Source organism: Emticicia aquatica (assembly GCF_923079645.1).
In the GTDB taxonomy this organism is placed as follows: Bacteria; Bacteroidota; Bacteroidia; order Cytophagales; family Spirosomataceae; genus Emticicia; species Emticicia aquatica.
In genome coordinates, this window is sequence record NZ_CAKLPY010000001.1 from 865,073 (window position 1) to 922,743 (window position 57,671).

Here is a 57,671-nt window from a genome sequence, read left to right on the forward strand (position 1 = left end):
TAACGAGTACCAGCTTTGATTGTGAGTTTCTTTTTAGTTGTAAAAGTGTAAGAAACATAACCTGCCGCAATATTTTGGCTATAATTAAGCAATCCTGCTGGATTTCTAGCATCAGTAGCAAACGAACCAGTTGCTCCAGCGATTCGGTATTCGTAATCACTATTTACTTGACGAATAACAGTTTTCAAACCAACCTCAAACATTTGATTCTTTTTGATAGGAGTTTGATAATCAGTTTGTAAAGTAATTTCGTTGTTAAAGTTTTTATTCAAGTTTTTCTGACGACTCAACAATTCTTGCGAGTTACTCAAAAGGTCAGCATCAAAATTATTAGTTAATTTGTTTTGGCTAAATTGCCCTGAAACTGACCATTCTTGCGAAGGTTTGAAAGTACGAATATAATCAAGGTTAATATCAACCGAATTTGATAAATCTTTGCTAGTCACATCTCTAAAAGAAGTGGAATTGAGAAGATTGTTAGTAAATTGATTGATTGTATAATCTTGCGTACGAGTAAAATTACGCGTTCCGAATGCAACTGATGCAGTTAAAGATTGGTTTTTAGCTAAATCGTAGTCGAAACCTAAGTTATAACGTCCAAATAAACCATTATCATAAGCGTCAGCAGTTTGATTTGTTAAAATCGTATTGCCATTTTTAATAGTGCTTTGATCTAATGTTGTATAAGATTTGTTATAAAATGCACGGCCAAAACCACCCAATGTTACCCCTAATTTTCCTTGACGATAATTTCCGTTCAAACTTAAATTTGAGCCACGAATACCAACACCTGAGTCAAGATTCAAAGTAAGTCCTTGTAAAGTAGATTTTTTCAAGATGATATTGATAATACCGCCCGAACCTTCAGCATCATATTTGGCTGATGGTGACGTAATTACCTCAACGGTTTTTATTAAATCGGCAGGAATCATCTTCAATGCATCGGCGATGCTACTTGCAACAATAGTTGACGGTTTGTTATTAATCAAAACTTTTAAGTTTGATGTTCCACGAAGTGAAACATTGCCATCTAAATCCACAGATAACATTGGCACTTTGCGAAGAATATCGGCTGCGTCACCACCTTTTGAAGTGAGGTCTTTTTCTGCATTATAAACCAATCTATCAACTTTTTCTTCAATCATTGATTTTTCGGCAGTTACCGTAACTTCATCTAATTGCTTTACGTTTTGGGCTAATTTAATGACACCCATATCGTTGTCTTTTCCTTTTTCAACTTTTACTTCAATGGTTTTGTCTTTGAAACCAATAAAAGTAATAACCAAGTTATATTCACCAGCAGCAATTCTATTCATTGAGAATTTACCTTTTTCGTCGGCAACCGTTCCGTCAACAACTTTTTTTGTTTCTTTATTATAAAGAGCCACGTTGGCAAACTCAACCACTGTTGAAACAGATTCATCAATTACGAAACCAAATATTTTTGAGTTTCCTTTTGGTGCATTTCCATCAAGGTTAAGGGTTGGTGCTTGTTCAGTTTTTACTCTTCCATTACCATCACTTCTTTGTCCCATTCCACCCGGACCACCAGGTCCAAATTGTGCATTAACCAAACTTGTGGCAAGCATTATAAATGTGAATATTTTAAATAACGTTTTCATTGTATTATTTTTTTATTGTTAAAATCTTGATAGAAATCTGTGTATTGTTGAATTCTGACACAAATCAAAGCCTAAATTTTGACATCGTTTTTGTAAATAGATAACTAGGCTTACCAACTCGACAACTCGGCCAATAATTCGACAATGCCGAAGTGTAGAATATTAGTGTTGATTAGTCGATTAAAAAAGCCTGATTGTAGAAAATATGGCAAAAATGCCTTAAATATGACCAAAATACTTGCATTTGAATGGTATTTTAATTGAACTTTGATACATTATTTATGAGCTTGATACGTGATTCGTACTCAATTGGTCGTTTTAAACAAGTTAAAGAATGCAAACTTTCATTCAGCGGAATAGGATATTTTTATTACACCTCTCTTTTTGGTGTTTATATTTTTCGTTTTTTTTCTATCAAATTACCTTTTCTCGACGTGGCGAAGAAACAGATTATGTTAGAGCCTTTTTTGATGCTTTTACACAGATACTTTTTACTGCTTCAGTGAGTTATCTAAATTATTTTTATTGGCTTCCTCGTTTTCTCCAACATAAAAATATTGGCCGTTATTTATTAGAGTTTTTTGTACCTTTTGCTATCATTATTACCCTACACATTTTTTTAAAAAGGTATATTTATTTAGATATAAAAGATGCAAAATATTTTCTGTATGCAACCAAATTTATCGTTCAGCATACAATGATTATGTTTTTTATAGCCATTTTTGTTGGAATGTTAAGGTTCGCTCAAGATTGGTTTGACCTTGAATCAAAGAAAAAAGAGGTTGAAAATGAAAGACTTACAGCCGAGTTGAGGTTTTTGAAAGCACAAATAAATCCACATTTTTTGTTCAATACACTCAATAATTTATATTATCTTGCTATGATTAATTCTCCGAATACGACGGAGGTAATCGAAAAACTTTCGCAAATGATGCGTTATATGCTTTATGATTCTAATCATCCGAAAGTTTCGTTGAATAAAGAAATTGAGTACATGAAAAATTATATTAGTTTGGAAAAACTACGTTTAGATAATCAAGTACCCATTAGTTTTGAAATCAACGGTAATCCAAGTGAAGTTCAGATTGTGCCTTTAATTTTTATTACTTTCCTAGAAAATGCTTTTAAGCACGGTGTTAGTAATAATTCGACGGGAGCTTATGTTAATATTGTGATTGATATCGAGGGTAAAAATTGTACTTATATTGTAGAAAATAGCAAATTGCCCAAAAACATGGAAAATACTAATGAAAAATCGGGTATTGGCCTGCAAAATGTTAATCGAAGATTAGATTTGAGTTATCCAAATAATTATGAATTAATCGTTGATGAGGATGATAATGAATATCGAATTGTTTTAAAACTCAATTTATCCTAGTGAATTATTGATTTTTCTTGCCTATTTATAATAGAATTTCCACCATTGATATTCAGAAAATGCTTACTTGTATCATTATCGAAGATGAGCCCTTAGCTCGAAATTTGATGGAAGCGTACGTTCAGAAAGTGCCACATTTGCAATTGCTCAAGTCATTTTCGAGTTCGTTGGCAGCTTTAGATTTCTTGAGAGAAAATACAGTAGATATTCTATTTTCAGATATTCAAATGCCTGAAATTACAGGCATAACTTTGCTAAAAATTTTACAAAAAAAACCTTTAGTTATTCTTACCACAGCTTATTCAGAATATGCTTTGGAAGGATATGAACTAGAGGTTTTTGATTATTTATTGAAGCCAATTAGCTTAGAAAGATTCTTGAAAGCCGTTGAAAGAGCTACTATTCGACTCACACAAACTCAACCAGTGATTCATGAAAAAATTGTTCAAGAAATTAGCGTTAATTCTGAAGGAAGTCAAGCTTTTATTTTTGTGAAAGATGGTACAAAACTGGTTAAAATACGCTTAAATGAAATCTTGTATATTGAAGGTTTAAAAGATTACGTGAGTATTCATACCAAAGAAAAAAAGGTGGTTACACTCCAAACAATGAAAAGTTTAGAAAGTCAACTTCCTGATAGTCAATTTATTAGAATACATAATTCATTTATTATTGCCTTTGATGCTATTGATGCGATTGATAAAGAAAAAGTACAAATAGGCAAAAATTTTCTACCCATCAGTGATACCTATCGAAAAGTTTTCAAAGAATTTATTGAGAAGAAGCAGGTTTCGTAATTATCCGATGAATTTTATTTGTAGAATCGGTTCGAGGTTTTAATGTATCAATTTTAAATTTTTGAGGGAAGTTGAGTTGTATCGCATCATCGGTTGCACTCAATGCCGAAACCAAATATTTTACTTTATCAGTTTGAATAAAATCAGGATTTTTTCTGATTGCTTCCAAATTATCTTGTTCGGTTTCAACATTCCAAACAGCTACTCTGAAACCTTTATTGTGAGCAATTATAAGTTGTTCGGCACTAATATCATCATTTGAAATTGTAATTCCGTATAGATTTAGTTCAGTGGCGGTTGTTAAGCCTTCTTCAAAAGTCTGCGGATAAATGAAAAGTTTGAATCTTTCGTTTTTTCTAGCCAAAATAGATAAAAAATTTTTGTCATTCGACTCAATAAAGACTTTTCTTTGAATATCGTATTTATTGACAATTTTCACGATTGCATTGGCAAAAGTAGATAAATATTCATCGTTTCGAGTATCAGCATTGTATAATTTACAATCGAATGTAAATTTGAAAGTACCCAAATCATTGATATTAGAAAACAACTGCTCTAATGAAATGATTGAATATGATTTGTAGGGCATTTGGTCATAATATCCATTCTGTATCTCGTCAAAATTATAGGCACTAACCAAGCCATTAAGGTTAGTTTTGGTTGTCAAATCAGAATCGTGGAAAGCAACCAATATGCTATCTTTTGTCATCTGAACATCAATTTCACTGCCATCTGTTCCAAGATTCAAACAATTAACGATTGATTCAAACGAATTAATCGGATAAATTGACGAAATACCCATTCCTGCATGACCCAAAACTGTGATATTATTGCGATTAAGATTAACAATCGAAAAAATCTCAGATTCTTTTTCACACGAAGAAAGCAACAAAATGATTGTAATCAAAGTAGCATTTTTCATAGAAATGACATTAAAAACCATACCCTACTGATAGGCCAAACCAATTGTTATAAACTTTATTTGTAGAAATAATAGGAGAGTAGTTTAGCCGAAAAATTGGGCCACGTTTATTTTTTTGATACCGATAGCCAACCGTAAAATTTGAACTAAGTGTAGTTTTTCGTTCGATTGTAAATGTACTTGTGTTGGTCTGTACTACGTTGGAAATGGTTTGTCCGAGACCTACTTCTAAATGGTGAATTTTGCCATAAAAAGCATTAATTGAGACAGGAAATATTAAATCGGGGTTAAATTTGCCCTCAAAATCTCTTAAATGTAATGTACTTACGCCAACTCGCAAACCAACATTTAACTTCGGATATTGTTTGTTCTTTTGGTGAAATAGCACTCGTTCATAATTAACAGAGCCATAACCTCCCGTTCCAAAAGCTTCAAGATAAATCAAATTCTTAACCATTTTCTCGGTATTTATTTGTGAAAATGATTTATCTTGAAAGCCACAATATAAGATTATCAATAATACTGCTTTTTGTTTTAACATTACCAAAAGCAGTTTTTATTTAAACTTAGCGGTCAAAGTAATGATATTTGCCACCATTCCATTACTTCGATTATAATGTCCGTAACGCAGCTCGGCTGTATTCCAATGTTTAATTCCTAGTACACCATCTGGCGGAGCAATTCTGACACCAGCACCCCAAAATGCACTTCTGAAATCAGAAATATCGAAGTCAGAAGTATAATAGGTTTCATCTAATTTGTGGCTGTTTATAGGAGCAAAATATTTCACTGCTGTTTGTGTATTGTAGCGATAATGCGGTGTTATCGAAACAAATGAGGTGATTTTTATTGGTACTTCAAAGCTGAATGTATGAGCTTTCATGCCCCAATTATCTTGATAATAGCGATAGAACGAACGAATAATAAATCGGTCTCCTAAAAAATAACTGGCACGTAAGCCAACAGGAAGTTTGGCTCGTGTTCCTGGTAATTTCTCTACTTTTAAAGTGCCATCCGTAAAATATACACGGTGGTATGGTGTACTCAATAACCCTTCTTGGTATGAAGGTTCAATAACCGCCATGATTTGCAAACGCTTATTGATTACCTGTGAAACGCCAATCGACATATTGTATGAATTTCGACGTTTAAAATCTATATTATTATCTCCTTCAGCACCAGAACCATAACCATCGGGGCGAAGTTCGTAAGGTAAAATCACAGACCAAGTATCAAAGAAAGCACCTAATTTTAGACTTAGTTCGGTATTATTATCTTTGGATGATTTGGCAAAGTTGATGTTTCCACCATACGATTGGTAATCCCATTCTGTTGAATAAGAGAAACTTGAACCAAAAGTCGTATGTTTTTTATCGTCTTTTACACTCCAAGAAAGTGTAGGATAAAAGTGAACATCTGACATTGAAGCAGAAGAAACAGAGCGAGGGTCAATTTTGTCAGACGAGGCCGAAGAATAATAATCAATCGAAGCATCGGCTGTAATGGTGTGTTTACGCTCTTGTCTATCAATAAATGATAGTTTTAAATCCAAGGAGTTTGCAAAGTCAATAAGTTTTTCTGAACCAATGCCACCTGTTACCGCCGAGTGATTTCCTTCTTGATTATAATAACTCGAAACAATATTTACTTCTTCTAATTTAAGTTTTCGAAATCCACCTTCAGTTGTTGGCTTTGAACTTAACTTATATTCTTGGCTTGATAATGGTTTTGTGTTGGAATTCGCTTTTTTGAAAAGATATTGAGTACTGTTAATCTGAGCAAATGCACCAGTCAAAATATTGGCATATAAGCCGATTGTTATGATTGTTTTCTTCATGAAAAGGATTTGATTTAGTTAGCTAAAGTGCTAATTATCAATATTTTGTAATTTTGAAATAGATGATGACTTATTAATTACAGCCACATCCACCTCCGCTTTTACCACCGTTTGCTCCTGAAGCACCTTCACGGTATAGATAAAAACTTGTTTCAAATTTTTCTGCTTTACGGGCAGCTAATTCCATTTCTGAGTCATTGATTCGGTTTTTTTGGTATTCTTTTACGGTTACGCAAGAAGCCATAGAACCAATTAAACATGCAAAAAGAACGAATATTTTAATTGATTTCATGATATTTTGATGTTATTCGATGTGAAAATTTGATTGTCGTCATCAATAATAATACAGGCAATTTGCTGCATTTGATTGATAAGACTGAGTCCCGCCGATACGCCCATTACTGTCACAGGAGTTGCCATTGCATCTGCTAATTCAGCATTTGGGCAAATGATAGTTACACTTTTGATTCCAGAAACTGGGAAACCTGTTTTTGGGTCAATGGTGTGTGAATATTTCTTGCCATCAATTATTACATATTTTTCGTAATTTCCCGAAGTTGCAACTGCCAAACCACTAATATTAAGGTAAGAAAAAGCCACATTTTGCTTATCTGGGTCGGCAATAGCGATTGTCCAGGGTTTTCCATTTGGTTGATTTCCCCAAGTTGTTAAATCACCAGCAGCATTTACGATACCGCTCTCAACGCCATTTTGAATCAAAATCTGTTTAGCTCGTTCGGCGGCATAGCCTTTGCCAATTCCACCAAAACCGATTCTCATACCTTGTTTTTTCAAAAAAACTGTTTGATTATTTTCATCTAAAACCACATTTTGATAATCAATTAAATCAACACTTTGCTTAGCTGTTGCTGCATCTGGAAGTGATGTCATTGCTTTATCAAAATTCCAAAACCGCTTATCAAGCGACCCATAAGTAATATCAAACGCTCCATCAGTTAATGTTGAAATTCGTAACGAACGACTAATTAAATCAAAAACTTCTTTATCAACTTTTACTGGTTTTTTTCCTGCATTTTGGTTGATTTGGTTTGTTTGACTATCATCATTGAATGTCGTCAGTAACTTTTCAATTCGACTTATTTCTATAATTGCATTATCAATCTGACTTTCTGCCCAACTTTTATTATCACTTACTACACTGATAGTAAAGCGATTACCCATTAGACGGAGCGTTTTGTGATGAATTTTATTTTCGTGCATTGAGAATTGTTTGAATTTCCTGCAAGAAGGATTCTGTGGTGATTCCAGCTGGATAGCCATCCCATTCTTTCAGTATTTTTCCTTCAGGGCTAACCAAAACTGTCAATGGAAACTTCCCTTCTTGATTATATTTATCTGCCAGAGCTTCATTGAGTGCAATTTGTTTTTTATCTAACTGATTTTTCTTTAATCTTGGGAAATCTGCTCTAACCAGAACCAGGTTTTGTGTAGCATAGTCTAAAAACTCAGGGCTATCCAAAATATCTCTTTTTAATTTGATACAAGGCCCGCACCAGTCTGACCCTGAAAAATTAATAACAATACATTTTTTATTTTGGACAGCTTCCGATTTAGCTTTGCCGAAGTCAGAACCCCATTGTGGCGAACCTTCAAGAAAAAATAATGTAAGAACGATGCTTAAAAATTTCATTTTAGAATTAAATATTAGCGTGATTCAAATTAATAAACTACCAATGTTTTTCCGTCAGTTGCAACCTTGTACACAGATAACCCTCCTCTACCATTGCCATTTAAACCAGAGCCAGTCAACGAAAATCTTGCTCCGTGAGCAGTGCAATACCATTCATTATTATAATAAATAACCTGTTTTTTAGGTTCATGCGAGCAAACCACTGTAGCCGCAATGTATGTATTCGCTTTTGAAAGTGCCACCACTACACCACTTACAACAACGTAACCGCCAACTGTTTTCAACTTTGAGTAGGTCGAAGATGTTAAGTCAATTTTAAGCTTTGTATTGGTGATTTTATTTAGCTCTTCAGTTGTGATAACGCCTGTTGCATTGGTTGTCGTCGTTGTAGTTGTCCCAGTTGTGGTCGTTCCCGTTGTCTCAGTTGTAGTAGTTCCAGTTGTGCTTCCATCTGGTGAAACCGTTAAGGCATTAACATATTTATCATCTTCTCTAACACATGAAGTTAAAAGAGCCATTAAAGCAGCACCACTAAAACCCATTGATTTCAAAAATTCGTAACGTGTCATAAAATTTAATGTTTTTTTAAATAATAGTTTGTACTTGTTAATACGTAATAATATATATAATAGTGGGTCGAAATTTTATTTCTTTTAAGTTAATTTTGTTTTAATTCAAAGACGAAGCCTGATTCAAAAAGGTTGATTGAAAATCTATTTCTTTTTACCTTCATCCAAAAATTTTACAAAATCTTCCACATTTGAAAAGCCAATTGGATTGACGATAGTTTTGCCATTTGCGTCAACTACGGCGTAATAAGGTTGGGCGTTATTATTAAACCTTGTAATTTCTAAGTCCATGTTTTTATCACCAATGGTGGTTTTTAACTCATCATCATAATTCGATTTGTAGTGCTTGTTGATAGGTAATTCCTTTTTGTCATCAACATAAAGCGAAGCAATTACGAAATCTTGTTTCAAGCGAGCCAAAACTTCGGGTTTTACCCAAACATTTTCTTCCATTTTTCGGCAATTTGCACAAGCATAACCCGTAAAATCTAGTAAAAGCGGTTTATTTACTTGTTTTGCATAAGCTAGTGCATCATCATAATCGCTAAAACCTGATAAGCCATGAGGCATCGGGCGAAGTTTCTCAGTTGGAACGCCAACAATTGCTGTGTTATTATCTTGTGGAGGTAATATTCCTGAAAGCAACTCTAGTGATTTGCCTTGAATCACTCCAGGAAGTAAGTAAGCTGTAAATGCAAAGAATAAAACACTAAAAGTGATTCTAGTCCAATGGTAGGTTTTTACTTTGGTATCTTTTGGTAAACGGATAAATCCTGAGATATAAAGTGCAATTAATCCAAAAATAATTATCCAAAATATTAGAAAAATATTGCGATGAAGCAGGTTGAAATGATATGCTTGGTCGATATTACTTAAAAACTTCAATGCCAACGCAAATTCAGCAAAGCCCATTACGGCTTTCATTTCGTTCATCCAACCGCCCGATTTTGGCAGACTTTTGAGCCATTGTGGAAACATTGCCAAGAGAGTAAAAACTAAGCCAAAAGGTAGTCCAAAGGCTAACATTCCCCAAAGTGGTCGCCAAACTTCACCTTGAGCAGCCAAAATTAGCAACGAACCTACAAATGGGGCTGTGCAAGAAAATGAAACGACAACGAGTGTGAGTGCCATGAAAAAAATACCTAACCAACCGCCACTTTCTGACATTCCATCAATGCGATTGACAAATTGATGCGGTAAAACAATCTCAAAAGCACCCAAAAGAGATACACCAAAAATGATAAAAATAACGAAGAAAAGAAGATTTGGCAGCCAATGAGTACTAATAAAATTGAGAAAAGGAGCTCCAAAAGCCATCGTAACGAAGCCTATCAACGCAAAAACAAACATGATTGAAAAACCGTAAAACATCGCTTTTCGAGAACCGTCTGTTTGTTTGGTAAAAAAACTTACGGTCATTGGCATGATTGGGTAAATACAGGGCATAAACAAATTGGCAATTCCCGCCAAAAAAGCCACAGAAAGAAAACCGAGCAAAGACTGTTGTTCTTGCATGAAAAAATGTGTTTAATAAAACTATAACTAATAATACGTATGACCTAAAAAAACAGTGGGGTATTGAGAGGAGAATTTTATCAATAAATGTAGGTGTTTGATAGTCAATCTATTAAAGAAGAAAACAATTACTTGTAAATCTTTGAATCGAATATGATTTTGAAAATTAGAGTAATTCTCAAAATTTGATTGACAATGCCTTCCTGAATATTTTACAGAAAGGCATTGTTTTATTTTCAACCATGTTTATGACCTTTTGGTGGTTTTGATTGGTGCTTGGTCGAATCGCCTGAAGGTTTGTGACCTAGTGAATCAAGTTTAATATGAAGCGAATCATGCGGTGGTCTGTGTCCTAAAGAATCACCAAGTATTCCATGTGGACGATGCCCTAAAGAATCTCCACTCACCCCGTGTGGGCCATGTCCTAAAGAATCAACTCCGCCATGCTTCGGTTTATGTTTGGTCGAATCGGTTATAGCAGCTGAGGTAAGATTATTTACCGAAGAATCTGGACTTAGACTATCTTTATTACACGAAATAAGTTGGATACTCGCAAGAGCAAAAATAGAAAATAACAATGTTTTTTTCATTTCAATTTGATTGTTTTAATGGAGTGAAAAATAAATCCAATACTAAAATTTCGATAATTTACTCAATAGTCTAGGCCTAAACTTATTTAGAATAAACGACGGATTTGCTTATAAAAAAGGTTGCATGAGGCTGATTAAATTTATAATTTATCAGTTTTTGCGGTTGATTTTTTACGTTTTAATGAATAATCAAAAAGGCCAATTTTAAAACCAGTATTTGCAGAAAACCCTTGATAATCAGTATTGTAACCATTTGAGTTAAAAGCTAGGCGATAATTAGCCCCGATGTGAAATTTTACAAAACGAGCCAAATTTGCTTCTGCAATAATACCAGGTTGAATAATTTTTGAAATATTTCCACTTTCATCATCATAATCAGTGTGAATCACATTTGGGTCAATTCCATCCGTTGGAAATACACCACCATCTCGGTCGCCTCTAAATGCGTGATGCTCTCCAAATTCGCCCAAACCATTCCCGCCAACGCCGATTACAAGAGGAAATGAAACATGAATAGCAGCATCAGGTTTTAATGTATATTCAAGTTTTAATCCAGCGAAAGAACCATTAATATTTGAACTTTGATTATTTCTAAAACTCCCAAATCCGGTAACCCCAACACCTAATTTTTTGTTAAACTGAAGCATAAAAGAACCACCACCCAATGAAGTAAAACTGCCTCCTAATTGCCCATATTGATATTCTGGAGCAAAATAAATACCTAAATAATTTACTTTTAAGGAAGCTTTTTTTCCACCAAAAACAGTTCTAATCGAAGAAGTTTTTGTAGAATCCTGTCCTATTGCATTTGTCGAAATAACCAATGCCAAACTTGCTAAAAAAATAATTAACCTGCTGAATCGTCCCATGTTATGTATATTTGTTTTATAAAATTGATTTCACCCACCATTACGCTAGGCAGGCAAAAAAGGTGGGGTGAATTTTTTAAAATACTGTGGTTTAACTTATTTTTAAAAAGAGATTGAATTTTTATTCAATAATTACCCCACCATTTTTTTTTATTGTTCGTAATAGATTAACAAATACCTAAAACCAATTATAATTTTGTTTTTTAAGAAAAAAACATTTTCAGAAGATAACCTTGAAAGCGTAATAAAGGCTTGTATTGACCAAAATAGTCAAGCCCAACGAACGCTTATCAAACTCTTTTTGGGCTATGCTAAAAGTATTTGTTCAAGGTACTCTAGCAATGAACAAGAAGTGGAGGAAATTATCAATGATGGTTTTTTGAAAATTTTCACGAATCTATCAAAATACGATACTACTCAGCCATTTAAGGCTTGGTTACGAACAATTATGGTCAATACGGCCATTGATTATTATCGAAGTAACCAAAAATATCATTTGCAAATAACGGTTGACGAAATTGAAATTACCGACTTTGATGACGACATTATAAGTCAGCTTTCGGTTGAAGAAATCATGGGGCTTGTACGTAAATTATCTCCAACTTATCGCATGGTATTTATTTTGTATGTAGTTGAAGGGTATAAACACCGAGAAATTGCCGAACGTTTGGGTATTCAAGAAGGTACTTCTAAATCGAATTTACAAGATGCACGAATAAAACTTCAAGAAATGATTAGAATACATTATCCTCATTTATTTGATATTTATGCGGTTAAAAAACATAAATTAAATGAAAACTGACAAATTTGATGAAGAGTTTCGACGAAAAGTCGAGAGTTTTCACCCACCATTCCGAGATGATGAAATTGACCGAATTCAGGGTTATGTGAATCAGCACATCCCTCTGAGTATTTGGCAACGCTTTGGCCATGTATTTACTTATTCAGTAGCTACTGCCATTATCGTTTCTTTATTAATCACCACTTTATATCAAGCGAATGAAAATAAAACTTTACTAAACAAAATTTCAAGTCTAAATAAACAATTGGAACAAAAACAAGTAATTGTAACAACTTCCAATAAGATAAATATGCCCGTAACTATCGAAAAAACGGATACAATTTATGTGCTAAAACATATAAAGAAAGAAGTCGAAGTCGCTAGCATATCTAACAATTTTAGCGTTGAAATGACAGATATTGCTTCAACTGATGAGGCTAATTTAGTTTCAATCGAAGAGAAAAGTAGTAAAAATATCTTACCTAATTCAAAAAGAGTTTTTGCTGATAAAAATGCTTCGCCTGATACTAAATTGAAAACTGAGACACGTTCTTTAAACTTAATTGAAAATGAAAGGAAAGAAAAATTATCTTTGAATTCTTTGAATAATACAAAAAATAAAAAATACAACGATCTGAAAAATAATAACAGAAATGTTGAAAAAACTGTACGAACAAGTAAAGCAAGTAAAAACGATGTTACAACAGCGGATGTTTTCAAAAATGGCATTGAAAACTCAAATCAAACGGTTATTGTTTCAGAATCTCAATCCAATAAAACGCTTGAATTAGGAACATCTGAAAATAGTAAAGTGTTGATTATAAGTGATTTGAAAAGCAAAGGTTTTGGTTTGTTCGACTTGAAATATCTCTTTGACTTATCAAATAGAAAAATCAACTTACCTCAAGTTAGTTCATTACCAAAAAGCCGTTCGTCATTCAAATTTTCAAGTATTTCAGCTCCAAACTTAAAATATCGTGTTGGTTTAGGGGGAAATGTTGATAATTCTCAAATAGGGTCGAGTATTCTAACAGATATTTTATTTGCAAAAAGATGGAGTTTAACAACAGGAGTAAATGTCTCTTTTCTTGGTTTTGAGCATTTTGGTGATGAGGATGATTTTAAACGAAAAACAGATAAGGATTTTAGAGAACAGCATACTGTTAATGTTCCAATTGGTAATTCGATTGAGAATATTGAGGCACACCAAGTTTTGTTTCGAGTGCCAATTTATTTGAATTACCGTTTGCCATTCCAGAAAAATTATACAGGTTTGTTTGCAACAGGTACAGACCTAGATTTTAATCTAAAACAATTTACGTCGTATTCACATCGAAACTTTGCAATAGATGATGAACATGAAGGACTTATCGAAAAAATACCAGTTATTCCTTTTAATAATTGGATGATTTCGACAGGAATTGAGAAAAGATGGAATCAATTTTCACTTCAAATGAGTCCTTATTTTGCTTATCAAATTAAACAAGTTTCGTACAGGAAAAATGATTTTACATTTGGTTTAAAACTAAATGGATTTTATAGAATCAGTCGATAGATGCAAAAATTTTAAGCATAATAAAAGATAAACTTGAATATAGAGGAAATGAAGAATAGTTTTTAAAATCAGTATAAAATGTTAATTTTGAGCAATTTGATTTTCTAAACAAAACCTATTTCAAAATATTAACTATGAAACAGAATCAAAATTTAGCTCAAACCACTTTTTTGTTTTTGTGCTTTTTGATTGGTACAATTTCAACATCATTTGCTCAATACGGTGGTTATGGCGGTGGATATGGAGGATACGGTGGCTATGGCAGCGGTTATGGTCGTGGCTATGGTAATCAGTTTAATAATCCAAGCTTTGATAACGGAAAACCCAAACCTCCACCAGACCCTGATGAAGTTGCTAAAGAAGAGACTAGGATAATGGTAAAAAAGCTAAAATTGAATGAAGAACAAGAAATTATTATTTCTTCACTCAATGAAGATTATGCCTATCAACGTAAAGATTTATATGAGTTGATTAAAAAAGATTTTGGAAATTCACAGCCAACTCCTGCTCAAATTGATAATGCCAAAGAAAAAATGGCTGCTTTAGAAACTAAAAAAGATAAAGAGCTACAAAAAATTCTAACAGAAGAACAATTTGAAACATACCAGGAAATGAAAGCTAAAAATCAAAAAGGAGCAAAAGGCGGAAAAGGGAAAGAGGTTAAACAATAAAATTAAATCAAATGCTTAATCTTGCATATTAGAGTTTTACCTTGATTTCCTATTCGGTAAAATATCTAGTACAATATAAGCGTTTATTTGTTTTATTTGTATTGGTGAAAAAAAAGCAATTTAACATAGCTATCATTTATAAATTTAAAAAAGCGGTCATCTACTGCTTTTTTTTGATGCTTTTATGTTCGGAAGTTTTCGCACAAATCAATGATTCTGTACTCGTCAAACAGCCTGATACACTTCGTGCTAGATTAAGTTATGCAATCAATTGGGATGCTCGAAGCTCAATTATAAAAGCTAAAAATGTTAATATTTGGGGAGTGAATTCTGGAATAATTATCGGAAAAAAGCGTAACCAAATTACTTTAGGCTACTATTGGCTTAATCTGAATTCTTATTTGCGATTGCTAGATTTGCGAAAAAGTGCAGCCAAAAGAGTAAATATTGATTATTATACCAAAACTGATATTTATTTCTTTAGTTTAATGTACTGGAAAAATTTTGTTAATAATCGAAATTGGCAATTGAGTGTACCGATTGAAGTGGGTATTGGAGCAACAAAAAACCAAGGAGTTGGATTATTCGACGAAATCCAAATCTGGAAACGCAAAGATTATTTTATCCCAATTCAAGTTGGTCTTTATGTTGGCTGGAAAGCAACTCGCTGGGGTGGGTTGTCAGTGCAAGGTGGTTATCGTTATGCTTTGTTAGAAAAAAATATCCCCGATAGTTATAATGGACTTTATTATAGTGTTGGATTAAATGTTCGTCTTGCATTAATAACTGACATCTATCATTGGGTATTCAATAATAAATCGCCAAAAAAAATTATTAACGAATGGCATTTACGAAAATTATAATATTACTTGGTTTTAAAGTAAATTTATTTTTATATTTGTCCATTCAATAACAAAAAAATAAAGAAAATACTTGTAACAACATATAATTTTGTTTTATCTTTGAACCAAAATTAAAAACGCAAAATTTTTAGCATTTCAATGCAACCTTTTGCAAATTTCAATCGTCATCTATCATAGAATATAAAAAATATTAAAGATAAAAGTTGTGTGGATTTAGTAGCGGGAAAGGCTGGGGTTATTTACTCCAGTCCTTTTTTTTTGTATTATTTTCAAATAAATCGTGAATTTAGAGCTAAATCTATTTTAGAGATAATATATTATAGTTTTTTCATAAAAGTTGTGTGGATTCAATTAATAAAGGCTGGGCATTTTGACCCAGTCTTTTTTTAATCAATGTTTTTCTTAAATTTGTTGTTCAGTTGACTTATACTTTTGCAAATTATTGCATAATTTGATTCATAAAACCGACTTTATTAATTGTTTAAAATCTATCAAATAGCTGATTTTCTAGATACAACAAAGAAAAATATTCAGTTTCATATCAATAAACTGGAAGGAACTCCACCTGCAAAAAATATTATTAGACCTCATAAACATCAATTTTATGAGGTCTTCTTGGTAAAAAGAGGTTTGATTAAACAAAGTGTTGATTATAAAGAATTTGAGATAAAAGGCACTACTTTATTTTTTATTTCTCAAGGCCAACTTCATCAATGGGAACGAAATAATGAAGTTTTTGAAGGATATCGATTAATGTTTACCGAAGAGTTTTTGTTACTTGGGCAACCGAATAAAAACATTCTTTTTGAGTTAATTTATTTAGATAATCTGTATCACAATCCTTACCTTGAACTTACGGAAAAGAATGCAAGCCAAATCATTGCTTGTTTTGAATTATTATTAGAAGAGTTTCAGCTGCAAGATGCTCGTGAAGATGCGTTGAGTTCGCTCGTTTTTGTTCTTTTGGTGAAAATCCAACGTCTTTTTAATGCTTATGAATCAAACCAATCTTCAAAACATCAAATTGTTGTTTATAAACAATTTATATATCTAATTGAAAAACATTTAACTGAAAATCTTTCGCCTAGTGATTATGCTGAAAAATTGTCTATTTCACCTCGACATTTGAACCGAATTGTTCAAAATGTTGCAAATCAAAGTGTTACAGATATTATTCAACAAAGAACAGTCTTAGAAGCGAAACGCCTTTTGAGTTATACAAATTTAACCATTGGCCAAATTACTGATCAATTGGGTTTTGAAGATACATCTTATTTCTCTAGGTATTTCCGAAAGATTACTCACTGCTCACCCTCTGATTTTCGGAACCAAATGACCGAAAAATACCTAAATTAGCCTTAATTATCCTACCAATTTGGATTGATAAATAAATAGATTTGTAATTATCTAATCTAAACTTATTTATAACTGTCTATTCAATCAATAATGATTAATAATCTACATTTGAGTAGTATTTTGAAAAACCATAATACTACTATATTCGTATGCTTCCTAATGAATATGCTCGACGGAATGGATGTGATGGTGATTTCTTATACTGCACCTTCGCTTGCAAAAGAATGGGATGTTAGCCCCGAAATGTTAGGTCTTATATTTAGTACTGGATTATTTGGAATGGCCATTGGAGGGATTTTTTTAGCTCCTTTTGCAGACCAAATTGGCCGACGACGCACAATTATTATTTCGGCATTAATTATGGGAATCAGTGTTTTTTTGACCTGTTTTTGCCAAATTGTTGAACATTTATTGATTTTACGTTTCATAAGTGGACTAGGAATAGGCAGTATGCTGGCTAGTACAGCCACATTAACAGCCGAATTCGCACCCAAAAAAACCAAAGATTTTTGGGTTAGTTTTGTTATGGCTGGTTATCCATTAGGTGCTGTTTTTACAGGTCTGTTAACTGCGGCAATTATTCCGATTTATGGTTGGAAAATGGCTTTTACAATATCAGGAATCATTACTTTTTGTGCTTTGCCCTTAATATATTTTTTCTTAGCCGAGTCTGAAGATTACTTATCAAAAGTTGAGATTAAGAAGGTAATAAAAGAAGCAAAGGAGGTGCTAGAAAAACTGCCTCCTGAGGCCCATGAGCTTTTGCCTCCATTTCCCAAAGTAACAATTGTTAAAAACTCAGTTTCTTCAATTTTATCAAATTCGTTTAGAAAAAAAACAATTTTACTTTGGGCTGCCATTTTTATGGCTTTCGCTACGCTTTATTTCTTGACTAGCTGGATTCCAAAATTAGCTACGACTGCTGGCTTATCGGTTTCATTAGCAATCTATGCTGGAACTGTATTTAATGTAGGAGCTTTCTCAGGAATAATCGTACAAGGGTACTTATCTGCAAAATTTGGTTTACGAAAAATCATTTTTTTATTTCTCATAACTACAGCCAGTTTAATGGCAATGTTTGGGTTTTTCAAAGGCTCAGATTTTATTTTAGTTCTTTTTGGATTGATAGGTTTTGGGATTCAGGGGGGATTTGTAGGCTTGTATTCGGTGGCTGTTCGCCTTTATCCGACAGAAGTGAGAGCAACGGGTGTGGGTTGGGCAGTTGGTTTGGGAAGAACGGGGGCAATCGTCGGGCCAATTATTGGAGGGATATTCATCGCAGCAGGGTATTCAATGGCTATCAATTTTTTTCTATTTTCAATACCACTCATTATTAGTGGATTAGCAACGCTTAATATTCAATTTTCCGATTCAAAATAAACTTATGCAAGCAACCATTTGGGATTTGGCTCATGTAGCCCATGTAGAATTATTTACGCCAAAATTAGAAGAAAGTACTCGTTTTTTTACTGAAATTATGGGTATGTCTATTAGCGACGTAAAGAATGATTCGGTTTATTTACGAGCGTACGACGATTACGAACATCATACATTAAAGTTAACGGCTCATAAACACGCTGGAATGAAGCATTTTGCTTGGCGAGCCAAAAGTCAGGAAGCTTTGATGAGGAGAGTGGCTGCAATCGAAAAATCTGGTTATGGAATTGGTTGGAATGATGGCGATTTGGGTCACGGGCCAGCTTACACTTTTCAATCGCCGAGTGGTCATTTGACCGAAATTTATTTTGAAACTGAAAAATATAAAGCGGTTGGTAGTAATATTTCAGCCTTAAAAAATACGGCAAGCAAATTTCCTGCAAGAGGAATAAACGTTCGTCGTATTGATCATTTGAATCTTTTTGCTAAAGATGTTCGAGCTTTTAGGGATTTCCAGATGGAGAATTTAGGCGGAATTTTAACCGAAACAATAGTTGATAATGCTATTGATTTGAATCCAAAAGCTGTTTGGTTTTTAGTGAATTCAAAATCTTATGATTTGGCAGTTACCGAAGACCATTTGGGAATGAATAACCGATTTCATCATGTAACTTATGCGGTCAATAGCCGTGAAGAAGTATTAATTGCTGCCGATATTTGCCTCGAAAATGGGATTTTTATTGAAACGGGTCCTCATAAACATACAATTCAACAAACGTTTTTTCTGTATGTGTATGAACCAGGAGGAAATCGGATTGAAATTGCTAATACTACCGCAAGATTAGTGCTTGACCCAGATTATGAAACCATCGTTTGGACACAAGAAGAACGCAAAAAAGGGCAGGCTTGGGGGTTGGCAACTGTTAGTAGTTTTCATACGAAAGGAACACCAATGCCAGAAGAATTGATAGATTAAAAAAAGTAAAAAACTATGAAAAAGAAACTTTTAGTTATTGGAGCCCATTCGGGAGATTTTGTTTGGCGTTCGGCTGGAACAATCGCCAAGGCGATAGAAGAAGGAGCGGAGACTTTAGTTATCGCAATGTCGTACGGCGAGCGTGGCGAGTCTGGTGAACTTTGGAAAGAAAATCCAAATCGGACAGAAGAAAGTGTCAAAATCATTCGCCATGAACAAGCTCAAAAAGCTGCTGATGTCATTGGTACACCGATTCGTTTTTTGGACTGGGGTGATTATCCAATGATTATTTCTGACCAAAGAATTGAACAATTAACCGAAATTATTGGTGATTTTGAGCCAACTGTTATTTTGACTCATTCCGAAAAAGACCCTTTTAATCCTGACCATCCATTGGCTTTTCAAGCTACTCAACGTGCAAGATTATTGTCAAGTGGTGCAGGTGTGCCAAGTGCTTTCAAAAATATCGACCCACCTGCATGGTATTCTTTCGAGCCTCATCAGCCCGAATTATCTAGTTTTATTCCTGATACTTTTATTGATATCAGCTCTGTAATTGATAAAAAAATGGATGCAATGGCCTGTATGGGAGCTCAAAATTATTTGAAAGATTATTATGCCGAATTAGCTTCCCGAAGAGCAAATCATGCAAGACGTATTTCGGGTAAAAAAAATATCAAATTTGCCGAAGCCTTTCAAAGTCAAGTGCCGAGGGTAACGAATACGATTTTTTAATATAAAAAAATGAATATAAGTAAAGAATTGATTGCAGAAATCAGTCGGTTTTCGACAGCGACATTGCACGAGGCGATGGGTAAAACAGGAAATTTGCCTTCGGGAATAAAACCAATTAGTCCAAAAATGAAAGTTTGCGGACCAGCATACACCGTAAAAACGATGCCTTGTGATAATATGCTGCTTCACAGAGCTTATGCTTACGCAAAATCAGGTGATGTTTTGGTTGTTAATTGTTCAAATTTTTACGAAGCTGGGTATTGGGGAGATTTGATGAGTTTAGGTGCAAAAACCAAAGGAATTGCTGGTTTAGTGATCGATGGTTGTGTGCGAGATGCTGATGATATTGAAACGATGGGTTTTCCTGTTTTTAGTCGTGGTTTGTGCATAAAAGGTACTGGAAATCAGGGAGAAGGAACACTTAACGAACCAATTATCATGGGTGAATATATCGTAAATCCAGGCGATATAATCGTTGGTGATAGAGATGGAGTAGTGGTGATTCCACAAAATAAAGTAGAAGGAACAATTGAAAAAGCCATTGCCAGAGAAGCAAAAGAGGAACGTACTAGAGCAGAATTGAGAAAAGGAAGAAATTCTTTGCAAATCTATGGTTGGGACGAAAAATATGGTTACTAATTTCAAAAATATGAATGATAATTTAACAATTGCCATTTTAGGTCTTGGCGAAGCAGGCTCACATTTTGCCAATGATTTGGCGGATTTGGGCGTGAAAATTATAGGTTTTGACCCAAATCCGAAAAGAGTTTTACATCCAACCATTGAGATGAAGTCGAGCAATTTGGAAGCCGCTCGAGAAGCAACTATTATTTTTAGTGTCAATCTTTCTTCAGTTTCAGAGGAAGTAGCTCGTGAAGTTTTTCCTGTTTTAGATGCGTCAAAGATTTATTTAGAAATGAATACGTCTTCTCCTGATAAGAAAATTGCGATTTTTGAAATGATAAAATCTACTTGTGTAAAATATGTTGATTTGGCCATCATGGCTCCAGTTCCACCAAAAGGCATTAAAACGCCCTTTTTGGCTTCTGGTAATGGAGCTAAAACTTTTCAAGAAAAAGTAGCCGATTTAGGTTTGGATATCACAGTTTTGAGCGAAGAAGTTGGCGAAGCTTCTACCAGAAAATTGTTACGGTCAATCGTTTATAAAGGTGTGGCAGCGGTTATCTGCGAAGCCATGGAAGCAGGTCGAAAATATGATTTAGAAAGCTACATTCGTGAACAAATTAGTTCAGTAATTGGTGGAAATGATGGTTTAATAGACCGTTTTGTTGAAGGAAGCAAAACGCATGCCCTTAGAAGAATGCACGAAATGGAAGCAGTTGTTGAAATGCTTGAAAATCAAGGAATCGACCCAATTGTATCAAAAGCTGCACGCCAAAATTTAGAAAAATTATTATAAAAAAATGCAAAAAGCTATTCCATTTATGCAAATTCGAGGAGGAAGCTCCAAAGGTTTGTTTTTCAATGCCTTAGATTTACCTATCGACGAAGATTTACGCAATAAAGTTATTTTAGCAGCAATGGAAGGCGTTGGTTTGGGTGATAAACGCCAAATAGATGGTTTAGGTGGAGCGAATTCTTTGACGAGTAAAGTTGCTATTGTTAGCCGCTCAACTAATAAAAATGCTGACCTTGATTATTTATTCATTCAGGTTGTACTCGGAAAAGGGGTTGTTTCGACGGTACAAAATTGTGGAAATATCCTTGCGGGGGTTTTGCCATTTGCCATAGAATCTGGTATGATTAAAGCTAATAATCCAACTACGGCTGCCAGAATAAATATGATCAATACGGGTGGAATTTGTGAAGTAATTGTCCAAACGCCTGATTTTGAAGTAGAATATGCAGGAAATGCCAGCGTTGACGGAGTTTTGGGAACGGCTGCCCCGATTGTCTGTAATTATCTTGATATTGAAGGCTCGACTTGTGGAGCATTATTGCCTACTGGAAATATAATTGATATTGTTGATGGTATCGAATTGACTTGCATTGATAATGGAATGCCTTTGGTTGTGATGCGAGCAACTGATTTTGGAATAACGGGCTACGAATCTAAGGAAGAATTGGATAACAATGAAGAACTCAAAACTCGTATCGAAAATATTCGATTAGCAGTTGGTCAAAAGATGAATCTTGGTGATGTCAACAATCAAACAATACCCAAAATGTGTTTAATTTCACCTGCTAAAAATGGTGGTTCAATCAATACACGAATGTTTATTCCACACGTTTGTCACGAAGCAATTGGCGTTTTGGCCGCCATTTCAGTGGCAACTTGTAGTTTATTGCCTCATTCGATTGCAAGCGGGATAGCTAATTTCTCTGATGAAAATAAATTACTATCAATTGAACATCCAGCTGGAGAAATGTCTATTTCAATAAATTATTCATTTGAAAATGACAAATTAATTATTAAAAAATCAGGTTTAATTCGCACTGCAAGATTATTAAGTAGAGGTGAAGTTTTTATCCCGAAATCAGTTTGGATTTAAATGTTAATTGATATTTTTTTTGTCAAATTCATGCGAATCATCCTGATATAAATCAAGTGAAAATAGTAAACTCAGGGCATTTTATTTTTTGGATATTATTTGTATTAAATTGTATTTTCAAGATTAATTGTTGAACGGTTTTCAAACAACTAGCAAATGACTTTGTAAACAACAGCATTTTTTATACCTTAGTGTTTGTAATTTCCATTCAAATAACTCAATGAAAGTCTTCAATTTATCAGTAATTTTATTTCTACTAATTGGTTGTAAAAATAATTCTGACACAATTTTTGAAAAGTTGGACGCCGATGATACAAATATCCATTTTATCAATAAAATCGAGGAAACAGAAACAGATAATGTACTTAGTTATGAATATTTTTATAACGGTGGAGGAGTTGCTGCTGCCGATTTTAACAATGATGGTTTAACAGATTTGTATTTTACGGCCAATCAAGGCGAAGATAAGTTGTATATCAATAAAGGAAATTTGGCATTTGAAGATGTTACCGAAAAATCTGGTATCAAATGGAATGGTGAATGGAAAACTGGCGTTACCATTGTTGATATTAATAATGATGGTTGGCAAGATATTTTTGTCTCTGTTTCAGCTAATATCGACAATGAAAATCTTAGACACAATAAACTGTATATCAATAAAAAAAATAAAAATGGTTCTCCGCAGTTTACTGAAAATGCCGCTGAATATGGACTAAATCTTCATACATATACTACACAAACAGCTTTTTTTGATTACGATAAAGATGGAGATTTGGATGCCTACGTACTAAATCATAATGTAAAAGATTTTAAAAGATTTGATGTAGAAGCTGTCCATGCAATGAGAGATTCTTTAGCTGGAGACCGACTATTAGAAAATGTAAATGGGAAATTTGCTGATGTAAGTCAAAAAGCTGGAATCAAAGGAAATCCAATTGGTTTCGGTTTGGGGATTCACACGGCTGATATAAATGGCGATGGTTGGACAGATATTTATGTTTCAAATGATTATTTGGAAGAAGATTATCTTTATATCAATAATAAAAATGGGGCTAATGGTCATTTGGGTTTTACTGACGAAATAAAATCTATGACTAATCATGTAAGTTATTTTTCGATGGGTAACGATATTGGTGACATCAATAATGATTTGATTCCTGATATTATTACCGCAGATATGCTTCCTGAAGATAATAAACGACAAAAATTGCTATTTGGCCCTGATAAATACGAAGCCTATCTTTCGATGTTGAAAAATGGAATTCAGCCTTCGTTTATGCGAAATATGCTGCAATTAGGTAGTAGAAATGCCGCAGGGCAAACTTCTTTTTCCGAAATCGGACAATTTGCTGGCGTTTCAAATACTGATTGGACTTGGTCAGTGCTTTTGGCTGATTATGACAATGATGGTTACAAAGATTTGTTTATGACCAATGGGTATTTACGAGATTATACCAACATGGATTTCATGAAATATTATGCCGATCAAGGAAGGCAAGGTGGGCAAAGTATCATGGAAGTGATTAAAAAAATGCCATCGACAAAAACACCGAATTATATATTTAAAAATGAACAGAATAATGGGTCTCCGCTGCAATTTTCTAATAAACAAAAAGATTGGGGATTTGAAACCCCAATGATTTCAAATGGTGCGGTTTATGCTGATTTAGATAATGATGGTGATTTGGAAATTATTACCAATAATATCAACGAAGAAGCATCAGTTTATAAGAATTTGAGCATCGAAAAAAAAGTCGGAAATTATATCAATATTCAACTTAGTCCAAAGCAAAATCAAAGTACTAATTTAAGTGCCAAAGTTTATCTTTTTGCTTCAAATCTTTCTCAGTACCAGGAGTTTACGCCAACACACGGTTTCCAAAGTAGCATGATGACTCCTTTGCATTTTGGATTAGGAAAGAATGAGAAAATTGATAGTTTAGTAATCGTTTGGAACAACGGAGCAATTCAAAAAGAAACCAATATTAAAGCCAATCAGTTATTAAAAATAGCTTATTCTCCAAATACTACTTCGTTTAATTTGACTACCGAAAAACCATTATTCTCCGAAACAAATTCATTGAATTTTGAGCATAAACAAATACCATTTAATGATTTTAATCGCCAGATTTTATTGCCGCACATGTATTCTTTTCAAGGCCCAAGAATGGCAAAAGGAGATGTCAATAATGATGGTTTAGAAGATGTTTTTATTGGCGGCGGAAAAGGGCAATCGGGCGAAATGTTTATTCAGCAAAGTGATGCAAAATTCGTTAAAAAGGAACAAATTGCATTTAAACAAGATGAATTATCAACCGATACAGATGCTGTTTTTTTTGATGTAGAAGGTGATGGTGATTTGGATTTGTACGTCACAAGTGGAGGTTATGAATATTTGCCTAATGATTTAGTATTACATAATCGCCTTTATTTGAATAATGGTAAAGGAAATTTTACCAAAACTTTTGATGCTTTCGATGATGCTCCTTATGCCGATAGTAGCGTGAAAACGATTGATTTTGACCACGATGGCGACCTAGATTTGTTTGTTACTGGGTCAATTATTCCGCTTAATTATCCAATTCATAATCCGAGTCGTTTGTATCGAAATGATAAAGATAAATTTACGAAAGTTGAAAATAATACATTCAATGAATTAGGAATTTTGACCGACGCCCTTGTCATTGATTTTAATAATGATGGTTGGCAAGACCTGATGGTGGTAGGCGAATGGACGGGCATTATTTGTTTACGAAATGATAATGGCGTTTTTAACAAGGTTGATAATGAATTGGAAAAAATGACTGGTTTATGGCAACGTATTTCGGCCGATGATTTTGACAAAGATGGTGATTTGGATATAATTGTTGGAAATTATGGACTCAATTCACAATACAAAGCATCTGTTGCTGAACCTATGACCTTAGATTTTCAGGATTTTGATGACAATGGACAAATTGACCCAGTTCAATCGTATTTTATACAAGGAAAACGTTATCCTACGTATAGTCGAGATGAGTTAACTGACCAAATTGTGGCTTTGAAGAAAAAATACACTTCGCACGAACTGTATGCAAATGCCACAACCGATGAAGTTTTGGCCGAATTTAAAGAAAAACAACCCAAAAAGTATACAGCAACTACTTTACAAACTGTATATTTAGAGAATAAAAATGGCAAATTTGGATTAAAAACATTGCCTATTGAAGCTCAATTTTCACCCATTTTTGCCATTGTTTCTGCCGATATTAATAATGATGGATTCAAAGATTTGATTTTGGCTGGAAATCAATCAAAGGGTCGAGTCAGAATTGGAAATATTGATGCAAATTATGGACAAATTTTTCTGAATGATAAAAAAGGAAATTTTAAGTTTTCCTCAAATCTCGGCTTAAAAGGAGATGTACGTGATTTAAAAATGGTTGGTAATCAGTTAATTATTTCAATAAATAGTCAAAAAGTTAGAAGTTTTAGTAAAAATTCTAAAGCTTTATGAAAGCATTTTTTGCTGAGCATGGTTCGTAAATTACTTATTTTAAACATACCCTAAACACTTTTTTAATAATGAAAAAGAAGAACATTATTAGTCTTTCGGTGGCATTTGCATTTTTAGCTTTATCAATTACTGGAGTTTTGCTTTACATCAAGCAAAAAGCTCACGCTGTTGAAATGACGCACACAATCTTTGGCTTAATCTTCGTTGGTTTTGCTATTTTTCACATAGTTAACAACTGGTCTTCGATAACTGGCTACTCAAAAGAGCGAAAAAGTGGTAAATTTCAAAAAGAATTTATTATCGCAGGAATTGCTTTTTTAGTGATTTTAGCTGGAGCTATAACCGAATTGCTAGAACCAGTGGCAGAAGCGGGTCGAATTTTTGCTGGGAAAAGACCACCAAGACCAGAGCAATTAACTTTTAGTGAAGTTAAAACTAATAATGATGTAAAAGGAACCGCTTTGACGATTTTGCTGGAAAAAACAAAAGAAACCGAACTGCCAGTTACAGCGATTTGGGTAGAAGATTCTGCACATAATTTTGTGGAAAACTTATTTGTTCCTGCCAAAATTGCTGCGATACCAGCTGATGAAGAAGAAGCCCGTGAAGGTCATTTTGATATTTCTGATTTTAAAGCTGAAACATTAACGGTTTGGTCAGGGAAAGCAAAAGTAAAAACTGCTAATTTTGAGCAAGAAACACCACATGATAACTTCGTGTTAAAAACAAATACAACTTCAATAGGTCAGTTTTTTATTCTTTTAGAAGTAAAAAGTGGCAATAAAACTGAAGTTTACGAAGCATCTGTTGACAAAGCAAAAGGTGATGTTTTTAAGTTGAAATCTAAGGAAAATGGTCTTATTGCTCGCGGTTTAGTTGAGTTATAAAATTTTGATTTTGCGATTTGAAATTTGATTTATTCATTTCAAATCGCAAAACTCATAAACAAGACTCAATGTTTTTCCTTAATTTTGCCAAAAAACATCTTCATCATTATGGAACAAACACTACTTGATTCAATTCCTTCGCTTGATTTGGCAGACTTTACTTCTGGCGATGACGCTCGTAAAAATAAATTTGTTGAAGAACTTGGCCATGCTTTCAATACTATCGGTTTTGTAGCAATTAAAAATCATGGACTTTCTGATGACTTGCGAGAACGATTATATGAGGCAGTTAAAAAGTTTTTTTATCAGCCAGACGAATTGAAAACCAAATATGAATTTCCTGAACTTTTGGGGCAACGTGGCTACATTGGGAAAGGAAAAGAGACGGCAAAAGGCTTTACAAAACCTGATTTAAAAGAGTTTTTTCATGTTGGACAGCCTGTAGCTGATGGAAATATGCCTACAAATATTTTTCCTGTAGAAGTGCCTGAATTTGAACAGTTTACCACGGAAGTTTATCGAACTTTTGAAAAAACAGGCAAAACTTTACTCCGAGCAATTGCTTTGTATTTGGCTCTTCCAGAAGATTTTTTTGAAGAAAAAGTACGAAATGGCGATAGTATTTTACGAGCATTGCATTATTTTCCTATCGAAAACCCCGATGCCCTGCCTGAAGGGGCAGTACGTGCCGCCGCTCACGGAGATATTAATTTAATAACGCTATTGATGGGGGCGTCGGCTGAAGGTTTGGAAGTTTTACGTTTGGATGGAAAATGGATCGCTGTGACGGCTTTGCCTGAGCAAATCATTATTAATGTGGGAGATATGCTCGACCGTTTGACAAACCACAAACTAAAATCTACAATTCATCGTGTGGTAAATCCACCTCGTGAAAAAATGAAAAGCTCACGTTTTTCAATACCTTTTTTTATGCATCCTCGTGGCAATATGGATTTGACTTGCCTAGAAAGTTGTATAGATGCTGAAAATCCACGGCTTTATGAAAACATGACAGCAGGCGAATTTTTGGCAGAAAGATTAAGGGAATTAGGCTTTAAAAAATAAATTAGTTCTGAAAGCATGGCAAAAACCCGTCAGATTCGTTATATCATTTTCTTGAAAGACGTACTGATACTTGCTCTCACTTGTTTTGGTGGGCCGCAAGTACACTTGACGATGTTTTTGGATAGGCTTGTAAAAAAACATAATTATATTACTGAAGCCGAAATTCTCGAACTTCAAGCTCTTTGTCAAGTATTACCTGGGCCAACATCTACCCAAACGATAACTGCAATTGGTTTTCGTTTGGGCGGGCCAAGTTTGGCTTATCTCACACTTTTTGTTTGGGTTTTGCCAGGGACATTACTGATGACTTTGGCCGCACTTGGAGTGACTTATGTTGATAAAAATCAACTGACTAACCTAACTCGATTTATCAAACCAATGGGAGTGGCATTTATCTTTTTTGCTGCATATTCTATTGGCTTAAAAGTAATTAAGACAAAAACTAGCGTTGTTTTGATGGTTTTGTCGGCAATTGCAGCTTATCTTTTTCGCTCACCTTATATTACACCCATTTGGATTTTATTGGGCGGACTTGCCACTTCATTTAAGTTTGATCAGCACGAAAAAATGGAAAAACAACCTATCAAAATTGAATGGGCAAACTTCATTCTTTGGGTAGGTGTTTTGATTTTTTCAGTAGTTTTGGGGGCTGTTACCCATTCACTTCCAGTTAGGCTTTTTGAAAATTTTTATAGAAATGGAAGTTTGGCTTTTGGTGGTGGACATATATTAAAACCACTCCTTTATAACGAATTTGTTGAATTTAAACATTATTTGTCGGCGGATGAATTTTTGTCTGGTGTTGCAATTGTGGAAGTTGCCCCTGGTCCAGTTTTTTCAATTGCTGCTTTTGTGGGTTCGTTGTCAATGAGAGAATGGGGTACAATTGGTGAAATTTTAGGTAGTATTTCAGCCACCATGGGCATTTTTCTGCCAGGCACTTTTTTGATATTTTTTGTAATTCGATTTTGGAATGAATTAAAAAAATACCGTGGAATACGGGCTTCACTCGAAGGTATCAATGCTGCAAGTACAGGGCTTACAGGAGCGGCAGCCATATCATTATTTCAACCGATGTCAACAGATTTGGTTGCTGATTTAACGATTATTTTGACCTTGATTTTGCTTCAAACTCGGCTTGTTCCTACTTATTTAATTATTTTCGGCGGTTTATTTTTAGGTTGGATAATAACGTAACTACAACTTCTTAACAACAATTAACGATTCGTATTTCAAAGATTTGCCGTAAATTGCGTTAATATTACGAAGCGAGCTATTTGCCTGTTTTTTGTTATGGATGGAAAAACCAATTAAACTAAATTTGACTTTGTTCAGAATCAAATGAATCAAAAAAAAATATTTATAACTTTTTTATTATCAATGATTTATGGGCTTTCAATAGCCCAAATTCTTGACGACTCCACCAAACTTGTTTATGGAACAAAGACCGTTCGGTACATTCTCGAAGATGATATTTTGAATAATGGAAAGACTTTTTATAATCCAGATACAACACTCAACGACTTTCATTTATTTGATTTTAATTACAGAAATGGGCTACTTTATCAAGATTTAGGTAATATCGGTACAGCGATTAAACCATTATTTTTTCAACCTTCTGACGAAATTGGCAAACAATTAGGGTTTTCTACTTACGGAGCTTATGCTTTAGATGCTCGAAAAACCAAATATTATAATACAAAATCGCCTTATACTAATGTCTATTATGTGCAGTCGGGTGGAGGAACAGGGCGAATGCAATTTACACATTCTCAAAACATCCAGCCCCGCCTCAATGCTACGCTAGATATGGTTCGCTTATCTTCATCGAAGCAATATGGAGCTCCTAAAACTCGTGAAGACCGATTGGTTGATAGTTGGGCGGTCATGTTTCACACAAATTATGAATCAAAAGATGGGAAATATATTATTTTAGCTAATTATAACCATTTTAATCACGCTCCAATTGAACAAGGGGGGATAAAACCACTTGCAGATACAACTCAGTTTATTGACGTAAATAATTTAGGAAATTACCGAGATTATCTTTCAAAACTCACCAGTGCGGCTTCAAGAGATTGGCGAAATAGTGTGCATATTTATCATCAATATATGCTTTCAAATGGATTTCAGGTATATCATATTTTAGATTATCAAAAACGTAGAGATTTATATACAGATGTAACTTTTGGTTCGGATTCGGCAGCAAAAGCGGAATATTACTTTGTTTCACCTAAAAATTCGTTGGATACGCTTTCGATGGATTTACGCTATCGGTTACTAGAAAATAAATTTGGTATTAAGGGTATTTATCGAGGATTTGCTTACCGATTAAATTTGCGTCAACGTTTGTATAACTTAAAATCAGATTTTGGAGATGATTTTAGATTGAAACTCAAATCCGAAACCCTCGTTGGCGGTTGGGCAAATTATTTTTTTCCTGATAGTGTTCGTCGTGCTTATGCTGAAGCTGAAATTGGTTCAAATGGAAATTTCAGGTTACAAGCCGAATATTTGAGCCCCAAAATAAAAGTAGGTTTTTCACAGTTATCAGTTCCTGCCACAATTTTGGATGAAAAATTTGTAAGTGCTGCTTATAATTGGGAAAAAGGGCTAAAAAATACCTTTTCAAACAACCTTTATGCGTCAACTGATTTTCACAAAGGTAGATTTTCACTCTTCCCAAGTGCCAATTATTCACTGATAAAAAACTACATTTATTACAATCAAAAAGCTCAAGTTTCGCAAACTTCTGTACCAATTAGTATTTTTAAAGTAGGACTTGGAGCAGAATATCGTTGGCGTAGGTTATTGATTTCCAATCAAATGTATTTTATTGCAAACTCTCAGGAACAATACATTAGAATGCCAAAATTGGCAAATAACACTAAAATTGCCTACGAATTTGTTTACGCAAAAGTACTGCATATCAATACTGGTGTCGAAATTTATTATCGTTCTGCTTACAAGGCTGATAATTATATGCCATTGACTAGGCAATTCTTTTTGCAAGACCAACAATCAGTTTGGGGAACACCCGTTGCTGATGTTTTTGCCGATTTAAAAATCAGTAAAGTCCGCCTTTTCTTTAAATTTGCTCATGTAAATCAAGGTTTTCCAGCCAATGGATATTACGTAAGCTCAACTTATCCTGGTTTAAGACGTACCTTTTTTATGGGCTTTAATTGGCCACTTTTTGATTAATTTTTACTATTTGAATGCATTTTCAAAAATGAAAAATCATCATCTTTTGTTTATTTTCTTGCTTTTTTTTAGCTGTAAATCAGAAGAAAAGAAAGAAATAGACTACTATGTTTTTTCTCCAAATGTGAAAATTTTAAAGGATGCTCCCAAAACTTATACCAAGCCTGTAACACCCAAAAATATCATTATTCCAAAAGGAATGGTTTATGTGCCAGGAGGTTTTACCCAAATCGGGACGACTGATGGAATGCCACACGAAAGACCAATGTTTTGGGCTGAAATTAAACCTTTTTTTATGGACATTTCTCCTGTAACGGTAGTTCAATTTCGTGAATTTGTTGAAAAAACGCATTATAAAACGTATGCCGAAAATTTTGGAGATGGTGGTTTTTTTGACTACAAAACCCAAAAATGGATATTGAAAAAAGGAGCTAATTGGCAATATCCACTAGGAAAAGACCAACCAAAAGCCATTGATAATCATCCTGTTACGCAAGTTTCTTGGTATGATGCTATTGCTTATGCCAAGTGGGCTGGCAAAAGGCTTCCCTCTGAAATCGAATGGGAACATGCTGCTCGGAATGCTACCAACAACCGTAATCTTTATCCATTTGGCAACGAAATTGTGGTAAATGGAAAAGCTTTGGCAAATACATGGAATGGCGTTTTTCCTCAATTTAATAAAAATACTGACGGTTTCCTTTATACTTCCCCAGTAGGATATTTTGGAAAAACCAAGCTCGGTTTAACCGATATGACAGGAAATGTTTGGCAATGGTGCGATAATTGGAAAATCAATTATGACGAAATTACTAATGGAATGATGCCAAAAGATACGATTGAGAAAGTTGAAAAAGGTGGCTCATTTCTCTGTGAACCAGGTTGGTGCCATGGCTATCGAGTTTCAGGCCGTTCTTTTACGACTCCCGAAACATCACTCATGCATGTCGGATTTAGATGTGTAAAGTAGATTTAGTCTATCAGATTTAAGGGATATGGTTTTTTCTTTCACAAAATTCGGCTTCATTTTTGCATTATCGCTTTTAAGGTTGGATATTTGCAAAAAAAGACCGCTATTGGATGTCTGCTGAAAGAGTCATTTTAATCAATTTACTACTATATTTATTCGGTTTTTCGTTTTTATTATACAAACGAAATAAACTGAGTGAACAATCCATTGCCCTGCTTTCAATCACTTTTAATTTTATTGGCGTACTTTTCTCAATGGGCATTCGCCTGAGTGACATTTACGGCGATGTCATTACCTATCCGTGGTTTAGTGTTGGCGACAAAGCTTTCACGATTGATATTCTGCTCAATGATCTCACTTTTTTGATGTATTTTCTAGTGCAGTTTATTGCTCTTTGGGTACAAGTTTTTTCAATGCAATATATGAAAGGCGACCCAAGTTTTGGGCGGTATTATGCGTACATCAATCTATTTATACTGGCAATGATTGGAATCATCATTTCGGGAAACCTTCTGATGATTTTTATGTTTTGGGAGCTTGTTGGACTTTGTTCGTATTTATTAGTAGGTTTTTGGTATGAAAAAAAATCAGCGACAAATGCGGCTATTAAAGCTTTTTTAGTAAATAGAGTAGGAGATATTGGCTTTTTTATTGCTATTTTATTGATTTACCGTTTTTTTGGAACACTTGATATTTCATTAATTATTGAAAAAGCCCAAAAACTTTCTCCCGAAATTGCGAATAGTCCAATTTTAACTACAATGGGGCTTTTGCTTTTTTGTGGTTGCATGGCAAAATCTGCTCAATTACCTTTACAAGTTTGGTTGCCTGATGCGATGGAAGGGCCAACGCCTGTTTCAGCATTGATTCATGCGGCCACAATGGTTGCGGCAGGTATTTTTCTGATGGCAAGAGTTTATCCCATTTTATCTCTTGATACACTTTTAGTGATGGCAATTGTTGGAATGCTTACCATGCTTTTTGGAGCTTGTTCGGCATTAATACAATACGATATAAAGAAACTATTGGCATTTTCAACCATTTCTCAATTAGGTTTGATGGTGGTCGGAATAGGTGTTGGAGCAGTAAATACTGCATTGTTTCATTTGGTTACTCATGCCTTTTTCAAAGCAGGTTTATTTTTATCTGCGGGTGCTGTTATTCATCACTTGCACCATGAACAAGATATGAGAAAAATGGGTAATCTCCGTAAAGAAATTCCTATCATTTATTATACTTATACCATTTGTGCGGCTGCGTTAGCTGGAATTCCATTTTTTTCTGGTTTTTTGTCAAAAGATGCTATTTTAGTTGCTGCTTTTGAATGGGCTTCTCATCAACCAAAGCAAGTGTATTTTATAATACCTGCGGTATGTTTGGTTGTCTCAGGAATGAGTGCTTATTATATGATGCGACAAGTCTTTTTAGTGTTTTTGGAGCGTGAAGATAATCCTCTAGAATTGATTTCGTCGAGTGCTGTGAGTATTTATAAAAACGTTGCCAAACGAATCGAAGGAATTGTAAATGTAGAAGATGACGAAGAACGAAGAGTGGCAGAAAAAGAACATGCTGACGAAATTTCTCTAATAGATTTTCTCTCAACAGTCGGCCCAATGGAGCTTGCATCAATTGTGATGGCGGTTGCTTCAATTGGATTTGTGTTTTCATTGAATCCATTTTCGGCGGAGAGTAGTTGGTTTTTTGGCATTTTTCACCATGAGCCCAAAAGTTACCAATGGGTAGCTTACATCGCAATTTTAGTATCATTAAATGGTATTTTATTGGGATATATTTTTACAAAAGAAGAAACTTATCGAATTGATAATAAACAAGTTGAGCCAAAAGGTGAGATTTCAAAGTTGATTTTTCATAATTTTTATTTGAATGAATTGTACCAAACGGTTTTTGTGAAACCATTGTTATGGATTGGGCCAAAAATCAATTATTTTGATAGAAAAATAATTGATGCTGCAGTAAATATGGTTGCTAATTTGACGGTCATATTTTCCTCAATGAATAGTTGGTTTGAAAAAGCAGTAATTGATAATTTTATCAATTATACTGCAACTACAACTGGAAAAATAGGCTCATATACTCGCCAAATACAAAATGGTAAGGCACAATCGTATCTCATTACTATTTTTGTTTGTTTAGTATTAATAATGATTCTTTTAATGCTCAAGTAAGTCAATGAAAACATTGATTTTTTAATAGTATAAAAAAACAGGCATTTACTGAAAATAGATGTTTGACACATATTAAAATATGAACAATTTTTTACTTTCAACACTCATTTTTTTGCCGATTGCAGGTTCTGTAATGGTGTTGTTTTTGCCAATTACTTACCGAGACTCTTTCAAATGGATTTCGTTGATAATTAGTATCATCAATTTGCTCAATATATTCTCAATTTATAACCTATTTAATAGGCATATTACAGAATATCAATTTGTTGAACAACACGAATGGATTAGAATGAGCTTGGGTAATCTTGGAGTGCTTTCAATCGACTATTTATTAGGGCTTGATGGCATCAATATGCCCATGATTTTGTTGTCAGGAATTGTCTTATTAATTGGTTCTATTTCTTCGTTTACAATTGAACATCGTCCGAAAGCTTACCATTCTTTATATTTATTGCTTTCAGGTAGTATCATTGGTTGTTTTGCTGCTCTTGATTTCTTTTTGTTTTTCTTGTTTTTTGAATTCATGTTATTGCCAATGTATTTTTTGATTGGAATTTGGGGAGGAGAACGAAGAGAATATGCTGCCATCAAATTTTTTATTTATACGCTTGTAGGTTCAATATTGATTTTGGTTGTAATGATTGGCCTTGCTATGTCAGTTCAGGATACGTTTTTTTCGCAGGAAATGGGAGGAATTGTGCATACTTTTGATTTTAGACAATTAGCTGACTTTAAGAATTATATTCCAAATAGTTTGTTGCATCCATTACAAAAACAAGAGATTTTTGGTATTTCAGCTAGATTTTTTGCATTTATCTTATTAATAATCGGTTTCGGAATAAAGCTTCCATCGGTGCCTTTTCATACTTGGCTACCCGATGCCCACGTAGAAGCTCCAACCCCAGTATCGGTTGTATTGGCTGGTATTCTATTGAAAGTAGGAGCTTATGGTTTCATTCGGATTGCTTATGGATTTTTCCCTGACGTTGCCTATCAGTTTACCTATATTGTGGCAGGAGCGGGCGTAATTTCAATAATTTACGGAGCTTTTAACGCTTTGGCTCAAGAAGATTTAAAGAAAATGATTGCTTATTCTTCTATTTCACACATGGGTTTTGTGCTGTTAGGTTTGGCTTCAATGACTGTTGAAGGTGTGAATGGTGCAATTTATCAAATGTTCGGTCATGGGATTTTATCAGCGATGCTTTTTTTGGTTGCTGGGGTTATTTATGATAGAACACATAATCGTTTGATTGAAAATTTTAGAGGATTATCAAGCGTCATGCCGCTATTTACTTTAGCAGTTACAATTGCTTTTTTTGGAGCGTTGGGTCTTCCAACACTCCCTGGATTTATGGGTGAGTTTTTTACCATTATGGGAGGTTTTCAATCAAAGGTGTTGCCTGATTGGGTCTCAATGATTGCAATGATAGGTATCGTATTATCAGCAGGATATTTTCTTTGGACTTTGCAAAAAATGTTTTTTGGAACCTTTTGGGCGAATCGAAACCAAGAAGCAAATCTCAAAGATTTAGATTTGCGTGAAATCACAATGCTCTATTCATTAGCTGCTTTGGCGATTATTTTTGGTGTTTTTCCAAGCCTCATTTTTGATATTTCTGGCGAATCTGTGAAACTTTTTTTAGAAAGATTTTAGCTAGGAATTAGCTAAAAGCATTTTTACAAAACCCTATTTTTATGCTAAAAGCTCAATGCTAATAGCCAAAGCAAAGTTCAATGCTCGAAAAATTACTACATATTTTATTTAGTTCTCGTGTATTATTACCTGATATACTTTTTGGAGTAGCATTTTTGGTAATTGTAGCGACAATCACTTTTTCAAAAAAAATAAATACCGAACGGTCGTATATACTCATTAATGTATTGATAATCAGTGCATTAATAAGTGTTGGATTTCTTTTTTATGCTCTTTTTGGTTTTTATCAGCAATATTTTGAATCGGGAAGTACTTTATTTGGTGAATTAATTTATTTGGATAGTAAAAGTTTATTTTTCAAAATACTCATTACAATCTCAGCAGTTGCAGTTTTGATTCATCTTTGGGTGGTTGGTTATAAAGTTGTTGGCGAATTTTATGCAATATTTGTAGCTCTCGTTTGGGGATTGTTTATTATGACAATGACAACAAACTGGCTCATGCTATATGTTTCACTAGAAATGGTGTCAATTTGCTCTTATATTTTGGTTGTTTTCAATAAAGGAAAAACGAATAGCGAAGCAGGAATAAAGTATTTGCTTTTTGGAGCAACGAGTTCGGCGGTGATGCTTTACGGCATTTCACTGCTTTATGGAATGACTGGAACGCTAAATTTCGTTGGTCAAGAATTTGCTGCTTTTTTAGGGCAAAACCCATCTTGGATTGCTAATATTGCTATATTTATGGCTATTGGCGGACTCTTATTTAAACTTTCAGCAGTGCCGTTTCACGCTTGGACACCTGATGTTTATGAAGCAACGCCAACACCAATTGTTGCTTTTTTATCAATTGCTCCCAAAGTAGCTGTATTATTAGTTCTGATTAGATTATTTGGTTCATTAAGTATCGATTTCCGAATGATGACCGCTATTGTTATTTTAGCCTCAATTACGATTGGTAATTTATCAGCTTTATGGCAAACAAATACGAAGCGAATGCTCGGATATTCGACAATTGCTCATGGTGGATTTATGCTTGTGGGTTTGTTAGCTACCAATACTATTGGCGTTCAGTCGGCAATTTTTTATATAACTACCTATTTATTTATTACTTTGGCGGCTTTTTTACTGATTGATTTCCTTGCACTTAAAACTGAAAGTTACGAGTTAGAAAGTTTAAGAGGCCTCGGTCAAGAAAATATCTTTCTTGGTTTAGCTGCTGTCATAATCATGGTTGCATTGGTTGGTTTACCGCCAACAGTTGGTTTTACAGGGAAATTACTCGTTTTTACAGCTTTATGGGAAGCTTACCAAACTTCTCATAGCAACTTGTTGCTGATAGTTTTACTATTTGGACTATTAAATACTGCGATTTCAATTTTCTATTACTTGAAAATTCCTTTTTACATGATTTTCAAAGAACCGAAAATTGGCGTTAGATTCTTCCATGTGGGTTTGTTGAGAAAAGCATTTTTATTGTTTTTTTTATTCCTAATTATCTATTTATTCCTCAAACCAAGTGATTTGATGAGTCTCATTGGACATTTGTAAATACTCAAGTGGTAATAAATTCTAATCTTTTCATTCAAAAATATTAGTTGACTAATTGACATTTTAATTGACTTATTGACGCTGTTTTATACCTTTTCAAAGAAAAAATTTACATAATTCAATAGGTTTAGTTACATTAAATGACAGTCGAGCATTTTCAAAAATGTTCCCACAAACAAATCGAACTTTTTCTTTGCAAGCGACGTATATTCTTTAGAACTTTGCATAACCAATCTCCAAAAATTCTTAAATGAGCGACGCAATTAAACACGAATGTGGCATTGCCCTTGTTCGTCTTCGCAAACCACTCCAATATTATATCGACAAATACGGTACGCCTCTTTATGGCATCCAACGATTGTATGTTTTGATGGAAAAACAGTCTAATCGGGGGCAAGATGGGGCTGGTGTAGGTAATGTCAAGCTGGATGTTTCACCAGGCCATCGTTATATTAGTCGTTATCGTTCTGTTGAAAATCGACCAATTGTTGATATTTTCAATAAAATTAACGAGAAATATAAGGATGTTCTTCGCAATAATCCTGATAAATTTAAAGATGCAAATTGGTTACAAGAAAACGTTGCCTATTCTGGTGAGGTTTGGTTGGGTCATTTGCGTTATGGAACACACGGTAAAAACGAAATTGAAAACTGTCATCCAATGCTTCGTCAGAGCAATTGGCGTAGCCGAAATATGTTGGTTGCAGGTAATTTCAATATGACTAATGCCGAAGAACTTTTCCATAAATTAGTTAAGCTCGGTCAGCATCCAAAAGATTTGGGTGATACCGTAACTGTCATGGAAAAAATTGGTCATTTTCTTGATGAAGAGAACCAAAGAGTTTTCGACCGATTTAAAGGAATTTATGAAAATCCTGCTTTATCCGATATTATTGAAGATAACATGGACTTGCCACGTGTACTTCACCGTGCTTGCCGAGATTTTGATGGTGGATATGCAATGGCAGGTGTGACAGGTTTTGGAGCATCATTTGTAGTTCGAGACCCAGCAGGTATTCGTCCAGCGTATTATTGGGCGAATGATGAAGTTGTTATTGTTGCATCTGAAAAAACAGCGATTAAAGCTGCTTTCAATGCAAATTATGATGATATAAAGGAAGTTCAGCCAGGAAATGCCTTGATTATTGATAAACATGGCGAATATAATGAGTTTCAGATTATGAAACCATTAGAGAAAAAATCGTGCAGTTTTGAGCGAATTTATTTCTCACGTGGTTCTGACCCTCAAATATACGAAGAGCGAAAAAAATTAGGTCAATTATTGATTCCTCAGATTTTAGAAGAAATTAATTATGACCTTGAAAATACCGTTTTTTCATACATTCCGAATACAGCCGAAAGTGCTTTTTTTGGAATGGTAGAAGGACTGGAACAATATTTGGCAGATTGGCGTTTGAAACGAATTACAGAGGGAAATATGTCCCCAGAAGAAATCAAAAAAGTTTTATCGTTTCGCCCAAGAATCGAAAAATTGGTTTCTAAAGATGTAAAACTGAGAACATTTATTACCAACGATGACGAACGTGACGAAATGGTTTCGCACGTGTATGAAATGACTTACGAAGTGATTCGCAAAGGAATTGATACCGTTGTTTTGATTGATGATTCTATCGTGCGAGGTACTACGCTCGAAAAAAGTATCTTGAAAATGATTGACCGTTTAGGGCCAAAGAAAGTAATTATTGTTTCTTCTGCTCCACAAATTCGTTATCCCGACTGTTATGGAATTGATATGTCGAAAATGAAAGAATTTGTGGCTTTCAGAGCTATGCTTGACTTGCTCAAACAAAACGGTATTGAGTATATGAAGCACGAAGTTTATGCTCAAAGTGTTGGAGCTTTGCAAACAGATAATGCTTATGATGAAAATTTTGTAAAACAACTTTATAGTAAATTTACAGACGAGGAACTTTCGCAGAAAATAGCTCAAATTGTTACACCAGAAAATATGAAAGCTGAGGTTTCAATGATATACCAAACTGTCGAAAATTTACACAAAGCATGTCCAAACCACCTTGGCGATTGGTATTTCACAGGAAATTACCCAACTCGAGGAGGAAATAGAGTCGTTAATCGTGCATTTGTAAATTTTATGGAAGGGAAATTAGTGAGAGCGTACTAAAAACTATTCAAAGAATGACGATTTTAGGGATGACGATTTTGATAAGTGCAAACTTTAGAAATCGTCATTCTTTGTTTACGGTATTATTTTTTTTTCTTCTTAGGCAGGGTAAAAACATTATTAGTAACTTCTTGCATACCAATGACTCTTAACAAATCAATGATGTTTACAGTTTCGTTTGAAATTGGCATTGAAGCGGTAGATAAAATTGTAGATGTTTTCATGTTTTCCTGATTATTTTATGTTGACACAGCAAAGTTAAGTCAAAAAGCGAATATTCGCAAAATGATTTTAAATTATTTATTGTACGGTTACATTTAGTAGAAAAACGTCCCAAATGACTTATTTTTAGTAATAAATTATAGTTTTTCATCAATAAAGTTTAGTCTAATACGAATTATCAACCCTTTTAAAATAATTTATCTATGAAGAAACTAATTTTTTGCTTCGTTTTAGCAATTTTAACACAGGCAGTTAATGCTCAAGAACCATCAGACCCAAAAGCTATTGAAATTGCTGATAAAGTATTGCAAGCAATGGGAGGCGAAAAAGCTTGGAATGAGACTAGGCATATTACATGGAATTTTTTTGGTGCAAGAAGATTGACTTGGGACAAATGGACAGGTAATGTTAGAGTTGATAATTTGCGAGATAACTCGGTTATTCTCTTAAATATCAATACCGAAACTGGAAAAGTTTTTAAATGGGGAACTGAGCAAACAAATGTGGATTCGCTAAAAAAATACATAAAATCAGGTAAAGGAGCTTGGATTAATGATTCGTATTGGTTGACAATGCCGTTTAAATTGAGAGATAATGGCGTGACACTAAAATATTTGGGTGATAGCCAAACTGAAACAGGCAAAGATGCGTATTTATTACAGATGACTTTCAAAGAAGTTGGTAATACTCCAAACAATATGTACAAAATCTTAGTTGAAAAAGAAACTAATTTAATGACACAATGGTCATATTTTGCCAAATCAACAGATGAAAAACCAACATTTACTCGTCCTTGGACTGAATATAAGCCTTATGGTAAAATTATCCTTTCGGGCGAACGTGGCGATCGTGATTTGACAGAAATTAAAGTTTTTGAAACTTTACCCGAATCAATTTATACAGATTTTAAAAAACCTGATTATAGTAAAGCAAAAGACTTTAATAAGAAAAAAGATAAGCTTGAATTGTAAGTTTGTATTGAAGCCAAATGAGTTATAATTTCTTACCTCATTTGGCTTATATCCCATATATTAAAAAAGTAATGATTGGAAAAACTGGTGTTTTGATTGTAAACTTAGGTACGCCCGATAGTCCGAGCGTGCCAGACGTAAGAAAATATTTACGTGAATTTTTGATGGATGGACGTGTAATTGATATTGCGGCCATTCCTCGTTGGTTATTGGTCAATTTAATAATTGCTCCGTTTCGTTCACCAAAATCTGCCAAAGTTTACAAAGAACTTTGGACTGAAAAAGGGTCTCCACTAAAAATCTATGGAGAAGCGAACGAAAAACAACTACAAAAATCTTTAGGTGACGAGTATGTTGTAAAATTGGCAATGCGTTATCAAAGTCCAAGTATTGAAAATGGTTTAAAGGCATTTCAAGAAATGGGTTTGAAAAATATCATCGTTATTCCATTTTTTCCACAATATGCTTCTGCTTCTACGGGTTCTGTTTATGAAGAAGTGATGAGAATTGTTACTAAATGGCAGATAATTCCAGAAATTACTTTCAAAAATAATTTTTATCATTATCCAAAATTCATCAATGCTTTTGCCAATAATGGACGTAAACATCTTGAAAATGATGAATACGACCATGTTGTATTTAGTTATCATGGGTTACCCGCTCGTCAGATTTTAAAAGGAGATTGTACAGGAAAAACTTGTCAATTAGGAAGTTGCTGTGATACCGTTCATGCACTTAATCAGCATTGTTATAGAGCTCAATGTTTTGAAACGACCCGCCTTTTAGTTAAAGAGTTAGGTTTAAAAGAGGGTACATATACCACTTGTTTTCAGTCAAGACTAGGACGTGACCCATGGGTGCAACCATATACGGATGATATTGTAAATGAATTAGCTGCGAAAGGAATAAAACGAGTGTTAGCTTTTTCACCAGCATTTGTAGCTGATTGTTTGGAAACGACAATCGAAGTGGCCGAAGAGTATCGAGAAATATTTGAAGAAAAAGGTGGTGAACATTGGAAACTTGTTGAAAGTTTGAATGATTCGGAGGCTTGGATTGATTTGTTAGTAGAATTGGTGAAAGAATAAGACAAACCATGGAAATAGGAATAGATAGCTTTGCGGCCGTAATGGCTAATAACAAAGGACAAACAATAAGTAGCGTGCAGGCAATTGCCGAATTGTTGGAACGGATTGAAAAAGCTGATGAAGTTGGTCTTGATTTATTTGGTATTGGAGAGCATCATCGCAAAGAGTTTCTCGATTCTGCACCGACAATGATTTTAGCAGCAGCGGCAGCTCGAACAAAACGGATTAAACTTACAAGTGCAGTAACAGTTTTGAGTGCAATTGACCCTGTGCGAGCATTCCAAAGTTTTGCCACACTTGACTTAATTTCTCAGGGTCGAGCTGAAATGGTCGTTGGTCGTGGTTCATTTACGGATGCTTTTCCTCTATTTGGGTTAAATCTTGAAGATTACGATGAACTTTTCACCGAAAAATTAGGTCTATTACTCAAAATCAGAGAAAATGAGGTTGTAAATTGGTCAGGAAAATTTCGAGCAAGATTGAGCAATCAGTCTATTTATCCAAGACCATTACAACAAAAACTACCAATTTGGATAGGTGTAGGCGGTACTCCTCAATCTTTTGTTCGAGCAGGTATATTGGGTTTGCCTTTAATGGTAGCAGTTATTGGCGGAGAAACACATCGTTTCAGGCCATTAATTGACCTCTATCGAAATGCAGGTTTGAAAGCAGGGCATTCGCCCGAACAATTGCAAGTGGGTTTGCATTCGTTGGGTTATGTGGCAGAAACAACAGAAGAAGCTGTTGAAGAGTTTTATCCTGGATATGCCGAAATGTTTACCAATATTGGTAAAGAACGTGGTTGGCCACCCGTTAGACGCTCGCACTTTGATTCTCAAACCACCGAATTAGGGGCATTTTTGATAGGAAATCCCGAAGAAGTTGCTCAAAAAATATTGAGACATAGTGAGGCTCTTGGCGGAATTTCTAGAGTTACTTTTCAAATGGATAATGCGGGAATGTCTCACGAAAAATTGATGAAAGCCATTGAATTAATTGGAACACGGGTATCTCCGATAGTGAATAATTCAAAAGTTTTTTGAAAAAGAAGAAGGCACATTTTAGCTAAAATGTGCCTTCTTCTTTTTAATTAATACAATTTTTTTAAAGTATGTTTTTAAGAAATATCGTTTTCTTTAGCTTTAAAAACTCCCCTTTAAAACTTCAACCAAAGCCCATAAATCATCTTCAACATTATAAATATTTTGAGAGACCCGAATCGCTACACCTCGATTAGAAATTACAATTTTGTTTTGCATTAATTTGTCGGTAAATGATTGATTATCAATGCTTATTGGGAGTGAAACTCCTAATAAATGATTCGCACGATAAGCCTCATCTTCTAGCCAACATCCCAATTCTTGAAGCTCTTTTATTGGATTCTCAATAATTGATTTGGTATAATTTTGAATGTTATTTACTCCCCAACTTAACAATTGTGTGAGTGCATCTTCCAGCATTGGCATTTGAATAAACTGTGAATGCTCACCCATGTTATATCTTTGTGCCTTTGGGCGATAAGCTCTTTCATACCTAATCAATTTAGCGAAATTGTCACTTTCAACGCGGTGCATCCAAGATTCTTCTATGGGAATACCGTCGTCAAAAAAATCGCTAAAATAGGCTAACCCAATACTATATGGACCTAAAAGCCATTTGTAGCCTGCACAAATCAAAGCATCAGGTTGAATTTTTTCTATATCGAAATCTAATGCACCAACCGACTGAGTTCCATCAATAATAAGTAATGCACCAACTTCTTTACACCGCTTTGAAATGTTTTCCAAATCGAATTTTACCCCATAAATCCAGTGGATATGCGGCATAACAACCATAGCAGTTTCTGTCGTGATTCCCTCCAAAATATGTTGATTCCAAAGTTTTCCACGATTTTCAAAAACATCTGGTTTTACTATGGTTTTATACGTTAAATGATGATTTTGACAAACCCTATCAAACGCATAAACGTTATTTGGAAACTCATCTTGAATCTGAATAATGTGCTTTTTCTCAGAAATATTAGGTAAACGATGAAAATTATTGGCTACAGTTGCCATTCCGTAAGCAACTGATGGAATAATGGCAACTCGTTGATAATCAGGTATATTTACAAGTTTAGAAAAAAGTTTTTGTACTTTTTCGGGAAGTATAAAATGGTCTTTACCACTTATTTGATGCGTATGTACGGCTTTCAAATTGATGCCTTCAATGCCACGCTCAACCGAACTTTTTAGGGTAGGAGAGTAAGCCGCACCATTGAGATAATGCAAACCTTCTTCAATTGAAAATAAGTGCTTTTGATTAGTCATATCTTTCGGGCTTATAAAGCTCAATATCGATTGTAGTTTGTTGATTATCAATAATTTGCTGAACTAATTTGCCTGTTGCTGGTGCAAGACTCAAGCCCATCATGGCATGACCAGAAGCAACTACAAGGTTTTTGTATTTGTTGGTTCGTCCAATGTACGGCAAACCATCGGGAGAACACGGACGTAAACCATACCAAACCTGTTCTTGTTTTGGCATATCTATTTGATATTCAGGGAAATAATTTGGAACGGCCTTGATAATACCACGTACACGATTCATATTGATATCATCGTTCAAACCACCAATTTCCATTGTTCCACCAAAACGAATCAATTTATCAGACATAGGAGTAATAGCAACTCTGGCTTCTAATAAAATAGATGGAATATTAAGGTTTTTACCCACATTTTGTTGATAAGTTACGCTATATCCTTTGCCTGCTTGCATTGGTAAACCGATGTTTAGCATTTCAGCCAAAATTGGTGACCACGAGCCAGTGGCAATGATTAAATGCTGAATATTGATTGTAGAAAGATGACAGTTATCGTTATCTTTTTGTTGAATCTTAATTGATTTTACTTGGTCTTTTTCAAATTCAAAACCAGTCACTTCTGTGTTATACAAAAACTTTACACCTTGCTTTTCGAGATATGCTTTCAGATTTTTTACTAATTGATTTGGGTATAAATGAGCGTCTCCTTCATAAAAAACAGCTCCTACAACGTCGGGTTTTACTTCAGGTTCGAGTTTATGTAACTCATTGGTATTCAATATTTTAGTTTTTAATCCAAGCTCATTGGCTTGTTTCGCTACTGCTATTTCTTCTTCAAATGTGTGGTCGGTTTTACACAACATCATTAAACCTTTTTCTTCAAAAGCAAAGTCGAAATTAGGTGTTTTTGCTAAATCTTGATAAAGCGATTTACTCAACAAACTAATGTCCCTTAAAGCGGGCATGGCACGTTCAACTTGTTTTTTATTGGCAGCTTGATAAAATTTTATTCCCCATGAAAGCAAGTCTAAATTGAGGCGTGGTTTTACATAAAATGGACTTTCCGAATTAAACATCCAACGGATACCTTTTTCAATCATTCCCGGTACTGCTAAAGGGATAAAATGACTAGGAACAATCATTCCTGCATTGCCCATTGAGCAACCATCATCGCCATTTGTTCGTTCGATAATTGTAACTTTGTGTCCTTGTTGAGTGAGGTAATATGCTGAAAATAAGCCAATTACACCACTGCCAATGATGGTTGTTTTCATTTTTTAGTCTATGATTTCTTGAATCTTATTTTTAAACCATTGGGTTGTAACTAATTTTTCTTTGCTTAAATTTAGTTTTGCTATTGAACTTTTATTAAACTGTTCTTTCATATCAAAGAATTTGTAGAATCTTTCTAACTCATTACTCTCTAAATCTTTTCCAATTGAATTTATATCGTTTGATTTCAGTTTGTCGTTTGTTTTAAATTCCTCATAGGTTTGTCTTGAAGAAACGACTGTCATTAAAATACTGTTACGTTTTTTATTTTTCTGTTCAGTGATTTCTTTAATATATGTTTCTATATCAAAACCCTCCGGTGAAAGTTCTGCAATATTATCTGGATGATAAATATAGTTTTCAAAGTCATAATATTTGAGAATATGATAAGTTGGGTATTCTTTTTTTATGGCTTCTATTTCTTCATCAGTCAGAAAGTCTCTGTCTCTTAGTGCATGATTATTGGAATCTCTTTTAATATGTAAAAAAACTTCTCTTGATGCTTTCCCACCTACAAAAATGGTGTTTTCAAGACCCAAAAGATTGTACCATTCATCATTTTTGTTTTCACAGAAAATAATCTTTTTACCTTTAAAAAGCTGTGAAAGCATGCTTTTAGGTACAGCTATATCAAAAACATCAAGTATTTCCTTAGATTGAGGCAAAAGAGTTTGAGCAATATCAAAATTGAGAGAATCAAAGTCAATAATAACTGCATCATCACTTTTACGTGCATAATCAATAAAGCCCAAAGCATGAGAAGCTGTCCAGAGTTGTGAGTTATCAGGAATCCAATTTTCTGTAATTTCCTTTAATAAATTATATTGAATGGCAGTGTTTAGATGCAAATCCATTTCATCAAAAAACAAAATAGCATCTTGCAGTAAATCCTTTCTACTCAATAAATTGAATAAAATATTAATTACTTCCTTTTCGCCAGCACTAAGCAAATTATAGTGAATTTCAGAATCGCCTTTTTTGAAATTAATCTCTGCTGTTTTACCTTCTAATGGTGGAATAATTTCAAGTAGTTCAATCCCTATATTATGGTCGTTGTTAAATATTCTATGTAATGCTTGATTGATAGGGTAGATATACTTTTCTCTTATATACTTACTTGAATCAACGCTTGAAAAGACATTTTTTAGAATATCCCTAAGCATATTTTCAATGTCATTCTCAAAACGCTCATCTCGGTCAATATAAATTTTGGGGCGGTCTGCATCATTTTGAGTGGTTAATTCACTACCCAAAACGGTTTTTGTCAACCTTGATATTTGTCTGAAACTTGTTCTTCCGTAAAAAGAATTGATTGGTAATTCTCCTACTGTGCTACCGCTATTGGTTTCAGACCATGTTTGACAATGAAAAAATCCTTTATTTGAGGTAATATCAATCAAGAAAGCATCATCCTTTTTTTGATAATATTTTTCAACTAATGCTGTTACTGAAGGCAAAAGTTTTCTTGAATAGACATTTAAGACCTCAAAAGCATCAAAAATGGAAGATTTTCCCGAACCATTCGCACCAATCAATAGCACGAGTTTAGTGTTTTCGGGAATATCTTCAATTATTAAATCGGTAAAACGTTTGAAGTTTTGAAGTCGTATTTTCTGAATTTGCATTTTCTGAAATAGCTATTTTAAACAAATTTAAACATTAATTACATAAAATTATCTAAAATAACTCCCCTTTAGGTATAGAGGGCTAAATTACCTGAAAACCAAACGCATAAGGGTCGTCTTGGTCATCAATTGTGATAGTATTGTTACCGTAAATTCTAGCCCAACCTTCAATGCTTGGATAGATTGCATCTATTTCTCCAACTTTAGTCGTTCCTTCAATTCTACCAATAAATTTACTGCCAATGATACTTTCATGAATAAATTCCTCGCCTTGTTTGAGTTTATCTTTAGCAGCCCATTGTGCCATTCGAGCCGAAGTGCCAGTACCACAAGGTGAGCGGTCGATGGCTTTGTCTCCGTAAAAAACAGCGTTTCGAGCGGTTGATGTTGGGTCAATCACTTTGCCTGTCCATTCAATATGACTAAGACCATTAATTGTTGGGTTTTCGGGATGAATGAAAGTGTGTTTTTCATTGATTCTTTCACGCAAAACTTTAGCCCAAGTAATGAGTTGGTCGGCTCTATAATTCTCTAAGCCGGAGAAATTTTCCTGCACATCAACGATGGCATAAAAATTTCCACCATAAGCTACATCAACTTTTAAAATTCCTAAATCAGGGCATTCAACTTCGATATTTTCAGCCGCTAAAAACGAAGCAACATTAGTCAATTTTACGGATTTAACCTTGTTGCCTTCTTGCTTATATTCAATCAAAACTAAACCTGCTGGAGCTTCCATTCGGACAAAACCTGGCTTTTTTGGCTGAATTAGGCCATGTTCGATAGCAATCGTAATTGTACCAATTGTTCCATGTCCGCACATCGGTAAACAGCCTGATGTTTCGATAAATAAGACTGCTACATCGTTTTCGGGGTTGTGGGGTGGGTACAAAATACTGCCCGACATCATGTCGTGTCCACGTGGTTCGAACATCAATCCTTTACGAATCCAGTCATATTCACGAAGAAAATGTTGGCGTTTTTCGGACATATTTTTACCTTCCAAATTGGGTCCACCACCAGCTACGAGCCGAACAGGGTTTCCGCAAGTATGGGCATCTATGCAAAAGAATGATTTTGTCATAATTAAATCTGAGGTAAAACTGGTCTCGTTGCCAAAGAATCATTGATAATTTTCAAAATACGCTCTCTTTCTTCGCCTGCCAACGGTAAACGTGGTTCGCGAACCCATTCGGTACCAAGGCCAGTTGCAACTTGTGCGAGTTTGATATTTTGTATAAATTTAGTCGAAACATCCAAGTGCATCAAGGGAAAGTGCCAACGATAAATAGCACGGGCTTCTTCGTAGCGGCCTTGTTTTACTAATTCATAAATCACAACTGTCTCACGAGGAAACGCATCAACCAAACCTGCAACCCAGCCATCAGCACCCATCACAAGGCTTTCGTAAGCTAAATCATCCACACCCGAAAGAATTTTGAAGCGTCCTCCAAACTCATTGATAATATCTGTCATATAACGAATATCGCCAGTTGACTCTTTCATTGCCTCGAAATGTGGGTTCGCCGCCAAATCATGGAACATAGGAATCGAGATAAAATTTTTGTACGCCAACGGATTATTATACGCCAATACTGGCAAGTCAGTCGAATCGGCTACACGGTGTAAATAGTGAAGTATTTCACGGTCATCGGCCGAATAACGCATCGGTGGCAACAACATAAAACCTTCAGCACCAGCTTGTTCACAAGTTTTAGCAAAAGTAACTGCCTCACGAGTGATACACTCTGCAATACAAATAACCAACGGAACACGTCCTGCAATTGTTTTTTTAGCCGATTCAAGCAAAATGAGCTTTTCGTCGGTTGTCAGCGTTCCGTTTTCACCTAACGAACCACAAATAATTATTCCATGCACTCCTGCTTCGATTTGTTTTTCGATGTTGAAGTTAAACATATCTAAATCAAGGCTTTCGTCTTGAAAAAAGGGAGTCGTTACGGCAGGATAAACGCCAATCCAAGATGGTTTCATTTGCTAATTTTAAATAATATGATGAGTAAATATTTGAAATATATTGCAAAAGTACGGCATACAAAAATCAAAAACTTATCTTTAGTTGGCTAATAGTTATACTATATTATTCAAAATTTAAAATAAATTAATAATATTGGGGTAAATTAGTATTTAATTATTTGTTTTGTTTGTAGAAATCTTTATTAAATTAATCTTGAAACCACTTTTATTTCGCATACCAAAAACTGAAACTGAGTCTTTCAGGGTGCAAGTTGATGATTTGCCATATTTTTATGATACCTTACATTTTCATCCTGAATGGCAAATTACGTTGGTAATTGAAAGTACAGGTACCCAATTTGTAGGTGATAATGTAGAGCGTTTTCAGCCATTTGATGTCTATTTTTTGGGAAGTAATCTGCCACATGTTTTCCGAAATGATGCCGAATATTATGCCGAGAATCTGCGAGCATACTCGGTTTCGGTATATTTTAGGGGAGATTTATTGGGAGAAAATTTCTTTGATATTCCTGAAACACAACATTTGCAGGCATTACTAACGGAAGCTTCGAGAGGAATCCGAATCCGAAATAATGAACCCAATGCCCTCACGGATTTGATAAAATCAATAGCAAATAAACAAGGTTTTGATAAATTATTGACTTTTTTACAGATTTTGAATGAAATTGATATTTCGACAAAAAAAGAGTTTTTATCTAGTATAACGTATCAAGCTCCGCAAAAAGAACTTGATAATCAGCGAATTAATGCTACGTTTGAGTTTTTAATGAAAAACTTTGAGCGAGAAATTTCGTTAGAAGAAGTGGCCGAAATTGCTAACATGACTCCGAATGCTTTTTGTAGATTTTTTAAACTTCGCACTCGAAAAACTTTCTCTGATTTTTTGAATGATGTACGTGTCGGTCACGCCTGCCGAATGTTGCAAAACAATGAAAAAAGTGTGCTAGAAATTTGTTTTGCGAGTGGTTTTAATAATGTTTCTAATTTCAATCGTCAATTTAAGCGGCGTATGAAAATGTCGCCAAGTACATATTTGAGGCAGTTTTAGCACGAGATAACTAAAATTATTGAAGCCACCCATCAGGTTTGATAGGAGTTCGAGTGGGTCCTAAAAGGCATTTAATTAACGGCGGACGACCAGCTTCTCCAGAAACGCCAGGTTCTTGATTATAAGTATGGTCTCTCAAGCCAATGGGTTTTATTTGCAACTTAAATGGTTCTGTTCTATCTATCCAATATCTTTTATTTTTGATACTTTTAATCATAAAAAAGCCAGCAATAGGTTCATAAGAATTATTGATATTTTTAATGTTTCCGATTATTGCTGCTGGTGGAGTATCAACCAAAGTACCATTATTTTGAGTTTGATCTGCAAGAAGTTTTAAATATTGATAGGCTTCAGTCGAGATAGATTGCTGACTAATTTCAATCAAAGCACCATTAATAGTATAATAAGGTATTTTAGCCACTAATTTATTTGTAATGATTTTACCATTTGATGTAAAATCGTTTAAGATATTTAGGTCTGAGCTTTTAAAAATTTCCCAGCAGTCGCCTTCACAATAGTAATCAAAAAAAAGACCTTGGTATTCGATTTGTTGTTTACAACCTATACCAGTATAATATCGGCCTCCTTCACAAGTTTCACAAACATCTTGTCGTTCCCAAAGCTGCCAAGTCCAGAGATAATTATTCTTTTCGTCGGTTGGGTCTTTAGTATCAATAAACACATAGTTGGCAGGAATATACTTTTCATTTTTCAAAATACCATCTTTGTAGAATTTATCGTGAATGTCAAGTATTTCAGGTACTTCAACAAGTTTTTCAATGGCAGATTGATAACTATTTCCATCCGTTTTCTTAAAAAATAATTGATAATTTGTAGCCTTTTTTAACTTAAAATTTGAAGGTAGGGCATATATTCCATCACCTTTTTCGATAAATTTTATAATTTCCTTTCCATTAACTAATAATTCTACTGACGCATTTAAAACAGGCGAGCTAAAAGCTGTTCCTTTTGCATTGAATGACTCTGTTATTGAGATTTGTTGTACTTGTGAAATATCAATAAGGGTAGCATCTACGGTTAAAATTCGTACATCACTTACAACTCCTAATTGAAAAGGTTCTACACAGGCAGAAACCCACAGTAATAGTGTTACAAAAAGGGTTGTAATTTTAGCATTCATTTTGGGGTTAATTTTCTCTGTTAGACCGAAAATTTTGTAAATTTAGTTATTTTTATAAATTACATTTTGATTGATTCAAAAAAGTATTAAAAGAAACAGTTTCATCGGCGTGGGAGATACTTAGAAAACTAAAGGAGTAAATAGAAGAAAAAAACAGGAAACTTAAACCAATTAAACCAAAAACCACAGAGCCCCTGAAAAGGGAGACTCTGTGGAGGACGAAAAAACTACTGCTTTACCTTCGGCTTAATAATCAATCTTAGTGATTGGTCATAAGTGACGTAATTCCAAAGCCAGTTGATAAATACCATTACTTTATTTTTTACGCCCAAAATTGCCATTAAATGCACAAACATCCACACATACCACGCAAAAGCCCCTTGAAATTTCCAGAAAGGTAAATCAACAACCGCCAAATGCCTTCCAACCGTTGCCATTGAGCCTAAATCTTTATATTCAAAGCCGACAGGCTCTTCTTTACGAATGATTTTTATTAAATTTTTAGCTAATAATTCACCTTGTTGAATGGCAGGTTGAGCTACTTGCGGATGACCGTTCGGAAATTTCGGGTCACCACTCATTAATGCAATATCGCCAACAGCAAAGATATTTGGCAAACCATCGACTTGATTGAATGCATTGACTTTCAAGCGATTACCAGCAGCATAAATCTCTTTCGGAAAACCTTCAATCGAATTTCCTTTAATTCCTGCTGCCCACACTACATTATTTGTTCTAATTTTTTCGCCCGATTGTGTATAAGCATATTTCCCATCAAAATCGGTAATTCTAACCCCATTTCTTACAATTACACCCAACCGTTCCAGATACTCTTTACTTTTTTTAGAAGCATCTTCCGACATCACTTCCAAAACTTCGGCAGAAGAACCAAATAGATAGATTTTCATCAAATTGAAGTCTAATTCTGGGTAATCTTTGGGCAAAATAAGGCGTTTCATTTCTGCTAAAGTTCCCGAAACTTCAACACCTGTTGGGCCAGTTCCGACCACAACCATATTCATTAAACCTTCACGAGTATCAGCATCCGGTGCGGTTAATGCATCTTCTAAATTTTGTAAAACCTTGTTTCTCAAATAGATAGCTTCTGAAACTGATTTCATTGGCATGGCATTTTCGATAATATTTTTCATGCCAAAGAAATTAGTATCTGCTCCCATCGCCATTATCAAATAATCATAATGTAGCTCACCCAAATCTGTTTCGATTCTGTTTTCTTCAGTAACTACTTTCAAAACTTTTGTGATACGAATATGAACATTTTTTTTGTTCTGAAAAATCTTGCGTAATGGAAATGAAATCGAACTTGGTTCAAGTCCTGCCATCGCAACTTGATAAAAAAGTGGTTGAAATTGGTGGTAATTATTTTTATCAATCAAAACAATTTGAACATCGTGTTTGGCTAATTTTTGAGCAAGTGCCAATCCTCCAAAACCTGCACCGACAATAACGATGCGTTTTTGGGAAGTTTCAGGAATATTTGGAGTCATTATTTTATGAATAAACAGTGGTAATAGTCGCAGAAATGTATCTCACGCTGTTAAATTATAAGATTTGTATCGTATTTTGATAAGCCAAAATTAAGCCTTTTCATTTGTTTTTTTTACATTTCTTCAATATTCTTTGAGCAATTGCTTAGGTCTTCAATCCTTTGTATCTTTGTGAATGAAAGATATAAATTTATCAATATCTTGTTATAAAAACACCTAGATAACGGCAAAACGTTGTCGATTTACTTTTAGCCTAATTGCCTTGAATTTCAAAGAAAACCTACAAAACGAACCCATTTTTGAACTAATTGCACGTTCGGCAGCAGAATTGAATGTTGATACTTATGTGATTGGTGGTTACGTACGTGACCTTATCTTGCATCGCCCAAATAAAGATATTGATGTTGTTTGTGTGGGAAGTGGCATTACTTTGGCCGAAAAAGTTGCTAAAAATTTAGAAATTTTGAAAGGGCAGGAGCATGTCCATGTAAGTTTCTTTAAAAATTTTGGTACAGCACAAATTAAATCAGTCGATGCGGAAAACTGCCCAATTGAAATTGAATTTGTAGGAGCGAGGCGAGAGTCTTATCGCCACGATTCTCGTAAACCTTTGGTCGAAGATGGAACGCTTGAAGATGACCAAAATCGCAGAGATTTTACAATAAATGCTCTTGGAGTTTCGCTTAATAAAGCCAATTTTGGCGACTTAATCGACCCTTTCGGTGGCGTTGAAGATATTAAGCGAAAATTGATTCGTACTCCACTAGAACCTGCAATCACTTTTTCTGATGACCCACTTCGCATGATGCGTGCAGTGAGGTTTGCGTCCCAATTAGGTTTTGATATTGATGGAAATACATTTGATGCCATTTCGGCTATGAAAGACCGTATCAGTATTGTTTCGCAGGAACGAATTACGGATGAATTAAATAAAATTGTACTCTCAAAAGTACCTTCTTATGGCTTTAAATTACTTTACTATACAGGGCTCTTACAAATCATTTTCCCTGAGTTTTGTGAACTTCAAGGCGTAGAAACGATGGATGGTAAAGGGCATAAAGATAATTTCTATCATACCTTGCAAGTGCTTGATAATGTGGCTCTTAGGTCAAACGATTTATGGTTAAGATGGGCTGCAATTTTACACGATATTGCCAAACCTGCCACCAAACGGTTTCATCCAAAAGTGGGTTGGTCTTTTCATGGACATGAAGAATTAGGTGGGAAAATGACCCCAACGATTTTTCGAAAATTAAAATTGCCATTGGATGGAAAAATGAGAATGGTCAAAAAGTTGGTTCGTTTGCATCTTCGCCCGATTGCTTTGGCGAAAGAAAGTATTACAGATTCAGCATTGCGACGATTGTTGTTTGAAGCAGGTGAAGATTTAGAATATTTGATGATTTTATGTCGTGCCGATATTACTTCAAAAGACCCAAATAAAGTAAGAAAATATTTGGCCAACTTCGATAAAGTTGAAGAAATGCTTGTAGAATTGGAAGAAAAGGATAAACTTCGTAATTTTCAGCCAGTAATTACAGGTGAAATAATTATGGAGGTTTTCGATTTGAAACCTTCAAAAGAAGTGGGCATCATTAAACTTGCTTTGCGAGAAGCAGTTTTAGAAGGCATCATTCCTAATGAATTTGAGCCTTCGTTTGATTTTGTGGTAAATGAAGGCAAAAAAATGAATTTTAAACCAATAAAAAATAAAGAAGAAATTAGAATAATTTTAGAAAAACCTAAACTCGAAAACACGTAAATTTATGAATGACGGAACAAAGTTCAAAAGAATGCTTGGTGGAATTTTAGCAGGAATAGGCTTATTATTATTGTTATTTGCCTGTATTGCATTTATGTCTGCCGATGATAACGTAATGGGTTTGGCTGTAAAAGGTGCAAGAAAAATAGCACCTGCGGTGCTTGGCCTTATTTTATTGATTTCGGGCATTTCGATGGTAAATCGTACATAGTTTTTTGATTTTCGAGACGCAATTTTTTGCGTCTCGAAAATTTATTTTTTCAAAATCTCAATTCCTACATTACATTGCAAACATCGTTTTTGCATGCAGAAATTATTATAAAGTTCGATGCTCGCCTGCGAATCGAACGAAGATTTTATAGTTAATCCTAAACTTTCCCAAATATCTGTAATATGATTTTTCTCTGCGGGAATAGTCTCCAAAAATCGAATGCATTTATCCATAATGTATTGATTGTCAGTCTTTTGTGAATACAAAGCCAGTAGTGGAATAACCGTATTTATCAAAATATTATTAGTAGAATCTTTCCCTAATCCAACTAATTTTTTGTTGGCTTTTTTTCCAAAATTATAATGTTCTTGCCAATAAACTGATTGTTCAACTTTTAGTGCTTTTTGTATGTTTTCAAGTGAATCGGTTTGAGTAAATAGTGAAAAAAAACTTTGTTGCTGTGTCAGTAAATTAGCAAATTGAGCCAAGCGGATGGTTGGGAAATTGGCTGGTCGAGTGCGAAGAAACTTCCATTGTTTGGCACTTAAAGCAGATGATTTTAGTGAAAATTTTGTAGAAAAAAAATCATATTCTTGTTTTAGTTTAGCAGAATAATCATCAACAGAATCTAATAAACCCGCTTGCCCGAAAAGCATAGCTTCGATTTGGAAAAGATTATTACGATGTTTTTGTAAAACCTTCAAAGGTAAATTTTGAGCAAGACTTAAAAAAGCTTCAGAATTGAGTTTAAAACCAAAGTTTTTTGCCAAAAAATGGTAAGTTGTTTCTTCCCAATCTCCATTGTTTTTATTGTATAGTTCTTCAACTACTTGAGCTTTTTGTTCCAATCTTTTTGCCAAAACTTTATCTAAAATTGCTATTTTTGATAGATTTGATGCTTCTGAAAAAAGCTCTTTACATGGAATAATAGCCTGATTATCAAGAAGATTTTGATATTTATACAATAAACCAATGTCAGTTATTTTTTTCAACTCTAAGGTTGCTATGAGGCTTTTATCTTGTCGAACAATTGGTTGGTCATTTTCCCAAACTACGTGTAAAATAACATTATTATACGCTTCATCTTGCTGGTGCTTATGTAGTTTCCAATCCGAAGAACGTAGGTGTATTTCTACATTTCCAGCCCACTCAATTGTTCCGATTTGTATGCGGGCATTTGTAAAATCAGGACCAGCATTAGTGTTCAGAAAACCAGTTTTGAAGACAGAAATTTTTTCTCCAGAAATGGTTTGCAAATTAGATTGGTCAAATTGCTGAAATTGCCATAAATAATGAATGAAAGCTTCAGTCATGGGATTTTTTCTTATAAAAGTTGTGAATGAGTGGCATACGCTCAATGTTTTACAAGAGCGTATGCGTATGGAATATGGATTGAAATTTACAGATATTCTGCCAAATATTTGCTCATCTCTTGTTGTACTTTTTGTGCTTCTATTTTAGCTTTTTGAGCAAAATCTTCACCTGATGAGGCATAAATAATTGCCCTAGAAGAGTTTACAAGTAAGCCACAATGTTTGTTCATGCCGTATCGAGAAACTTCTTCTAAACTACCACCTTGAGCTCCAACTCCAGGAACAAGTAAAAAGTTGTCTGGTGCTAATTCTCTAATTTTCAGTAATTTATCTGCTTTTGTTGCACCTACAACATACATCATTCGTTCGCTATCAGCCCATTTTTGAGAAGTTAAAATTACTTGTTCAAATAGAAATTTATCTCCAATAGATAATTGTTGAAAATCTTCGCTTCCTGCATTTGAAGTTAGAGCTAATAAAATTACCCATTTATCATCAAATTCGAGAAAAGGGTCAACCGAATCACGCCCCATATATGGAGCAACCGTTACTGAGTCAAAATCCAAACCAGATGATGATTTATCAAAAAAAGTACGGGCATAAAGGCCTGATGTATTACCAATGTCGCCACGTTTTGCATCAGCAATTGTGAAACAGTTTTTTGGTATATACTCAATGGTTTTTTGTAAGCTTTCCCAACCTTTAGCTCCCAAAGCTTCATAAAAAGCGATATTTGGTTTGTAAGCAACTGTGTAGTCTATGGTTGCGTCAATGATTTGGCGGTTGAATTCAAAGATTGGGTCTTTTTCTTTCAGCAAATGTGTAGGAATTTTTTTTATATCAGTATCTAGGCCTACACACAAATAAGAGTTTTTTTGAGAAATTTGCTCAAAAAGTTGTTGTTTTGTCATTATATATTGATTTTAGGGGCAAATTTCCGTAAATAATATCATTTAATTAGAAAAATAGCGGTAATTTATTTAGGATACACTACTTTTGTGTTTAATTGATAGCTAGATAATTATTAGGCTATTGCGGTCAAAGTTTTAAAAAATAGAACTTACTAAATTATAATATCAAACCAGAATGGAGTTCAAACCAACAAGTATTGAAGGATTAATTGAAATATATCCTAGAGTTTTTAGTGATGCAAGAGGGTTTTTCTTTGAGTCATATCGAAAAGAGGTTTTTGCAAATAACGGTATTCCGTTTGAATTTGTTCAAGACAACCAATCGTTCTCAACAGCAGGTGTTTTGCGTGGGATTCATTACCAAAACGAACCTTTTGCTCAAGGAAAATTAGTAAGAGTTATTACAGGAAAAGTAATTGATGTAGCAGTTGATTTGCGTCCTGATTCTCCAACTTTTGGCCAGCATCATAAATTTGTGCTTGATGCAAATTTACAAAATATGGTTTATATTCCAGCTGGATTTGGTCATGGTTTTGCTGCTCTCGAAGACTCGATTTTTTCATATAA

The 57,671-nt window shown here is 34.3% G+C and carries 51 protein-coding genes (2 of these 51 running past the window's edge); 30 read left to right on the forward strand and 21 right to left on the reverse strand.

What is annotated here, in order from left to right; translation table 11 throughout:
* Nucleotides 1-1,622, reverse strand: partial view of a TonB-dependent receptor gene (locus tag MJQ71_RS03755; RefSeq protein WP_238804605.1) — the 5' portion only. Its footprint begins 916 nt before the window's first position; 1,622 of the gene's 2,538 nt are visible here — the first part of the coding sequence; it begins with the start codon at nucleotides 1,620-1,622; the stop codon falls past the left edge of the window.
* Between the two features lie 334 nt (nucleotides 1,623-1,956).
* On the opposite strand from MJQ71_RS03755, the gene MJQ71_RS03760 reads away from it, so the two are divergent.
* Both MJQ71_RS03760 and MJQ71_RS03765 read left to right on the forward strand, forming a co-directional pair.
* Nucleotides 1,957-3,000 (forward strand): sensor histidine kinase, encoded by a 1,044-nt coding sequence (locus MJQ71_RS03760; protein WP_238804606.1) that lies wholly within the window; start codon nucleotides 1,957-1,959, stop codon nucleotides 2,998-3,000.
* A gap of 59 nt (nucleotides 3,001-3,059) precedes the next feature.
* Nucleotides 3,060-3,797 (forward strand): LytR/AlgR family response regulator transcription factor, encoded by a 738-nt coding sequence (locus MJQ71_RS03765; protein ID WP_238804608.1) that lies wholly within the window; start codon nucleotides 3,060-3,062, stop codon nucleotides 3,795-3,797.
* Here MJQ71_RS03765 and MJQ71_RS03770 read toward each other — a convergent pair.
* The 10 genes from MJQ71_RS03770 to MJQ71_RS03815 form a co-directional block, all read right to left on the reverse strand.
* Complete coding sequence (locus MJQ71_RS03770; RefSeq protein ID WP_238804610.1) at nucleotides 3,772-4,719, reverse strand: glycerophosphodiester phosphodiesterase; 948 nt, start codon at nucleotides 4,717-4,719, stop codon at nucleotides 3,772-3,774. The genes MJQ71_RS03765 and MJQ71_RS03770 overlap by 26 nt on opposite strands.
* 10 nt (nucleotides 4,720-4,729) lie before the next feature.
* The gene (locus MJQ71_RS03775) at nucleotides 4,730-5,260 is read right to left on the reverse strand and encodes a hypothetical protein (RefSeq protein ID WP_238804612.1); all 531 of its coding nucleotides are present in this window, start codon (nucleotides 5,258-5,260) and stop codon (nucleotides 4,730-4,732) included.
* Nucleotides 5,261-5,275: 15 nt separating this feature from the next.
* Nucleotides 5,276-6,556, reverse strand: a complete 1,281-nt coding sequence (locus tag MJQ71_RS03780; protein WP_238804614.1) for a DUF3570 domain-containing protein — start codon at nucleotides 6,554-6,556, stop codon at nucleotides 5,276-5,278.
* A 73-nt stretch (nucleotides 6,557-6,629) separates the two neighbouring features.
* Nucleotides 6,630-6,848 (reverse strand): DUF4266 domain-containing protein, encoded by a 219-nt coding sequence (locus MJQ71_RS03785; RefSeq protein WP_238804616.1) that lies wholly within the window; start codon nucleotides 6,846-6,848, stop codon nucleotides 6,630-6,632.
* A complete protein-coding gene (locus MJQ71_RS03790; protein WP_238804617.1) occupies nucleotides 6,845-7,777 on the reverse strand; it encodes an FAD:protein FMN transferase in 933 nt (310 codons plus the stop codon). The genes MJQ71_RS03785 and MJQ71_RS03790 overlap by 4 nt, the downstream gene beginning before the upstream one ends.
* Nucleotides 7,764-8,207 carry a thioredoxin family protein gene (locus tag MJQ71_RS03795; protein ID WP_238804618.1) on the reverse strand — a complete coding sequence of 148 codons (444 nt, stop codon included), beginning with the start codon at nucleotides 8,205-8,207 and terminating at the stop codon, nucleotides 7,764-7,766. Before MJQ71_RS03795 ends, MJQ71_RS03790 begins: the two co-directional genes overlap by 14 nt.
* A gap of 29 nt (nucleotides 8,208-8,236) precedes the next feature.
* Complete coding sequence (locus MJQ71_RS03800; RefSeq protein WP_238804619.1) at nucleotides 8,237-8,776, reverse strand: (2Fe-2S)-binding protein; 540 nt, start codon at nucleotides 8,774-8,776, stop codon at nucleotides 8,237-8,239.
* A 144-nt stretch (nucleotides 8,777-8,920) separates the two neighbouring features.
* On the reverse strand, nucleotides 8,921-10,291 hold the full coding sequence (locus MJQ71_RS03805) for a protein-disulfide reductase DsbD family protein (protein ID WP_238804620.1): 1,371 nt from the start codon (nucleotides 10,289-10,291) through the stop codon (nucleotides 8,921-8,923).
* A 236-nt stretch (nucleotides 10,292-10,527) separates the two neighbouring features.
* Nucleotides 10,528-10,881, reverse strand: a complete 354-nt coding sequence (locus MJQ71_RS03810; protein WP_238804621.1) for a hypothetical protein — start codon at nucleotides 10,879-10,881, stop codon at nucleotides 10,528-10,530.
* 140 nt (nucleotides 10,882-11,021) lie between these two features.
* Entirely contained in the window at nucleotides 11,022-11,750 is a 729-nt protein-coding gene (locus MJQ71_RS03815) for a hypothetical protein (protein WP_238804622.1), read from the reverse strand.
* 196 nt (nucleotides 11,751-11,946) lie between these two features.
* Here MJQ71_RS03815 and MJQ71_RS03820 point away from each other — a divergent pair, with 196 nt between their 5' ends.
* The 21 genes from MJQ71_RS03820 (at nucleotide 11,947) to MJQ71_RS03920 (ending at nucleotide 39,735) form a co-directional block, all read left to right on the forward strand.
* Nucleotides 11,947-12,552: an RNA polymerase sigma factor gene (locus MJQ71_RS03820; RefSeq protein ID WP_238804623.1), complete on the forward strand. Its 606-nt coding sequence runs from the start codon at nucleotides 11,947-11,949 to the stop codon at nucleotides 12,550-12,552.
* A complete protein-coding gene (locus MJQ71_RS03825; protein ID WP_238804624.1) occupies nucleotides 12,542-14,086 on the forward strand; it encodes a hypothetical protein in 1,545 nt (514 codons plus the stop codon). The genes MJQ71_RS03820 and MJQ71_RS03825 overlap by 11 nt, the downstream gene beginning before the upstream one ends.
* Nucleotides 14,087-14,220: 134 nt before the next feature.
* A complete protein-coding gene (locus MJQ71_RS03830) occupies nucleotides 14,221-14,757 on the forward strand; it encodes a DUF4890 domain-containing protein (protein ID WP_238806422.1) in 537 nt (178 codons plus the stop codon).
* A gap of 176 nt (nucleotides 14,758-14,933) precedes the next feature.
* Nucleotides 14,934-15,620 carry a hypothetical protein gene (locus MJQ71_RS03835; RefSeq protein WP_238804626.1) on the forward strand — a complete coding sequence of 229 codons (687 nt, stop codon included), beginning with the start codon at nucleotides 14,934-14,936 and terminating at the stop codon, nucleotides 15,618-15,620.
* A gap of 477 nt (nucleotides 15,621-16,097) precedes the next feature.
* Nucleotides 16,098-16,976: a helix-turn-helix domain-containing protein gene (locus tag MJQ71_RS03840; RefSeq protein ID WP_238804627.1), complete on the forward strand. Its 879-nt coding sequence runs from the start codon at nucleotides 16,098-16,100 to the stop codon at nucleotides 16,974-16,976.
* A gap of 90 nt (nucleotides 16,977-17,066) precedes the next feature.
* Nucleotides 17,067-18,356: an MFS transporter gene (locus MJQ71_RS03845; protein WP_238804628.1), complete on the forward strand. Its 1,290-nt coding sequence runs from the start codon at nucleotides 17,067-17,069 to the stop codon at nucleotides 18,354-18,356.
* 4 nt (nucleotides 18,357-18,360) lie between these two features.
* Nucleotides 18,361-19,329, forward strand: coding sequence for a VOC family protein (locus MJQ71_RS03850; protein WP_238804629.1), 969 nt, complete (start codon nucleotides 18,361-18,363; stop codon nucleotides 19,327-19,329).
* A 15-nt stretch (nucleotides 19,330-19,344) separates the two neighbouring features.
* A complete protein-coding gene (locus MJQ71_RS03855) occupies nucleotides 19,345-20,064 on the forward strand; it encodes a PIG-L deacetylase family protein (protein ID WP_238804630.1) in 720 nt (239 codons plus the stop codon).
* Between the two features lie 9 nt (nucleotides 20,065-20,073).
* Nucleotides 20,074-20,703: a 4-carboxy-4-hydroxy-2-oxoadipate aldolase/oxaloacetate decarboxylase gene (locus MJQ71_RS03860; protein ID WP_238804631.1), complete on the forward strand. Its 630-nt coding sequence runs from the start codon at nucleotides 20,074-20,076 to the stop codon at nucleotides 20,701-20,703.
* 10 nt (nucleotides 20,704-20,713) lie between these two features.
* A complete protein-coding gene (locus tag MJQ71_RS03865) occupies nucleotides 20,714-21,484 on the forward strand; it encodes an NAD(P)-binding domain-containing protein (RefSeq protein WP_238804633.1) in 771 nt (256 codons plus the stop codon).
* 4 nt (nucleotides 21,485-21,488) lie between these two features.
* On the forward strand, nucleotides 21,489-22,577 hold the full coding sequence (locus MJQ71_RS03870; protein WP_238804635.1) for a 4-oxalomesaconate tautomerase: 1,089 nt from the start codon (nucleotides 21,489-21,491) through the stop codon (nucleotides 22,575-22,577).
* Between the two features lie 220 nt (nucleotides 22,578-22,797).
* Nucleotides 22,798-26,073, forward strand: coding sequence for a VCBS repeat-containing protein (locus tag MJQ71_RS03875; RefSeq protein ID WP_238804637.1), 3,276 nt, complete (start codon nucleotides 22,798-22,800; stop codon nucleotides 26,071-26,073).
* Nucleotides 26,074-26,141: 68 nt separating this feature from the next.
* Nucleotides 26,142-26,960, forward strand: a complete 819-nt coding sequence (locus MJQ71_RS03880) for a DUF4405 domain-containing protein (RefSeq protein ID WP_238804639.1) — start codon at nucleotides 26,142-26,144, stop codon at nucleotides 26,958-26,960.
* Nucleotides 26,961-27,068: 108 nt separating this feature from the next.
* Nucleotides 27,069-28,025 carry an isopenicillin N synthase family dioxygenase gene (locus MJQ71_RS03885; protein ID WP_238804641.1) on the forward strand — a complete coding sequence of 319 codons (957 nt, stop codon included), beginning with the start codon at nucleotides 27,069-27,071 and terminating at the stop codon, nucleotides 28,023-28,025.
* 15 nt (nucleotides 28,026-28,040) lie between these two features.
* The gene (chrA, locus tag MJQ71_RS03890) at nucleotides 28,041-29,222 is read left to right on the forward strand and encodes a chromate efflux transporter (RefSeq protein ID WP_238804643.1); all 1,182 of its coding nucleotides are present in this window, start codon (nucleotides 28,041-28,043) and stop codon (nucleotides 29,220-29,222) included.
* A 144-nt stretch (nucleotides 29,223-29,366) separates the two neighbouring features.
* The gene (locus MJQ71_RS03895) at nucleotides 29,367-31,229 is read left to right on the forward strand and encodes a putative porin (protein ID WP_238804645.1); all 1,863 of its coding nucleotides are present in this window, start codon (nucleotides 29,367-29,369) and stop codon (nucleotides 31,227-31,229) included.
* Between the two features lie 28 nt (nucleotides 31,230-31,257).
* Nucleotides 31,258-32,199, forward strand: coding sequence for a formylglycine-generating enzyme family protein (locus MJQ71_RS03900; RefSeq protein WP_238804647.1), 942 nt, complete (start codon nucleotides 31,258-31,260; stop codon nucleotides 32,197-32,199).
* A 110-nt stretch (nucleotides 32,200-32,309) separates the two neighbouring features.
* Nucleotides 32,310-34,385, forward strand: coding sequence for an NADH-quinone oxidoreductase subunit L (gene nuoL / locus MJQ71_RS03905; RefSeq protein ID WP_238804649.1), 2,076 nt, complete (start codon nucleotides 32,310-32,312; stop codon nucleotides 34,383-34,385).
* 79 nt (nucleotides 34,386-34,464) lie between these two features.
* The gene (locus tag MJQ71_RS03910) at nucleotides 34,465-36,042 is read left to right on the forward strand and encodes a complex I subunit 4 family protein (RefSeq protein ID WP_238804652.1); all 1,578 of its coding nucleotides are present in this window, start codon (nucleotides 34,465-34,467) and stop codon (nucleotides 36,040-36,042) included.
* Between the two features lie 80 nt (nucleotides 36,043-36,122).
* Entirely contained in the window at nucleotides 36,123-37,592 is a 1,470-nt protein-coding gene (locus MJQ71_RS03915) for an NADH-quinone oxidoreductase subunit N (protein WP_238804654.1), read from the forward strand.
* Between the two features lie 250 nt (nucleotides 37,593-37,842).
* Complete coding sequence (locus MJQ71_RS03920) at nucleotides 37,843-39,735, forward strand: amidophosphoribosyltransferase (protein ID WP_238804656.1); 1,893 nt, start codon at nucleotides 37,843-37,845, stop codon at nucleotides 39,733-39,735.
* A gap of 83 nt (nucleotides 39,736-39,818) precedes the next feature.
* Here MJQ71_RS03920 and MJQ71_RS03925 read toward each other — a convergent pair whose 3' ends face one another.
* The gene (locus MJQ71_RS03925) at nucleotides 39,819-39,959 is read right to left on the reverse strand and encodes a hypothetical protein (protein ID WP_238804658.1); all 141 of its coding nucleotides are present in this window, start codon (nucleotides 39,957-39,959) and stop codon (nucleotides 39,819-39,821) included.
* Nucleotides 39,960-40,160: 201 nt separating this feature from the next.
* Between MJQ71_RS03925 and MJQ71_RS03930 the strand changes: the two genes are divergently transcribed.
* Genes MJQ71_RS03930 through MJQ71_RS03940 form a run of 3 tightly spaced genes read left to right on the forward strand, consistent with a single transcriptional unit; the run spans nucleotide 40,161 to nucleotide 43,059 of the window.
* Nucleotides 40,161-40,928 carry a hypothetical protein gene (locus MJQ71_RS03930; protein ID WP_238804660.1) on the forward strand — a complete coding sequence of 256 codons (768 nt, stop codon included), beginning with the start codon at nucleotides 40,161-40,163 and terminating at the stop codon, nucleotides 40,926-40,928.
* Between the two features lie 17 nt (nucleotides 40,929-40,945).
* Nucleotides 40,946-42,016 carry a ferrochelatase gene (gene hemH, locus MJQ71_RS03935; protein WP_238804661.1) on the forward strand — a complete coding sequence of 357 codons (1,071 nt, stop codon included), beginning with the start codon at nucleotides 40,946-40,948 and terminating at the stop codon, nucleotides 42,014-42,016.
* 8 nt (nucleotides 42,017-42,024) lie between these two features.
* On the forward strand, nucleotides 42,025-43,059 hold the full coding sequence (locus MJQ71_RS03940; RefSeq protein WP_238804663.1) for an LLM class flavin-dependent oxidoreductase: 1,035 nt from the start codon (nucleotides 42,025-42,027) through the stop codon (nucleotides 43,057-43,059).
* A gap of 99 nt (nucleotides 43,060-43,158) precedes the next feature.
* On the opposite strand, the gene MJQ71_RS03945 is transcribed toward MJQ71_RS03940, so the two are convergent.
* From MJQ71_RS03945 to MJQ71_RS03965, 5 genes are all read right to left on the reverse strand, one after another.
* Nucleotides 43,159-44,325: an aminotransferase class V-fold PLP-dependent enzyme gene (locus MJQ71_RS03945; RefSeq protein WP_238804665.1), complete on the reverse strand. Its 1,167-nt coding sequence runs from the start codon at nucleotides 44,323-44,325 to the stop codon at nucleotides 43,159-43,161.
* Nucleotides 44,318-45,592 carry an NAD(P)/FAD-dependent oxidoreductase gene (locus MJQ71_RS03950; RefSeq protein WP_238804667.1) on the reverse strand — a complete coding sequence of 425 codons (1,275 nt, stop codon included), beginning with the start codon at nucleotides 45,590-45,592 and terminating at the stop codon, nucleotides 44,318-44,320. The genes MJQ71_RS03945 and MJQ71_RS03950 overlap by 8 nt, the downstream gene beginning before the upstream one ends.
* A gap of 3 nt (nucleotides 45,593-45,595) precedes the next feature.
* Nucleotides 45,596-47,215, reverse strand: coding sequence for an AAA family ATPase (locus tag MJQ71_RS03955; RefSeq protein ID WP_238804669.1), 1,620 nt, complete (start codon nucleotides 47,213-47,215; stop codon nucleotides 45,596-45,598).
* A gap of 82 nt (nucleotides 47,216-47,297) precedes the next feature.
* Entirely contained in the window at nucleotides 47,298-48,299 is a 1,002-nt protein-coding gene (locus MJQ71_RS03960) for a 4-hydroxyproline epimerase (protein WP_238804671.1), read from the reverse strand.
* A gap of 2 nt (nucleotides 48,300-48,301) precedes the next feature.
* Nucleotides 48,302-49,207: a dihydrodipicolinate synthase family protein gene (locus MJQ71_RS03965; RefSeq protein ID WP_238804673.1), complete on the reverse strand. Its 906-nt coding sequence runs from the start codon at nucleotides 49,205-49,207 to the stop codon at nucleotides 48,302-48,304.
* A gap of 196 nt (nucleotides 49,208-49,403) precedes the next feature.
* Between MJQ71_RS03965 and MJQ71_RS03970 the strand changes: the two genes are divergently transcribed.
* A complete protein-coding gene (locus tag MJQ71_RS03970; protein ID WP_238804674.1) occupies nucleotides 49,404-50,258 on the forward strand; it encodes an AraC family transcriptional regulator in 855 nt (284 codons plus the stop codon).
* Between the two features lie 16 nt (nucleotides 50,259-50,274).
* Here MJQ71_RS03970 and MJQ71_RS03975 read toward each other — a convergent pair whose 3' ends face one another.
* The gene (locus tag MJQ71_RS03975) at nucleotides 50,275-51,399 is read right to left on the reverse strand and encodes a DUF4249 domain-containing protein (protein ID WP_238804675.1); all 1,125 of its coding nucleotides are present in this window, start codon (nucleotides 51,397-51,399) and stop codon (nucleotides 50,275-50,277) included.
* Nucleotides 51,400-51,626: 227 nt separating this feature from the next.
* On the reverse strand, nucleotides 51,627-52,907 hold the full coding sequence (locus tag MJQ71_RS03980; protein WP_238804676.1) for an NAD(P)/FAD-dependent oxidoreductase: 1,281 nt from the start codon (nucleotides 52,905-52,907) through the stop codon (nucleotides 51,627-51,629).
* Between the two features lie 262 nt (nucleotides 52,908-53,169).
* Between MJQ71_RS03980 and MJQ71_RS03985 the strand changes: the two genes are divergently transcribed.
* Together MJQ71_RS03985 and MJQ71_RS03990 are read left to right on the forward strand one after the other, a co-directional pair.
* Nucleotides 53,170-54,669, forward strand: coding sequence for a CCA tRNA nucleotidyltransferase (locus MJQ71_RS03985; RefSeq protein WP_238804677.1), 1,500 nt, complete (start codon nucleotides 53,170-53,172; stop codon nucleotides 54,667-54,669).
* Nucleotides 54,670-54,673: 4 nt separating this feature from the next.
* A complete protein-coding gene (locus tag MJQ71_RS03990) occupies nucleotides 54,674-54,880 on the forward strand; it encodes a hypothetical protein (RefSeq protein ID WP_238804678.1) in 207 nt (68 codons plus the stop codon).
* Nucleotides 54,881-54,921: 41 nt separating this feature from the next.
* Here MJQ71_RS03990 and MJQ71_RS03995 read toward each other — a convergent pair whose 3' ends face one another.
* Entirely contained in the window at nucleotides 54,922-56,193 is a 1,272-nt protein-coding gene (locus MJQ71_RS03995; RefSeq protein WP_238804680.1) for a DUF2851 family protein, read from the reverse strand.
* Nucleotides 56,194-56,279: 86 nt separating this feature from the next.
* Entirely contained in the window at nucleotides 56,280-57,104 is an 825-nt protein-coding gene (gene pyrF / locus MJQ71_RS04000; protein WP_238804682.1) for an orotidine-5'-phosphate decarboxylase, read from the reverse strand.
* A gap of 175 nt (nucleotides 57,105-57,279) precedes the next feature.
* Here pyrF and rfbC point away from each other — a divergent pair, with 175 nt between their 5' ends.
* Nucleotides 57,280-57,671: the 5' portion of a dTDP-4-dehydrorhamnose 3,5-epimerase gene (gene rfbC / locus MJQ71_RS04005; protein ID WP_238804684.1), read on the forward strand. 145 nt of this gene lie beyond the right edge of the window; the window shows 392 of its 537 coding nt (coding positions 1-392); its start codon is at nucleotides 57,280-57,282; its stop codon lies beyond the right edge, outside the window.

What these genes read in the sequence shown, in the direction of transcription:
- MJQ71_RS03930 (WP_238804660.1), top strand. Translation starts at nt 40,161, where the DNA reads ATGAAGAAACTAATTTTTTGCTTCGTTTTAGCAATTTTAACACAGGCA.
- MJQ71_RS03790 (WP_238804617.1), bottom strand. Translation starts at nt 7,777, where the DNA reads ATGCACGAAAATAAAATTCATCACAAAACGCTCCGTCTAATGGGTAAT.
- MJQ71_RS03795 (WP_238804618.1), bottom strand. Translation starts at nt 8,207, where the DNA reads ATGAAATTTTTAAGCATCGTTCTTACATTATTTTTTCTTGAAGGTTCG.
- MJQ71_RS03960 (WP_238804671.1), bottom strand. Translation starts at nt 48,299, where the DNA reads ATGACAAAATCATTCTTTTGCATAGATGCCCATACTTGCGGAAACCCT.
- MJQ71_RS03870 (WP_238804635.1), top strand. Translation starts at nt 21,489, where the DNA reads ATGCAAAAAGCTATTCCATTTATGCAAATTCGAGGAGGAAGCTCCAAA.
- MJQ71_RS03920 (WP_238804656.1), top strand. Translation starts at nt 37,843, where the DNA reads ATGAGCGACGCAATTAAACACGAATGTGGCATTGCCCTTGTTCGTCTT.
- MJQ71_RS03885 (WP_238804641.1), top strand. Translation starts at nt 27,069, where the DNA reads ATGGAACAAACACTACTTGATTCAATTCCTTCGCTTGATTTGGCAGAC.
- MJQ71_RS03765 (WP_238804608.1), top strand. Translation starts at nt 3,060, where the DNA reads ATGCTTACTTGTATCATTATCGAAGATGAGCCCTTAGCTCGAAATTTG.
- MJQ71_RS03810 (WP_238804621.1), bottom strand. Translation starts at nt 10,881, where the DNA reads ATGAAAAAAACATTGTTATTTTCTATTTTTGCTCTTGCGAGTATCCAA.
- MJQ71_RS03785 (WP_238804616.1), bottom strand. Translation starts at nt 6,848, where the DNA reads ATGAAATCAATTAAAATATTCGTTCTTTTTGCATGTTTAATTGGTTCT.
- MJQ71_RS03850 (WP_238804629.1), top strand. Translation starts at nt 18,361, where the DNA reads ATGCAAGCAACCATTTGGGATTTGGCTCATGTAGCCCATGTAGAATTA.
- MJQ71_RS03880 (WP_238804639.1), top strand. Translation starts at nt 26,142, where the DNA reads ATGAAAAAGAAGAACATTATTAGTCTTTCGGTGGCATTTGCATTTTTA.
- MJQ71_RS03900 (WP_238804647.1), top strand. Translation starts at nt 31,258, where the DNA reads ATGAAAAATCATCATCTTTTGTTTATTTTCTTGCTTTTTTTTAGCTGT.
- MJQ71_RS03835 (WP_238804626.1), top strand. Translation starts at nt 14,934, where the DNA reads ATGCTTTTATGTTCGGAAGTTTTCGCACAAATCAATGATTCTGTACTC.
- MJQ71_RS03845 (WP_238804628.1), top strand. Translation starts at nt 17,067, where the DNA reads ATGATTAATAATCTACATTTGAGTAGTATTTTGAAAAACCATAATACT.
- MJQ71_RS03925 (WP_238804658.1), bottom strand. Translation starts at nt 39,959, where the DNA reads ATGAAAACATCTACAATTTTATCTACCGCTTCAATGCCAATTTCAAAC.
- pyrF (WP_238804682.1), bottom strand. Translation starts at nt 57,104, where the DNA reads ATGACAAAACAACAACTTTTTGAGCAAATTTCTCAAAAAAACTCTTAT.
- MJQ71_RS03940 (WP_238804663.1), top strand. Translation starts at nt 42,025, where the DNA reads ATGGAAATAGGAATAGATAGCTTTGCGGCCGTAATGGCTAATAACAAA.
- hemH (WP_238804661.1), top strand. Translation starts at nt 40,946, where the DNA reads ATGAGTTATAATTTCTTACCTCATTTGGCTTATATCCCATATATTAAA.
- MJQ71_RS03955 (WP_238804669.1), bottom strand. Translation starts at nt 47,215, where the DNA reads ATGCAAATTCAGAAAATACGACTTCAAAACTTCAAACGTTTTACCGAT.
- MJQ71_RS03760 (WP_238804606.1), top strand. Translation starts at nt 1,957, where the DNA reads ATGCAAACTTTCATTCAGCGGAATAGGATATTTTTATTACACCTCTCT.
- MJQ71_RS03860 (WP_238804631.1), top strand. Translation starts at nt 20,074, where the DNA reads ATGAATATAAGTAAAGAATTGATTGCAGAAATCAGTCGGTTTTCGACA.
- MJQ71_RS03995 (WP_238804680.1), bottom strand. Translation starts at nt 56,193, where the DNA reads ATGACTGAAGCTTTCATTCATTATTTATGGCAATTTCAGCAATTTGAC.
- MJQ71_RS03825 (WP_238804624.1), top strand. Translation starts at nt 12,542, where the DNA reads ATGAAAACTGACAAATTTGATGAAGAGTTTCGACGAAAAGTCGAGAGT.
- MJQ71_RS03830 (WP_238806422.1), top strand. Translation starts at nt 14,221, where the DNA reads ATGAAACAGAATCAAAATTTAGCTCAAACCACTTTTTTGTTTTTGTGC.
- MJQ71_RS03855 (WP_238804630.1), top strand. Translation starts at nt 19,345, where the DNA reads ATGAAAAAGAAACTTTTAGTTATTGGAGCCCATTCGGGAGATTTTGTT.
- MJQ71_RS03915 (WP_238804654.1), top strand. Translation starts at nt 36,123, where the DNA reads ATGCTCGAAAAATTACTACATATTTTATTTAGTTCTCGTGTATTATTA.
- MJQ71_RS03990 (WP_238804678.1), top strand. Translation starts at nt 54,674, where the DNA reads ATGAATGACGGAACAAAGTTCAAAAGAATGCTTGGTGGAATTTTAGCA.
- MJQ71_RS03950 (WP_238804667.1), bottom strand. Translation starts at nt 45,592, where the DNA reads ATGAAAACAACCATCATTGGCAGTGGTGTAATTGGCTTATTTTCAGCA.
- MJQ71_RS03945 (WP_238804665.1), bottom strand. Translation starts at nt 44,325, where the DNA reads ATGACTAATCAAAAGCACTTATTTTCAATTGAAGAAGGTTTGCATTAT.
- MJQ71_RS03895 (WP_238804645.1), top strand. Translation starts at nt 29,367, where the DNA reads ATGAATCAAAAAAAAATATTTATAACTTTTTTATTATCAATGATTTAT.
- MJQ71_RS03980 (WP_238804676.1), bottom strand. Translation starts at nt 52,907, where the DNA reads ATGACTCCAAATATTCCTGAAACTTCCCAAAAACGCATCGTTATTGTC.
- MJQ71_RS03800 (WP_238804619.1), bottom strand. Translation starts at nt 8,776, where the DNA reads ATGACACGTTACGAATTTTTGAAATCAATGGGTTTTAGTGGTGCTGCT.
- MJQ71_RS03815 (WP_238804622.1), bottom strand. Translation starts at nt 11,750, where the DNA reads ATGGGACGATTCAGCAGGTTAATTATTTTTTTAGCAAGTTTGGCATTG.
- chrA (WP_238804643.1), top strand. Translation starts at nt 28,041, where the DNA reads ATGGCAAAAACCCGTCAGATTCGTTATATCATTTTCTTGAAAGACGTA.
- MJQ71_RS03910 (WP_238804652.1), top strand. Translation starts at nt 34,465, where the DNA reads ATGAACAATTTTTTACTTTCAACACTCATTTTTTTGCCGATTGCAGGT.
- nuoL (WP_238804649.1), top strand. Translation starts at nt 32,310, where the DNA reads ATGTCTGCTGAAAGAGTCATTTTAATCAATTTACTACTATATTTATTC.
- MJQ71_RS03775 (WP_238804612.1), bottom strand. Translation starts at nt 5,260, where the DNA reads ATGTTAAAACAAAAAGCAGTATTATTGATAATCTTATATTGTGGCTTT.
- MJQ71_RS03865 (WP_238804633.1), top strand. Translation starts at nt 20,714, where the DNA reads ATGAATGATAATTTAACAATTGCCATTTTAGGTCTTGGCGAAGCAGGC.
- MJQ71_RS03975 (WP_238804675.1), bottom strand. Translation starts at nt 51,399, where the DNA reads ATGAATGCTAAAATTACAACCCTTTTTGTAACACTATTACTGTGGGTT.
- MJQ71_RS03805 (WP_238804620.1), bottom strand. Translation starts at nt 10,291, where the DNA reads ATGCAAGAACAACAGTCTTTGCTCGGTTTTCTTTCTGTGGCTTTTTTG.
- MJQ71_RS03965 (WP_238804673.1), bottom strand. Translation starts at nt 49,207, where the DNA reads ATGAAACCATCTTGGATTGGCGTTTATCCTGCCGTAACGACTCCCTTT.
- MJQ71_RS03780 (WP_238804614.1), bottom strand. Translation starts at nt 6,556, where the DNA reads ATGAAGAAAACAATCATAACAATCGGCTTATATGCCAATATTTTGACT.
- MJQ71_RS03875 (WP_238804637.1), top strand. Translation starts at nt 22,798, where the DNA reads ATGAAAGTCTTCAATTTATCAGTAATTTTATTTCTACTAATTGGTTGT.
- MJQ71_RS03770 (WP_238804610.1), bottom strand. Translation starts at nt 4,719, where the DNA reads ATGAAAAATGCTACTTTGATTACAATCATTTTGTTGCTTTCTTCGTGT.